Source organism: Pseudomonas sp. SDO52101_S400, from assembly GCF_054071635.1.
On sequence record NZ_JBSVWF010000006.1, the window covers coordinates 115,344 to 169,664 of the forward strand.

At 60.1% G+C, this 54,321-nt stretch carries 56 protein-coding genes (2 of these 56 running past the window's edge); 27 read left to right on the top strand and 29 right to left on the bottom strand.

Going from position 1 to position 54,321, the window contains the following annotated elements:
* Window positions 1-2,335: the 5' portion of an ABC transporter permease gene (locus tag ACW9HX_RS04575; RefSeq protein ID WP_457379663.1), read on the bottom strand. It extends 170 nt beyond the left edge of the window; 2,335 of the gene's 2,505 nt are visible here — the first part of the coding sequence; it begins with the start codon at window positions 2,333-2,335; its stop codon lies off the left edge, out of view.
* Window positions 2,335-3,018 carry an ABC transporter ATP-binding protein gene (locus ACW9HX_RS04580; protein WP_085730571.1) on the bottom strand — a complete coding sequence of 228 codons (684 nt, stop codon included), beginning with the start codon at window positions 3,016-3,018 and terminating at the stop codon, window positions 2,335-2,337. The genes ACW9HX_RS04575 and ACW9HX_RS04580 overlap by 1 nt, the downstream gene beginning before the upstream one ends.
* Window positions 3,019-3,028: 10 nt before the next feature.
* Between ACW9HX_RS04580 and ACW9HX_RS04585 the strand changes: the two genes are divergently transcribed.
* From ACW9HX_RS04585 to ACW9HX_RS04595, 3 genes are all read left to right on the top strand, one after another.
* On the top strand, window positions 3,029-3,634 hold the full coding sequence (locus tag ACW9HX_RS04585; RefSeq protein ID WP_457379664.1) for an arylesterase: 606 nt from the start codon (window positions 3,029-3,031) through the stop codon (window positions 3,632-3,634).
* A 57-nt stretch (window positions 3,635-3,691) separates the two neighbouring features.
* Window positions 3,692-3,985 carry a hypothetical protein gene (locus ACW9HX_RS04590; RefSeq protein WP_003226812.1) on the top strand — a complete coding sequence of 98 codons (294 nt, stop codon included), beginning with the start codon at window positions 3,692-3,694 and terminating at the stop codon, window positions 3,983-3,985.
* A gap of 151 nt (window positions 3,986-4,136) precedes the next feature.
* The gene (locus ACW9HX_RS04595; protein WP_457379665.1) at window positions 4,137-5,108 is read left to right on the top strand and encodes a L,D-transpeptidase family protein; all 972 of its coding nucleotides are present in this window, start codon (window positions 4,137-4,139) and stop codon (window positions 5,106-5,108) included.
* 123 nt (window positions 5,109-5,231) lie between these two features.
* Here the strand turns inward: ACW9HX_RS04595 and oprI are convergent, their stop codons facing one another.
* Window positions 5,232-5,483 (bottom strand): outer membrane lipoprotei OprI, encoded by a 252-nt coding sequence (gene oprI / locus ACW9HX_RS04600; RefSeq protein WP_003199355.1) that lies wholly within the window; start codon window positions 5,481-5,483, stop codon window positions 5,232-5,234.
* Window positions 5,484-6,120: 637 nt separating this feature from the next.
* Between oprI and ACW9HX_RS04605 the strand changes: the two genes are divergently transcribed.
* A complete protein-coding gene (locus ACW9HX_RS04605; protein ID WP_007955658.1) occupies window positions 6,121-6,402 on the top strand; it encodes a GNAT family N-acetyltransferase in 282 nt (93 codons plus the stop codon).
* A gap of 70 nt (window positions 6,403-6,472) precedes the next feature.
* On the opposite strand, the gene ACW9HX_RS04610 is transcribed toward ACW9HX_RS04605, so the two are convergent.
* Together ACW9HX_RS04610 and ACW9HX_RS04615 are read right to left on the bottom strand one after the other, a co-directional pair.
* Window positions 6,473-7,549, bottom strand: a complete 1,077-nt coding sequence (locus ACW9HX_RS04610; RefSeq protein ID WP_007908583.1) for a 3-deoxy-7-phosphoheptulonate synthase — start codon at window positions 7,547-7,549, stop codon at window positions 6,473-6,475.
* Window positions 7,550-7,694: 145 nt separating this feature from the next.
* Complete coding sequence (locus ACW9HX_RS04615; RefSeq protein WP_085730573.1) at window positions 7,695-8,123, bottom strand: PilZ domain-containing protein; 429 nt, start codon at window positions 8,121-8,123, stop codon at window positions 7,695-7,697.
* Between ACW9HX_RS04615 and ACW9HX_RS04620 the strand changes: the two genes are divergently transcribed.
* The 5 genes from ACW9HX_RS04620 to cysB all read left to right on the top strand — a co-directional run bounded on the left by ACW9HX_RS04620 (window position 8,122) and on the right by cysB (window position 12,087).
* A complete protein-coding gene (locus ACW9HX_RS04620; RefSeq protein WP_457379666.1) occupies window positions 8,122-8,508 on the top strand; it encodes a thioredoxin family protein in 387 nt (128 codons plus the stop codon). The two genes, ACW9HX_RS04615 and ACW9HX_RS04620, sit on opposite strands and share 2 nt — an antisense overlap.
* Window positions 8,505-9,461: a putative 2-dehydropantoate 2-reductase gene (locus tag ACW9HX_RS04625; protein WP_457379667.1), complete on the top strand. Its 957-nt coding sequence runs from the start codon at window positions 8,505-8,507 to the stop codon at window positions 9,459-9,461. The genes ACW9HX_RS04620 and ACW9HX_RS04625 overlap by 4 nt, the downstream gene beginning before the upstream one ends.
* A gap of 30 nt (window positions 9,462-9,491) precedes the next feature.
* Entirely contained in the window at window positions 9,492-10,397 is a 906-nt protein-coding gene (locus ACW9HX_RS04630; RefSeq protein ID WP_085730576.1) for a 5'-nucleotidase, read from the top strand.
* A gap of 98 nt (window positions 10,398-10,495) precedes the next feature.
* Complete coding sequence (locus tag ACW9HX_RS04635; RefSeq protein WP_457379668.1) at window positions 10,496-10,999, top strand: universal stress protein; 504 nt, start codon at window positions 10,496-10,498, stop codon at window positions 10,997-10,999.
* A 113-nt stretch (window positions 11,000-11,112) separates the two neighbouring features.
* On the top strand, window positions 11,113-12,087 hold the full coding sequence (gene cysB / locus ACW9HX_RS04640; RefSeq protein WP_007955684.1) for an HTH-type transcriptional regulator CysB: 975 nt from the start codon (window positions 11,113-11,115) through the stop codon (window positions 12,085-12,087).
* Window positions 12,088-12,095: 8 nt separating this feature from the next.
* On the opposite strand, the gene ACW9HX_RS04645 is transcribed toward cysB, so the two are convergent.
* Both ACW9HX_RS04645 and ACW9HX_RS04650 read right to left on the bottom strand, forming a co-directional pair.
* Entirely contained in the window at window positions 12,096-12,578 is a 483-nt protein-coding gene (locus ACW9HX_RS04645; RefSeq protein WP_457379669.1) for a GreA/GreB family elongation factor, read from the bottom strand.
* 2 nt (window positions 12,579-12,580) lie between these two features.
* On the bottom strand, window positions 12,581-12,988 hold the full coding sequence (locus ACW9HX_RS04650) for a hypothetical protein (RefSeq protein ID WP_457379670.1): 408 nt from the start codon (window positions 12,986-12,988) through the stop codon (window positions 12,581-12,583).
* A gap of 124 nt (window positions 12,989-13,112) precedes the next feature.
* On the opposite strand from ACW9HX_RS04650, the gene earP reads away from it, so the two are divergent.
* Together earP and ACW9HX_RS04660 are read left to right on the top strand one after the other, a co-directional pair.
* Window positions 13,113-14,255, top strand: coding sequence for an elongation factor P maturation arginine rhamnosyltransferase EarP (gene earP / locus ACW9HX_RS04655; protein WP_457379671.1), 1,143 nt, complete (start codon window positions 13,113-13,115; stop codon window positions 14,253-14,255).
* Between the two features lie 48 nt (window positions 14,256-14,303).
* Complete coding sequence (locus ACW9HX_RS04660; RefSeq protein ID WP_457379672.1) at window positions 14,304-14,873, top strand: elongation factor P; 570 nt, start codon at window positions 14,304-14,306, stop codon at window positions 14,871-14,873.
* A 65-nt stretch (window positions 14,874-14,938) separates the two neighbouring features.
* Here the strand turns inward: ACW9HX_RS04660 and ACW9HX_RS04665 are convergent, their stop codons facing one another.
* The 4 genes from ACW9HX_RS04665 to ACW9HX_RS04680 all read right to left on the bottom strand — a co-directional run bounded on the left by ACW9HX_RS04665 (window position 14,939) and on the right by ACW9HX_RS04680 (window position 18,183).
* A complete protein-coding gene (locus ACW9HX_RS04665) occupies window positions 14,939-15,952 on the bottom strand; it encodes an alpha/beta hydrolase (RefSeq protein WP_085647565.1) in 1,014 nt (337 codons plus the stop codon).
* A 33-nt stretch (window positions 15,953-15,985) separates the two neighbouring features.
* Window positions 15,986-16,405, bottom strand: coding sequence for an organic hydroperoxide resistance protein (locus ACW9HX_RS04670; RefSeq protein WP_034155242.1), 420 nt, complete (start codon window positions 16,403-16,405; stop codon window positions 15,986-15,988).
* A 273-nt stretch (window positions 16,406-16,678) separates the two neighbouring features.
* On the bottom strand, window positions 16,679-17,143 hold the full coding sequence (locus ACW9HX_RS04675; protein ID WP_457379673.1) for a MarR family winged helix-turn-helix transcriptional regulator: 465 nt from the start codon (window positions 17,141-17,143) through the stop codon (window positions 16,679-16,681).
* An 83-nt stretch (window positions 17,144-17,226) separates the two neighbouring features.
* A complete protein-coding gene (locus ACW9HX_RS04680) occupies window positions 17,227-18,183 on the bottom strand; it encodes a LysR family transcriptional regulator (RefSeq protein WP_096821073.1) in 957 nt (318 codons plus the stop codon).
* 112 nt (window positions 18,184-18,295) lie between these two features.
* Between ACW9HX_RS04680 and ACW9HX_RS04685 the strand changes: the two genes are divergently transcribed.
* Window positions 18,296-19,045 (top strand): sulfite exporter TauE/SafE family protein, encoded by a 750-nt coding sequence (locus ACW9HX_RS04685; protein ID WP_085744971.1) that lies wholly within the window; start codon window positions 18,296-18,298, stop codon window positions 19,043-19,045.
* On the opposite strand, the gene ACW9HX_RS04690 is transcribed toward ACW9HX_RS04685, so the two are convergent.
* Window positions 19,035-19,889, bottom strand: coding sequence for a LysR substrate-binding domain-containing protein (locus ACW9HX_RS04690; protein WP_457379707.1), 855 nt, complete (start codon window positions 19,887-19,889; stop codon window positions 19,035-19,037). The two genes, ACW9HX_RS04685 and ACW9HX_RS04690, sit on opposite strands and share 11 nt — an antisense overlap.
* Before the next feature lie 97 nt (window positions 19,890-19,986).
* Between ACW9HX_RS04690 and ACW9HX_RS04695 the strand changes: the two genes are divergently transcribed.
* Window positions 19,987-20,202 (top strand): DUF1127 domain-containing protein, encoded by a 216-nt coding sequence (locus ACW9HX_RS04695; RefSeq protein WP_007955702.1) that lies wholly within the window; start codon window positions 19,987-19,989, stop codon window positions 20,200-20,202.
* A gap of 64 nt (window positions 20,203-20,266) precedes the next feature.
* A complete protein-coding gene (locus tag ACW9HX_RS04700; RefSeq protein WP_457379674.1) occupies window positions 20,267-21,493 on the top strand; it encodes a winged helix-turn-helix domain-containing protein in 1,227 nt (408 codons plus the stop codon).
* Window positions 21,494-21,624: 131 nt separating this feature from the next.
* Here ACW9HX_RS04700 and ACW9HX_RS04705 read toward each other — a convergent pair whose 3' ends face one another.
* Window positions 21,625-22,971, bottom strand: a complete 1,347-nt coding sequence (locus ACW9HX_RS04705) for a class II 3-deoxy-7-phosphoheptulonate synthase (protein ID WP_457379675.1) — start codon at window positions 22,969-22,971, stop codon at window positions 21,625-21,627.
* Window positions 22,972-23,121: 150 nt separating this feature from the next.
* Here ACW9HX_RS04705 and ACW9HX_RS04710 point away from each other — a divergent pair, with 150 nt between their 5' ends.
* Window positions 23,122-23,877 (top strand): spermidine synthase, encoded by a 756-nt coding sequence (locus ACW9HX_RS04710; RefSeq protein WP_457379676.1) that lies wholly within the window; start codon window positions 23,122-23,124, stop codon window positions 23,875-23,877.
* A 12-nt stretch (window positions 23,878-23,889) separates the two neighbouring features.
* Here ACW9HX_RS04710 and ACW9HX_RS04715 read toward each other — a convergent pair whose 3' ends face one another.
* Window positions 23,890-24,681: a crotonase/enoyl-CoA hydratase family protein gene (locus tag ACW9HX_RS04715; RefSeq protein WP_457379677.1), complete on the bottom strand. Its 792-nt coding sequence runs from the start codon at window positions 24,679-24,681 to the stop codon at window positions 23,890-23,892.
* Window positions 24,682-25,102: 421 nt separating this feature from the next.
* Here ACW9HX_RS04715 and ACW9HX_RS04720 point away from each other — a divergent pair, with 421 nt between their 5' ends.
* Complete coding sequence (locus ACW9HX_RS04720; RefSeq protein WP_007955707.1) at window positions 25,103-26,776, top strand: DEAD/DEAH box helicase; 1,674 nt, start codon at window positions 25,103-25,105, stop codon at window positions 26,774-26,776.
* Window positions 26,777-26,866: 90 nt separating this feature from the next.
* Here the strand turns inward: ACW9HX_RS04720 and ACW9HX_RS04725 are convergent, their stop codons facing one another.
* On the bottom strand, window positions 26,867-27,634 hold the full coding sequence (locus tag ACW9HX_RS04725; RefSeq protein WP_457379678.1) for a DODA-type extradiol aromatic ring-opening family dioxygenase: 768 nt from the start codon (window positions 27,632-27,634) through the stop codon (window positions 26,867-26,869).
* Between the two features lie 102 nt (window positions 27,635-27,736).
* Between ACW9HX_RS04725 and ACW9HX_RS04730 the strand changes: the two genes are divergently transcribed.
* On the top strand, window positions 27,737-28,393 hold the full coding sequence (locus ACW9HX_RS04730) for a thiopurine S-methyltransferase (RefSeq protein ID WP_457379679.1): 657 nt from the start codon (window positions 27,737-27,739) through the stop codon (window positions 28,391-28,393).
* A 55-nt stretch (window positions 28,394-28,448) separates the two neighbouring features.
* Here the strand turns inward: ACW9HX_RS04730 and htpX are convergent, their stop codons facing one another.
* Window positions 28,449-29,336, bottom strand: a complete 888-nt coding sequence (gene htpX / locus ACW9HX_RS04735) for a protease HtpX (protein WP_408986785.1) — start codon at window positions 29,334-29,336, stop codon at window positions 28,449-28,451.
* 305 nt (window positions 29,337-29,641) lie between these two features.
* Window positions 29,642-30,853 carry a pyridoxal phosphate-dependent aminotransferase gene (locus ACW9HX_RS04740; RefSeq protein WP_169431313.1) on the bottom strand — a complete coding sequence of 404 codons (1,212 nt, stop codon included), beginning with the start codon at window positions 30,851-30,853 and terminating at the stop codon, window positions 29,642-29,644.
* A gap of 225 nt (window positions 30,854-31,078) precedes the next feature.
* On the opposite strand from ACW9HX_RS04740, the gene msrB reads away from it, so the two are divergent.
* The 3 genes from msrB to ACW9HX_RS04755 all read left to right on the top strand — a co-directional run bounded on the left by msrB (window position 31,079) and on the right by ACW9HX_RS04755 (window position 32,519).
* The gene (msrB, locus tag ACW9HX_RS04745) at window positions 31,079-31,474 is read left to right on the top strand and encodes a peptide-methionine (R)-S-oxide reductase MsrB (RefSeq protein WP_457379680.1); all 396 of its coding nucleotides are present in this window, start codon (window positions 31,079-31,081) and stop codon (window positions 31,472-31,474) included.
* A gap of 101 nt (window positions 31,475-31,575) precedes the next feature.
* Window positions 31,576-32,061 carry a glutathione peroxidase gene (locus tag ACW9HX_RS04750; RefSeq protein ID WP_085730592.1) on the top strand — a complete coding sequence of 162 codons (486 nt, stop codon included), beginning with the start codon at window positions 31,576-31,578 and terminating at the stop codon, window positions 32,059-32,061.
* Window positions 32,058-32,519: a MarR family winged helix-turn-helix transcriptional regulator gene (locus ACW9HX_RS04755; protein ID WP_457379681.1), complete on the top strand. Its 462-nt coding sequence runs from the start codon at window positions 32,058-32,060 to the stop codon at window positions 32,517-32,519. The genes ACW9HX_RS04750 and ACW9HX_RS04755 overlap by 4 nt, the downstream gene beginning before the upstream one ends.
* Here ACW9HX_RS04755 and ACW9HX_RS04760 read toward each other — a convergent pair.
* The gene (locus ACW9HX_RS04760) at window positions 32,503-34,824 is read right to left on the bottom strand and encodes a response regulator (RefSeq protein WP_457379682.1); all 2,322 of its coding nucleotides are present in this window, start codon (window positions 34,822-34,824) and stop codon (window positions 32,503-32,505) included. The two genes, ACW9HX_RS04755 and ACW9HX_RS04760, sit on opposite strands and share 17 nt — an antisense overlap.
* Before the next feature lie 166 nt (window positions 34,825-34,990).
* Here ACW9HX_RS04760 and ACW9HX_RS04765 point away from each other — a divergent pair, with 166 nt between their 5' ends.
* Together ACW9HX_RS04765 and ACW9HX_RS04770 are read left to right on the top strand one after the other, a co-directional pair.
* On the top strand, window positions 34,991-35,881 hold the full coding sequence (locus tag ACW9HX_RS04765; protein WP_457379683.1) for an ATP-binding protein: 891 nt from the start codon (window positions 34,991-34,993) through the stop codon (window positions 35,879-35,881).
* Window positions 35,878-36,360: a GAF domain-containing protein gene (locus ACW9HX_RS04770; RefSeq protein ID WP_457379684.1), complete on the top strand. Its 483-nt coding sequence runs from the start codon at window positions 35,878-35,880 to the stop codon at window positions 36,358-36,360. The genes ACW9HX_RS04765 and ACW9HX_RS04770 overlap by 4 nt, the downstream gene beginning before the upstream one ends.
* On the opposite strand, the gene ACW9HX_RS04775 is transcribed toward ACW9HX_RS04770, so the two are convergent.
* The 8 genes from ACW9HX_RS04775 to ACW9HX_RS04810 all read right to left on the bottom strand — a co-directional run bounded on the left by ACW9HX_RS04775 (window position 36,361) and on the right by ACW9HX_RS04810 (window position 47,752).
* Complete coding sequence (locus tag ACW9HX_RS04775; RefSeq protein WP_457379685.1) at window positions 36,361-39,306, bottom strand: HD domain-containing phosphohydrolase; 2,946 nt, start codon at window positions 39,304-39,306, stop codon at window positions 36,361-36,363.
* A gap of 48 nt (window positions 39,307-39,354) precedes the next feature.
* Entirely contained in the window at window positions 39,355-42,999 is a 3,645-nt protein-coding gene (locus ACW9HX_RS04780) for a transporter substrate-binding domain-containing protein (protein ID WP_457379686.1), read from the bottom strand.
* An 8-nt stretch (window positions 43,000-43,007) separates the two neighbouring features.
* On the bottom strand, window positions 43,008-43,634 hold the full coding sequence (locus ACW9HX_RS04785) for a response regulator (RefSeq protein ID WP_457379687.1): 627 nt from the start codon (window positions 43,632-43,634) through the stop codon (window positions 43,008-43,010).
* Between the two features lie 398 nt (window positions 43,635-44,032).
* On the bottom strand, window positions 44,033-45,361 hold the full coding sequence (locus tag ACW9HX_RS04790) for a deoxyguanosinetriphosphate triphosphohydrolase (RefSeq protein WP_457379688.1): 1,329 nt from the start codon (window positions 45,359-45,361) through the stop codon (window positions 44,033-44,035).
* A gap of 68 nt (window positions 45,362-45,429) precedes the next feature.
* Complete coding sequence (locus ACW9HX_RS04795; RefSeq protein WP_457379689.1) at window positions 45,430-46,593, bottom strand: EAL domain-containing protein; 1,164 nt, start codon at window positions 46,591-46,593, stop codon at window positions 45,430-45,432.
* A 120-nt stretch (window positions 46,594-46,713) separates the two neighbouring features.
* Entirely contained in the window at window positions 46,714-47,052 is a 339-nt protein-coding gene (locus ACW9HX_RS04800) for a hypothetical protein (RefSeq protein ID WP_457379690.1), read from the bottom strand.
* Window positions 47,049-47,435, bottom strand: coding sequence for a phage holin family protein (locus ACW9HX_RS04805; RefSeq protein WP_249482916.1), 387 nt, complete (start codon window positions 47,433-47,435; stop codon window positions 47,049-47,051). Before ACW9HX_RS04805 ends, ACW9HX_RS04800 begins: the two co-directional genes overlap by 4 nt.
* A 2-nt stretch (window positions 47,436-47,437) precedes the next feature.
* On the bottom strand, window positions 47,438-47,752 hold the full coding sequence (locus tag ACW9HX_RS04810; RefSeq protein WP_457379691.1) for a DUF883 family protein: 315 nt from the start codon (window positions 47,750-47,752) through the stop codon (window positions 47,438-47,440).
* 317 nt (window positions 47,753-48,069) lie between these two features.
* On the opposite strand from ACW9HX_RS04810, the gene ACW9HX_RS04815 reads away from it, so the two are divergent.
* Window positions 48,070-49,278: an ammonium transporter gene (locus tag ACW9HX_RS04815; protein ID WP_457379692.1), complete on the top strand. Its 1,209-nt coding sequence runs from the start codon at window positions 48,070-48,072 to the stop codon at window positions 49,276-49,278.
* Here the strand turns inward: ACW9HX_RS04815 and ACW9HX_RS04820 are convergent.
* A complete protein-coding gene (locus ACW9HX_RS04820; protein ID WP_457379708.1) occupies window positions 49,275-50,987 on the bottom strand; it encodes a cation:proton antiporter in 1,713 nt (570 codons plus the stop codon). The two genes, ACW9HX_RS04815 and ACW9HX_RS04820, sit on opposite strands and share 4 nt — an antisense overlap.
* Before the next feature lie 202 nt (window positions 50,988-51,189).
* Between ACW9HX_RS04820 and ACW9HX_RS04825 the strand changes: the two genes are divergently transcribed.
* The 3 genes from ACW9HX_RS04825 (at window position 51,190) to ACW9HX_RS04835 (ending at window position 52,880) form a co-directional block, all read left to right on the top strand.
* On the top strand, window positions 51,190-51,426 hold the full coding sequence (locus ACW9HX_RS04825; protein ID WP_007908657.1) for a glutaredoxin family protein: 237 nt from the start codon (window positions 51,190-51,192) through the stop codon (window positions 51,424-51,426).
* Window positions 51,427-51,599: 173 nt separating this feature from the next.
* Window positions 51,600-51,917 carry a transcriptional regulator gene (locus ACW9HX_RS04830; RefSeq protein WP_085730606.1) on the top strand — a complete coding sequence of 106 codons (318 nt, stop codon included), beginning with the start codon at window positions 51,600-51,602 and terminating at the stop codon, window positions 51,915-51,917.
* 69 nt (window positions 51,918-51,986) lie between these two features.
* Window positions 51,987-52,880 (top strand): pseudouridine synthase, encoded by an 894-nt coding sequence (locus tag ACW9HX_RS04835; RefSeq protein ID WP_457379693.1) that lies wholly within the window; start codon window positions 51,987-51,989, stop codon window positions 52,878-52,880.
* A 74-nt stretch (window positions 52,881-52,954) separates the two neighbouring features.
* Here ACW9HX_RS04835 and ACW9HX_RS04840 read toward each other — a convergent pair whose 3' ends face one another.
* Together ACW9HX_RS04840 and mobA are read right to left on the bottom strand one after the other, a co-directional pair.
* Window positions 52,955-53,176, bottom strand: coding sequence for a YgdI/YgdR family lipoprotein (locus tag ACW9HX_RS04840; protein WP_085710733.1), 222 nt, complete (start codon window positions 53,174-53,176; stop codon window positions 52,955-52,957).
* A 79-nt stretch (window positions 53,177-53,255) separates the two neighbouring features.
* Window positions 53,256-53,858 carry a molybdenum cofactor guanylyltransferase MobA gene (gene mobA / locus ACW9HX_RS04845; protein ID WP_457379694.1) on the bottom strand — a complete coding sequence of 201 codons (603 nt, stop codon included), beginning with the start codon at window positions 53,856-53,858 and terminating at the stop codon, window positions 53,256-53,258.
* A gap of 81 nt (window positions 53,859-53,939) precedes the next feature.
* On the opposite strand from mobA, the gene moaB reads away from it, so the two are divergent.
* On the top strand, window positions 53,940-54,321 hold the 5' portion of the coding sequence (moaB, locus tag ACW9HX_RS04850; protein ID WP_457379695.1) for a molybdenum cofactor biosynthesis protein B. 158 nt of this gene lie beyond the right edge of the window; the window shows 382 of its 540 coding nt (coding positions 1-382); it begins with the start codon at window positions 53,940-53,942; its stop codon lies beyond the right edge, outside the window.

Below are 54,321 nucleotides of genomic sequence, written 5' to 3' on the forward strand. Positions count from 1 at the left end.
CCGAACCAATGGCCGCCAGCAACCCGCTGACCGCACCGAGCAGGCCGAACTCGATCCGCCGCGCCTTGACCAGCAACTGCCGTTCCGCTCCCAGCGCACGCAAAAGCGCGCCTTGGCGAATGCGTTCATCGAGTGTTGCCTGCAACCCGGAAAACAGCACCGCCATCCCGGCCGCCAACACAAACAACAACACGTACTCCACCGCCAGGGTGACCTGAGCGAGGATGCTGCGCAGCTGTTCGAGCAAGGCTTCGACCTGCAGGATGGTCACCGCCGGGAACGCTCGTGACAACTCGACAATCTGCTGGTCGTGGCCGGGGGCCAGATAGAAGCTGGTCAGGTAGGTTGCTGGCAAATCCTTCAGGGTGCCGGGCTGGAAGATCATGAAGAAGTTCGGCTGGAAGTTGTCCCAGTTGATTTCCCGCAGGCTGGTGACCTTCGCTTCGCGATTCACTCCGCCAACGCTGAACACCAGGTGGTCGCCGAGTTTGAGTTTGAGGCTTTCGGCGACTTTGCCTTCCACCGACACGCCGGGCACATCGTCCTGCGGCTGATCTTTCCACCACTCACCGGCAGTGAGTTTGTTGCCTGCTGGCAGGTCAGCAGCCCAGGTCAGGCTGAGGTCGCGCTGGATCGCCCGATCACCGGCCGAGTCCTTGCTGACGATCTGCTGCACCGCTTCGCCGTTGATGCTGATCAGTCGTCCCGGCACCACCGGATACAGCGGCGCAGCCTGGGCCGAGACATTGATCAGGTGATCGGTGAAGGCCTGTTTGTCCGCCGGCAGGATGTTCAGGGCGAAATAGTTGGGAGCATTTTTCGGCAACTGGTTCTGCCAGGTGTCGAGCAATTCACCGCGCAGCAAGGCGATCAAAGCCATGGACAACAGGATCAGGCCAAATGCCAGGGACTGTCCGGCCGCCGCGAGCGGGTGACGCAGCAACTGGCCCAGACCGAGACGCCACGGCAACGATGCACGAGCCAGCAGGCGACGCAGGCTGTTGAGCAGCAGCAACAGCAAACCACCCAGCACCAGTGCGGCGACCACGCCACCGCCTAGCAAGGCAAAGGTCAGCAGCAGATCCAGACTCAGGCGCCACATGATCAGCCCCAATGCACCGAGCGCTGCGCCGTAGACCATCCAGGTGCTCGACGGAATCGGCAGCATGTCCCGCCGCAAAACCCGCAACGGTGGAACGCGGCCCAATGCGGCCAGTGGCGGCAGGGCGAAACCGGCCAGCGCCACCAGCCCGGTGCCGATCCCGGCCAATGCGGGCAGCAAGCCACCCGGCGGTACGTCGGTCGGCAGCAGATCATGCAGCAGCGCGAACAGTCCCAACTGCGCAAGCCAGCCGAGCAGGGCGCCGCTGAGGCTGGCAAGTAGTCCGAGTACCGCCAGTTGCAGGCTGAACAGCACCATGGTTTCCCGGCGAGACAAACCCAGGCAACGCAACAGCGCACTGGCATCGAAACGGCGACTGGCGAAACGATTGGCTGACAACGCCACGGCCACGCCGGCCAACAGCACGGCGACCAGACTCGCCATGTTCAGATAACGCTCGGCCTTGCCCAGGGCACCACCGATCTGCCGGTTGCCGTCGCGGGCATCCTGAATCCGCTGGTTGGCGGCGAGTCCCGGTTTGATCAGTTGACGATAGGTTTCCAGCGCGTTGGGTTCGCCGCGCCACAGTTCGCGATAGCTCACCCGGCTACCGGGTTGCACCACGCCGGTTGCGGCGAGATCGTCGAGGTTGATCAACACCCGTGGCGTCAGGCTGTAGAAATTGCCGGCACGATCCGGCTCGTAAGTCAGCACCCTTGTGAGTTTCAGCGTCTTCATGCCGACGTCGATGCTGTCGCCGATCTTCAGGTCCAGCGCTGTAAGCAACCGCGATTCGACCCACGCTTCCCCCGGTTGTGGTTCGCCGCCCGACTCTTCGGCAGCAAACGGTGCCGGAGCACTTTTCAGTTCGCCACGCAGCGGATAGGCGCGGTCGACCGCCTTGATGCTCGACAACTGAATGCCGTTGTCGGTGGCGATGACACTGGAGAACTCAACGATCTGCGCATGATCGAGGCGCAGCTCGGTGCCGCTCTTGATCTGTTCCGTTCGGGCGGGAGAGCTGCCTTCGAGCACCAGGTCTGCGCCGAGAAACTCGGTGGCACGCAAGGTCATGGCGCCATTCAGGCGAGCGCCGAAGTAGCCGATGGCGGTGCTGGCTGCGACCGCCACCAGCAAAGCGAAGAACAGCACCCGCAACTCCCCGGCGCGGGCGTCGCGCAGGAGTTGGCGCAGGGCAAGACTGAACAGACGCAACAGCGGCAGACGTGCCATCAAGGCTCCAGGGGGGCGACCAGCAGGCCGGCTTCAAGTCGGATCAGGCGCCGGCAGCGATGGGCCAGGCGTTCATCGTGGGTCACCAGCACCAGGGTGGTGCCGCGCTCCTTATTCAATTCGAACAGCAAGTCGCTGATGCGCTCGCCGGTGTGGCTGTCGAGGTTGCCGGTGGGTTCGTCGGCGAACAGCACATCCGGTTCGGCGGCGAAGGCTCGGGCAATGGCTACGCGCTGCTGTTCGCCACCGGAGAGTTGGCGTGGCGAGTGCGTCAGGCGCTGGCCGAGGCCAACCCGTTGGAGTAATTCGGTGGCGCGACCGCGGGCGTCTTTGCGGCCGTCGAGTTCCAGCGGCAGCATGACGTTTTCCAGGGCGTTGAGGCTGTCGAGCAACTGGAACGACTGAAAGACGAAACCCACGTGTTCGGCACGAATGCGTGCGCGCTGGTCCTCGTCGAGGTTGCTCAGGGACTGACCGGCGAGGATGACTTCGCCGCTGCTCGGCAGATCGAGGCCGGCGAGCAGGCCGAGCAGGGTGGATTTGCCGGAGCCGGACGCGCCGACGATGGCCAGGCTGTCGCCCTTGTTCAGTTCCAGGCTGAGTTCGTGCAGGATGGTCAGTTCACCTTCCGCGCTGGGAACCACTTTGCTAAGGTTCTTCGCGGTGAGAATGCTTGCGCCCATGGAGAATCCGATGCGTGTGTGGTTTTTGAGTGCTGGCCTGGCCTTGATGTGCATGGCCCAGAACGCAGCGGCGGGTACAGTCCTGATCGTTGGCGATAGTATCAGCGCCGGTTTCGGACTGGATACCCGGTTGGGGTGGGTGTCGTTGCTCGAGCAGCGGCTCAAGGCCGAAGGTTTTGACGATAAAGTGGTCAACGCCTCCATCAGCGGCGATACCAGTGCCGGAGGCCAGGCGCGGCTGCCGGCGCTGCTTGCAGAGCATAAGCCGGAGCTGGTGATCCTTGAGTTGGGAGGCAACGATGGCCTGCGCGGAATGCCGCCGACTCAATTGCAACAAAATCTTGCCTCGATGATCGACAGCTCCCGTGAACAGGGCGCCAAGGTGTTGTTGCTTGGTATGCAACTGCCACCCAATTACGGCAAGCGCTACACCGATGCGTTTGCTCAGGTGTACGGCAAACTGGCCGAGGAGAAAAAAATCCCGCTGGTGCCGTTTTTCCTCGACGGTGTCGGCGGTCATCCCGACTTGATGCAGGCGGACGGTCTGCACCCGTCGGCCGGGGCCCAGGGCAAGTTGCTGGAAAATGTCTGGCCGACGCTAAAACCGCTGCTATGAGGCTTTTCTAGCGGCAGGCTTTCGGCTAATGTGGCGCCCCCTTATTTGGAGCCCCCGATGCCGCGTCCTGCCTGGTCCCTGTTTGCCTACCAACTGATCGAGCCTGACGAACAGCTGGATCTGTTCGCCTGCCAGGAAGTGCGGGTGCATCTGGTGACCCGTCAACTGGAGCTCGGTGGCTCGGCTGACCGAACCCTGTGCGGCAGTCTGCTGCCGGCGCAACCGCGCTGGTCGAGCGTGGATCGCCGGGTGTTTCAGGATCAGCGCCTGTGCTCGCTGTGCCGGGCGATTCTGGAGTCGCAGAAACGCGGCACCTCGCCGATCTGGCCCGAGTTGCGTTTCGAGCTTTAAGCGCAACCATTCTTCCGAATGCAGTCCGGGCTGGCGGTAGCTTCAATCATGAAGAGTTTGCCAGCCCATCGGCGCATCTCCCCGAATTCCCTGGGCGCGGTGTACAATCGCGTTCTTATTACCCTTGTCGATCTTGCGAAGGATTCTCCGGATGTTGCCGCGTTTTCCTGCCGTCACCCGCTGCCTGTCTCTTGCCGCCCTGTGTGTGGCCGGCCCCGTTGCCGCATTGGAGTTTCCCCTGCCACCACCTGGTGAAGACATCATCGGCCAGGTGCAGGTGATCAAGGCCAAGTACGAAGACACCTTTGCCGATCTGGGCACCACCTACGATCTGGGCTATTCGGAAATGGTCGCGGCCAACCCGGGCGTCGATGCCTGGTTGCCGGGTGCGGGTACCGAAGTGATCCTGCCGACCCGTTTCATCCTGCCGCCGGGCCCGCGTGAAGGCATCGTGATCAACCTGGCCGAGTACCGCCTCTACTACTACCCGAAAGGCCGGAACGTCGTGTACACCTTCCCGCTGGGTATCGGTCGCGAAGGCTGGGGCTCGCCGATCGCTCACACCACGATCACCGCCAAGACACCGAACCCGACCTGGACACCGCCAGCCTCCATCAAGGCCGAACACGCTGCCGATGGCGATCCGCTGCCGAACGTGGTGCCGGCCGGTCCGGACAACCCGCTGGGACCGTTCAAGTTCACCCTGGGTACTCCGGGTTACCTGATCCATGGCTCGAACAAGAAGTTCGGCATCGGCATGCGCACCAGCCACGGCTGCTTCCGCATGTTCAACAACAATGTGTTGGAAATGGCCGGCATGGTGCCGGTGGGTACGTCGGTGCGGATCATCAACGATGCGTACAAGTTCGGTCGCAGTGGCGGCAAGGTCTATCTGGAAGCGCACACCCCGATCGACGACAAGGGCAACCCGTCGGTGGTCGACAAACACACTTCCGTGATCAACGCGATGCTCAAGCGTGAAGACATCACCAACAACCTGCGCATGAACTGGGATGTGGTGCGTGATGTGGTCGCGGCCGAAGATGGCCTGCCAACCGAAATCGGCACACCGAACACCTCGGCGCCGATTGTCTCGAGCGCGCCGATCGACCTGCAGCAGTAAGCTGAAGAGCAGAACCCGCCGGTGCTTGCGCATCGGCGGGTTTTTTATTGCATGAAGAAAATTTCAGGCAAAAAAAAGCCGACCCGAAAAACGGGTCGGCTTGATAACAATCCCGAAGGACTATTACTTGCGGCTAGCTTTGTCCAGCATGCGCAGAGCACGCTCGTTAGCTTCGTCAGCAGTCTGTTGTGCTTTTTGAGCAGCAGCCAGAGCTTCATCAGCTTTACGGTAAGCTTCGTCTGCACGAGCCTGGGAGCGAGCAGCTGCGTCTTCAGTAGCGGTCAGACGTGCTTCGGTTTCTTTCGATGCGCTGCTGCAACCGGTAGCCAGAACTGCGGCCAGAGCCAGAGCAGAGAATTTCAGAACGTTGTTCATCGTGTTCCCCTTCAAGGACTTTCAATTAAGTGGCTGTCTCCTCCGATTGAGGAAATAGCCGGCGTACATACTACCCATTACTTGTAGTAAGTAAACTGACGTAAGGCAAGAAGCAAAAAAAATTGTAGGCGTTGATTCTTTTTCGAGCAACTTTTAACTGGGTTGTATAAAAAATATTCAGCTGCAAGGCCCGAGATGAGCGAGTTAATGAGAAAAAGTTCCCGTTGTCAGGTGCTGTTTTGCAGGTAGTGGCTAGAGTCTGTCTATATGGATTCGTCCACACTTTTGTTGCGATTTTGCGCGGCGTCTCGCATATCTTTGTCCATGTTCAGGTGACTTTAAAAAAACGGGCACGTCTTAAGTCTCAACATCCGGCGATGTTCAGCCTTTCGGCTCGGGACGAGATTCTCCCGAACCGGACCTGAGTCCACCGGAGCTGCCCCGTCAATCAGCATGATGACGAGTGTGCCTTGAGCATTTTCGCCATTGGTGCCTACTATTTGATACGTGCTCGGGTTGCGCGAGATCGGTGCAGTTCTTCTCGGTGTCCTACAGGCACGGGGTGGCGTAGATGTTCCTTCGCCGGGAAAACATCGGTAAGGTAGGGGTCAGAATTCGAGACCCGCGAGGAGTAGTGATGAGCGAGGCGTTGTCCATCCACCATGACCAGGCTGGTCATCAGTTCGAGACCAATGTGGACGGTCATCGTGCCTACCTGACCTACATGGATCTGGGGAAACAGACCCTGGATATCTACCGCACCTTCGTGCCCAACGCATTGCGTGGCCGGGGTATCGCGGCAGCCCTGACCGAACGGGCACTGCAGTACGCCGATGAAATGGGCTACACGGTCATTCCATCGTGCTCCTACGTGGAGCGTTACATGGAGCGTCATCAGCGGCGCACCGCCAAGATCTGACTGACCTCACACCGCACACACAAAAACGCCGGGCAATGCCCGGCGTTTTTTTATGCCTGCGAAACGGCTGTCAGCTGCGCTGACGTTTCGGCAGTACGTCCTTGAGCTTGGCGTGCATGCTGCGCAAGGTGTTTTCGGTGGCTGACCAGTCGATGCAGGCATCGGTGATCGATACGCCGTATTGCAGGTCGGCGAGGTCTTTCGGAATCGCCTGGCAACCCCAGTTCAGATGACTCTCGACCATCAGGCCGATGATCGACTGATTGCCTTCGAGGATCTGGTTGGCGACGTTCTCCATCACCAGCGGTTGCAGGGCCGGATCCTTGTTGGAATTGGCGTGGCTGCAATCGACCATGATGTTCGGCTTGATCTTCGCCTTGTTCAGCGCCTGCTCGCACAGGGCGACGCTGACCGAATCGTAGTTCGGCTTGCCGTTGCCACCGCGCAGCACCACGTGACCGTAGGCGTTGCCCTTGGTGGTGACGATCGACACGCCACCTTCCTGGTTGATGCCCAGGAAACGGTGTGGGCTGGAGACCGACTGCAAGGCGTTGATCGCCACGGTCAGGCCGCCGTCGGTGCCGTTCTTGAAACCGACTGCCGAGGACAGACCGGAAGCCATCTCGCGGTGGGTCTGGGATTCGGTGGTCCGGGCGCCGATGGCCGACCAGCTGATCAGATCCTGCAGATACTGCGGGGAGATCGGGTCGAGGGCTTCGGTCGCGGTCGGCAGGCCTTTCTCGGCCAGGTCCAACAGCAACTGGCGACCGATGTGCAGGCCGTCCTGGATCTTGAACGAGTCATCCAGGTACGGGTCGTTGATCAGGCCTTTCCAGCCGACGGTGGTCCGTGGCTTCTCGAAATACACGCGCATGACCAGATACAGAGTGTCCGACACTTCCGCCGCCAGTACTTTCAGGCGATCGGCGTATTCGTGGGCAGCCTTGATGTCGTGGATCGAGCAAGGCCCGATGACCACGAACAGACGGTGGTCGGTGCCATCGAGAATATTGCGGATGACTTCGCGACCCTTGGTGACGGTGCGCAGGGCAGCGTCGCTCAGAGGGATATCACGCTTGAGCTGATCGGGAGTGATCAGTGTCTCGTTGGAGGCGACGTTTAGGTCGTTGATCGGTAAATCAGCCATCGTTTACTCGTCAGGTCACGGGTGCCGGCCGCCAGCGATCCCCGCGCGGCGGAGCACAGCAGATTTAAGCGCGTCGGGGAGCCGAACCTTATCGCGTTAGACGCCTGCTAGACAATGGGCAAGTCACTGTTCTGTCCAGCTCTGGTTACGCAAAAGCCTTGCGAACGCTGTCGTGGGAGAACTCCTCGGCGTGCTGCTCGACCCATTGCAGCGCTCGCGCCTGGATATCCTGCAGATCATCGTGGGCATCGTTGATTCGGCAGTAGCGTTCGATCTGACACACCTGCTCACCCATTCGCGCGCTGAACAGTGTCTGCTCATCGGTGAACGCAATGCCCACCAGATAGCCTTTTTTACGGCGCAGGCACCAGGCCACATAGCCCGGGTAGGCAAAGTCGGCATTGAGTGTGGGCATGCGCACTTGCAGCGCGGTGCCGTGACGCCAGGCGCGGTGGTAATTGCAAGCGATGCCGCCGAGGCTGATAGTGTGCAGCTGTTGCCGCGAAATACACTCAGGTTTGAGTAACGTTAATTCGACGGGCACATCATCCGGATGAGGAATAAACCGTCCCATGAGCACAGACTCCCTGTGTCGGCCATTTGACATTGTTTCCCCCAGTATAGTGTTCGAATCGGAACTGACCGATTTCGACGCCGACCAACGGCTGCTGGCGATGAGCGGCGTTTCGCTGGTGATTTTCACCAGTGTCGGCTGCGCCAGTTGCCGGTATGCCCGCGAAGTGTTGCCGGGGCTGGAGTTGGCGGTCGATCGCCTGTGCTGGATCGACGCCGGCAACAACGGCGGTCTGGTCGAGCGCTATCAGGTCTTTCATTTGCCGGCGTTGTTCGTGGTGCGCGACGGCGAGTTCTTTGGGGCAGTACACACGCGCCTGAATGCCGCTGAGCTGAACGTAGCCGTGGCTCAGGCGCTGGGTCGAATTGCAGAGGAGTTGCCGTGATGGGGGCAGTGAATAAACCGGTGGTGGGGATTATCGGCACCGGCGCAATCGGAGGGTTTTACGGCTTGATGCTGGCCCGGGCAGGTTTCGATGTGCACTTTTTGCTGCGCAGCGAGTTTTCCGCTGTCGCCGAGCGTGGTTTGCAGGTCGACAGCGCCGTGCACGGCGCGCTGACGCTGAACCCGGTGCAGGCTTATTCTTCGGCTGAAGACATGCCGCCCTGTGACTGGTTGCTGGTCGGCGCCAAGACCACCAGCAATACCGGCCTGGCGCCGTCGATCATTCAGGCAGCCAAACCCGATGCCAAGGTGCTGGTGCTGCAGAACGGCCTCGACGTCGAGGACAGTCTGCGGGCGGTGTTGCCCGATTCGCTGCACTTGCTGGGCGGCTTGTGCCTGATCTGCGTCCATCGGGAAGGCCCGGGTCACATCACCCATCAGGCGCTGGGGGCAGTCAACGTCGGTTATCACAGCGGGCCGGCAGCCGATGATGCGGCGCGCATGGCGATCGTCGAGGAGGGCGTCGGACTGTTCCGTGCCGCCGGCATCGACTCCCAGGCGATGCCGAACCTGCACCAGGCGCGCTGGCAGAAACTGGTCTGGAACATTCCCTACAATGGTCTTTCGGTGTTGCTCGGGGCGAGTACCACGCCGCTGATGGCCGATGCCGACAGCCGCGCGCAGATCCAGGCGTTGATGGCCGAGGTGGTGCAGGGCGCCAAGGCCTGTGGTCATGACATGCCGCCCGGTTACGCCGAGTACCTGTTCATGATGACCGAGAAAATGCCCGACTATTGGCCGAGCATGTACCACGATTTCCTGCACAAGCGACCGCTGGAGCTGGACGCTATCTATGCTCGACCCTTGGCGGCGGCGAAAGCGGCGGGCTGTGAGCTGCCGCGCATCGAGGCGCTGTATCGCAATTTGCGTTTCATCGACCGGCGTAACACCTGAGTCGTTTTTTGAGGGGATTTGGGGGAAGGCATGGCCAAGAACATCGATGACAAACTGGTGCTGGCGATTTCGTCCCGTGCCTTGTTCGACCTGAGCGAGAGCCACAAGGTCTACCTGTCGAGCGGCGTCGAAGCCTATCGGCAATATCAGATCGAGCACGAAGACGAAATCCTCGCGCCGGGCGATGCCTTTCCGCTGGTGGAAAAACTGCTCAACCTCAACAGTCGCCTCGGCCGTGCCCGGGTCGAGGTGATTCTGGTGTCGCGCAACAGTGCCGATACCGGACTGAGAGTGTTCAACTCGATTGATCATTATGGCCTGGCGATTTCCCGTGCGGCGTTTGTCGGCGGGCGCAGTCCTTATCCTTATCTGAAAGCGTTCGGCTGCGACCTGTTTCTTTCCACTCACGCCGAAGACGTGCGTTCGGCGCTGGATAACGGTTTTGCGGCGGCCACCATTCTTTCCGGCGGTGCGAGCCGTGCGGCCAGCGATGAATTGCGCATTGCCTTTGACGGCGATGCTGTGTTGTTTTCCGACGAATCGGAGCGGGTCTATCAGTCTGGCGGCCTGGAAGCTTTCCAGGCCAAGGAGCGTGAATCCGCTCGTGAACCTTTGCGCGGCGGGCCGTTCAAGGGCTTCCTCGCGGCGCTCAATCTGTTGCAGCGTGAGTTCCCGGACGATAACTGTCCGATCCGCACTGCGCTGGTCACCGCGCGTTCGGCGCCGGCCCACGAGCGGGTGATCCGCACCTTGCGCGAGTGGGACATCCGTCTGGACGAGTCGCTGTTTCTCGGCGGCCTGACCAAGTCGGCGTTCCTTGAAGCCTTTGCTGCCGACGTGTTTTTCGACGATCAGGCCGGGCATTGCGAACTGGCCCGGGAGGTGGTCGCCACCGGCCATGTTCCCCACGGCATCAGCAACGAACCGGCGGTCTAAAGCCCTCGTGCTTCAAGACGTTGCGTCGCACGTCGTACTCGCCAAGGCACTGCTAAGCTGAATCAAATCTCCGCCATGTTGGCTTGCGAGGAGGTCATATGATTCGTTCGATGCTGTATGCCACTGACCTCGGTCTGTACGCACCGTTAGTGATGCAGCATGCCCTGGCGATGGCTCGAACATTCAATGCCGACTTGTATGTGGTGCACGCGGTGGAACCCATGGGGCTGTTTGCCGAATCGGTGTTGCAGAGTTACCTCGACGAACAGGCGTTGAACGAGTTTCACAGTCAGGGTCTGAAAACGGTCATCGCCAATATCGAGCAGCGGGTGCTCGACAGTTTTCGCGAAGAACTGGGGGATGACGGCGAGCAGGATCTGCTGCGGATTCGTGCGGTGCGGGTGCTGCAGGGCGATCCGTCGCAGGTGATTCTCGACCAGATCCAGAAACTCTCCGTCGATTTGCTGATCGTAGGAAGTCACAGCCACGGGGTTGGGGCGGAAACACCATTGGGGCGCACGGCGACTCGCTTGCTGCAATTGTCCAAGGTGCCGGTTTACATGGTGCCGCTGGTGGAGCGTCGGCGCCGGGAGGATCGCTGAGGCGGGAATAATGGCGTTTTGATAAAAAAGTTCTAGATTTATTCTTCAAACCATTAATATAGTTATATACCGTCGCTGATGCCCGTGGCGTCTACCTGCTTTGAGGGATTCATATGAAGCTTCAACAATTGCGCTACATCTGGGAAGTGGCGCACCACGACCTCAACGTTTCCGCTACAGCCCAAAGTCTCTATACCTCGCAACCGGGCATCAGTAAGCAAATCCGTCTGCTGGAAGACGAACTGGGCGTCGAAGTGTTCGCCCGCAGCGGCAAGCACCTGACCCGCGTCACCCCGGCCGGCGAGCGCATCATCACCACCGCCGGTGAGATTCTGCGCAAGGTCGAAAGCATCAAGCAGATCGCCCAGGAATTCTCCAACGAGAAAAAAGGCACCCTGTCGATCGCCACCACTCACACCCAGGCACGTTATGCACTGCCGCCGGTGATCAGCAATTTCATCAAGCAATACCCCGACGTGGCGCTGCACATGCACCAGGGTTCGCCGATGCAGATCGCCGAAATGGCCGCTGACGGCACCGTGGATTTCGCCATCGCCACTGAGGCGCTTGAGCTGTTCGGCGATCTGGTGATGATGCCGTGCTACCGCTGGAACCGCTGCGTGGTCGTGCCTCAGGGCCACCCGCTGACCAAGCTGCCGAAGCTGACCCTCGAAGCGCTGGCCGAATACCCGATCGTGACTTACGTGTTCGGTTTCACTGGCCGTTCGAAACTTGACGAGGCTTTCAGCCATCGTGGTCTGACGCCGAAAGTGGTGTTTACCGCCGCCGACGCCGACGTGATCAAAACCTACGTGCGCCTGGGCCTGGGTGTCGGCATCGTGGCCAAAATGGCCGTCGATACCAAACTCGACAACGACCTGGTGGTGCTCGATGCCAGCGAACTGTTCGAGTCCAGCGTGACCAAGATCGGTTTCCGTCGCGGCACTTTCCTGCGCGGCTTCATGTGCGATTTCATCGAGAAATTCGCACCGCACCTGACTCGCGAAGTCATGGCCAAGGCCATCCAGTGCCACAACAAGCAGGAACTGGAAGAACTGTTCGAAGGCGTCGAACTGCCGGTTCACTAAGCCCCTGTCTACAGCACCTCGGTGACAGCGAACTGTTGCCGGGTGCCCGCTACAAGAATCTCCACCTCGTCACCCTCGAACTTGCCCAGCAGGCTTTTGCCCAGGGGCGAGCGCGGGGTGATGACGGTGACCGGCTGACCCACCACGTCGACCTTCAGGCCTGCCGCATCCGGCGCCAGAAACAGCCATTGCTCACGACCCTTTTCGTCTTCCAGGCCGAGCAGGGCGCCGATTTCAATTCCTCGTTGATCGTCATAGGCCCGAAGCGTCAGGTTTTGGCAGACCGCCAGTGACTGGCGGATCTCCTCGACCCGTCTTGCTTGCCCGGCCGCCAGGTACGACGCCTCAAGCCCCAGGGTGTCGTACTTGTTTTCAGCGATGTTCTCTTCGTGGGTCGCCGTTTCGTAGGCGGTTTGCGCTGCACGTTCGGCGATATCGAGGTCGACGCGCAGTTTGTCGAGGATTAGTTGATGGACGGCGTGCTTGTTCATGATCAATCGCAGAATTGCAGGACGTTGGCGCGGCTTTTTTCGCTCGGGGCTGTCTGATCCTGCTGGAGCCAGAACTGGCATTTCGGGTTCGACTGGTTGCGCGTGCTGCTTCGGGCCTGATCGAGGCGATTCTGCTGTTCGTTCTTGCGCAGGTTTTCTTTGTACTGCTCGAACAGACGGTTTTGCGGCTCGGGCTCGGGCTGCGGTTGGGCGACTACCGCAGGCTTGCTCAGTTGTTGCACCGCGTCCGCCACCGGTTGCAATTGACGGCTGAAGAGCAACGAGGCGAGCCAGCAAGTCAGCGCAATGGCAAGGAAACCCAACCACAGGCCCAAGGCAATGCTGCCGGTCAATTGCAGCGCGCTAAGCTGAACAGGCAAGGGGCGACGCGGGTTTGGGCGGTAGGGCATGGCTGCCTCCTGGCGGATGATTGCGGGCAAGTGGCGATTGTCGCACGAAGATTAATCGTCGTCGGCTCTTCTGCACGCAGACATTTATGCGGACAATCGCCGCTTTTGCCAACGGGAGTCTTGAATGCTGCAACCGAACACCCGCTGGGACATCTTTTGTACCGTGGTCGACAATTACGGCGACATCGGGGTGACCTGGCGCCTGGCCCGGCAACTGGTGGCCGAGCATGCGCTGGCGGTAAGGCTGTGGGTCGATGACCTGCGCGCGTTCGAGCGTATTTGCCCGGAACTCGATATCCATCTCGATGCGCAATGGCAGCAGGACGTTGAAGTCCGGCACTGGCCGGCAGAATGGCCGGTAACGGAGGCTGCCGACGTGGTGATCGCCGCGTTCGCCTGCCAGTTGCCGGGGGCCTACATGGACGCCATGGCCGAGCGGGAAAAGCCTCCATTGTGGATGAACCTCGACTATCTCAGCGCCGAAGACTGGGTGGTTGGCTGCCACGGTCTGCCGTCGGTGAAGTACAAGTCCGTGCAGAAGATCTTTTTCTTCCCGGGGTTCCAGGCCGGTACTGGCGGATTGTTGCGTGAAAGCGGATTGCTTGAGCGACGTCAGCGGTTTCAGCAGGATCCCGAGGCGCAGCGACAATTTCTGCAAGCGCTGGGTGTCGTTCCGGCTCCCGGTGCGCAACTGATTTCGCTGTTCGCCTACGAGAATGCCGGGCTCGCCAGTTGGCTGGATGTACTCGCCACCGGTTCGACGCCCACGCATCTGTTGGTGCCTGACGGGCGGATTCTGGGTGATGTCGCACGCTGGCTCGGTGTCGAGTCGCTGTCCGTCGGCGCGGTGCATGTCGATCGATCGCTGACCGTGCAGGTGCTGCCGTTCGTCCGGCAGGATCAATACGATCATCTGCTGTGGTGCTGCGATTTCAACGCGGTGCGCGGTGAAGATTCGTTCGTCCGGGCGCAATGGGCGGGGCGGCCGATGCTGTGGCACATCTATCAGCAGGACGAAGATATCCATCTGGACAAGCTCGATGCCTTCCTCGCGCTCTATGGAAAAGGCCTTTCGACTGAGGCAGCCGAGGCGATGAACGGTCTCTGGCGGGCCTGGAGTGCCGGACTGCCTATCGGCGAGCACTGGCTCGAGGCCCGTAAATACTGGCCCGAACTGCAGAAAAATGCCGAAGCATGGTGTCTGGAACAAGCCTTGCAGGCCGATCTTGCGACGGCGCTGGTACAGTTTTACCGAAATTGGATATGATACGCGGCCTAGATTTTTGTAAATCCCATCCAAATTCGGATATTCGCAATGAAAACTGGTAAAGAACTCAAACCCGGTACCGTGATCCGTATCGACAACGATCCTTGGCTGGTTCAGAAAGCTGAATTCACCAAATCGGGCCGTAACAGCGCGATCATGAAGACCAAGCTGAAGAACCTGCTGACCGGTTACAAGACCGAAACCGTTTACGGTGCGGACGACAAGCTGGACGACGTGATCCTCGACCGTAAAGAAGCGACCCTGTCCTTCATCAGCGGCGATACCTACACGTTCATGGACACCAGCGACTACACCATGTACGAGCTGAACGCCGAAGACATCGAAAGCGTTCTGCCTTTCGTTGAAGAAGGCATGACCGACGTTTGCGAAGCCGTGTTCTTCGAAGAGCGTCTGGTTTCCGTAGAGCTGCCGACCACCATCGTGCGTCAGGTTGACTACACCGAAGGTTCCGCTCGCGGTGACACTTCCGGCAAGGTGATGAAGCCTGCCAAACTGAAGAACGGTACCGAGCTGTCGGTTGCTGACTTCATCGAAATCGGCGACATGATCGAGATCGATACCCGCGAAGGCGGTTCCTACAAAGGCCGTGCCAAATAAGCACTGTTTTTTGCGGAATGAAAAAGCCCGACCATTGAGTCGGGCTTTTTTGTGCCTGATGAAAATTACTTCTTCAGGTGCTGCTTCAGTTCTTCCGAGGCCTGCAGCATCGCCGAACGCACTGCCGGCACCTGGCTGACCACGTTGAGCAAACCGTAGTCGTGGATCATGCCGTTGTAGCGCACCGAGGTCACCGGCACGCCGGCTTCGTCGAGTTTACGGGCGTAGGCTTCACCTTCGTCACGCAGCACGTCGGCCCCGGCGGTCTGCACCAGCGCAGGCGGTAGACCTTTCAATTGCGCGGTGGTGGCCCGCAGCGGCGAGGCGTAGATCTCGTTCCGCTGGTTGGCGTCGGTGGTGTAGTTGTCCCAGAACCACTTCATCATGTTGCGGGTGAGGAAGTGCCCCTCGGCGTACTGGTTATACGAACCGGTGTCGAAATTGGCATCGGTTACCGGCCACAGCAGTACCTGGAATTTGATCGCCGGGGTGCCTTTGTCTTTGGCCATCAAGGCGACGACTGCCGCCATGTTGCCGCCGACGCTGTTGCCCGCCACTGCCAGACGCTTGCCGTCGACGTTGATCTCTTTGCCGTGTTCGGCCACCCATTTGGTCGCGGCGTAAGCCTGGTTGATCGCCACCGGGTAATGCGCTTCCGGCGAAGGGGTGTAGTTGACGAACACCGCCGCCGCCCCCGAGCCGACCACCAGGTCCCGCACCAGACGTTCGTGGGTCGGGAAATCCCCCAGCACCCAGCCGCCGCCGTGGAAGAACATGAACACCGGCAGCTCGCCCTTGACCCCGGCCGGCCGGACGATGGTCAGGCTCAACGGTTGACCATCGACCTGGATGGTCTTCTCGCTGACGTCTGCCTTGGGCAGCGTCAGTTTGACCCCGGACTGCGCGCCCGTCAGCACGGCGCGGGCGTCCTTGGGCGTCATCTGTTCCATCGGTTTGCCGGTGCCGGCATTCAGCACATCGAGAAACGCCTGGGTGTTGTGTTCAACCTCCCCGGCAAATGCGCTGTGGATGGACAGGGCGAGAAGGGTACCGGTCAAGACTTTGCTGAAAGTGTTCATGTTCATTTCCTGTACGGGCCTGAGTGTCAGTGATTACACGGTGACGTGCAGACGCACATCGACGTTGCCGCGAGTGGCGTTGGAGTACGGGCAGACCTGGTGGGCAGCGTCGACCAGGCTTTGTGCGTCCGCCTGTTCGAGGCCTGGCAGGCTGATGTGCAGGTCGATGTCCAGACCGAAACCACCAGGGATCTGACCGATGCCGACGTGAGCGGTGATCGACGCGTCGTCCGGGATTTTGCGTTTGGTCTGGCTGGCGACGAATTTCAGGGCGCCGATGAAGCAGGCCGAGTAGCCGGCGGCGAACAGTTGCTCAGGGTTGGTGGCTGCGCCGCCGGCACCGCCGAGTTCTTTCGGGGTGGCCAGTTTGACGTCGAGGATGTTGTCGCTGGAGATCGCACGACCGTCACGGCCGCCAGTGGAGGTTGCGATTGCGGTGTAGAGAGTTTGCATGGTGTGAGCCTCATTAAATGTGATTTGTTGCGCTAATTGTTTGCGCGCTAACTAGGTGCGAAGTAAATGTACTTCGCTAATATTTAGCGCGCAAGATAATTTTTTGAAAAAAGCAGGAATTAGCACTTGGATCAGGACGAGCCGTAAACCCAAGCTTTTGATATAGAACGTTTTTTAAGGAAAAAAACGAGAGGAAATTTTTTTGCGGGGATAAGCTGGGAACGGGCGATACGCCTGCAGGCGCAAGGCTGCGCCCACAGGAAAGGGGGAGTCTTAAGCGAGGCTGTCCTGCAAATGACCACGCAAGGCCTGCAACTCGGCTTGCAGATTTTGCAGGCGCTCCAGCGTGAAGCCACTGGCCCCGAGGATGCATTGCGGTACGGTTCGGGCCTGGTCTTTCAAGGCGCGTCCCTGTGCAGTCAATTCAACGATCACTACCCGCTCATCCTCACGGCTGCGGGTCCGGCTGAGTAGTCCTTCACCTTCCAGGCGTTTGAGCAGCGGGGTCAGCGAACCCGGATCAGTCAGCAAACGCGTGCTGATTTCTCCGACGGTCAAACCATCCTTCTCCCACAGCACCATCATCGCCAGATACTGCGGATAGGTCAGGCCAAGCGCCTGCAACAGCGGCTTGTAGACCTTGGTCATCATCAGCGAAGTGGAATGCAGGGCGAAGCAGGCCTGATTGTCGAGCAGCAGGTCTTCGCAGTGGTCGGTGGTGTTGCGGTCGGTGGTCATGTCAGTGCCTTGAACGGTGATGCAGATGAATCTAGCGCTCGAATCTTTAATGCGCCAGACAATTGTGCCCGGTGGCGAATCGGTCAGTGCCGGCCAAGCTCCCGTTGCAGTGCCAGATCCCACGGCGGCACGGGGCTGAAACGGGTCTTGAGGTATTCCAGCAGCAGTCGGCTGCGGGAGCTGGCCTGCTGTTCCAGTCGCAGCGCGTAGATGCCGGTGCTCTCCGGTTTCGGCAAGCCGTTTTCACAGAACAGGGGCAGCAACTCGCCACGCAACAGGTATTCACTGGCCAGCCAGGTCGGCAGGTGAGCAATACCCAACCCTGCAAGCGCACCGCACACCAGGGCTTCGGCATTGTTGGCACTCATGCGTACCCGTGCCGGGCGGTGCAATTGCATCTGCCCGTCCTGTTCGAAGCGCCAGGCGAAGGGCGGTGCAAGACCGTCCCAATCGAGGCCGTCATGTTCACCCAGTTGTGCCGGTTCGCTCGGCACACCCCGACGCTTGAGATAGTCGGGGCTGGCGCAAGCGATGCGCACCATGCTCGCCAACGGTGTGGCGACCAGTCGGGTGTCGGCCATTTGCCCGGCGCGCAGCACCAGATCGACCTTGCCCAGATTTGAGCCGTCCATGTCGACGAAGCTGTCGATCAGATGCAGCTGTACATCCAGCCCCGGATACAGAACCAGAAAGTCGGCAATTACTGGCGCCAGATGCCGACGTCCGAACGCTGCCGGCGCATCCACCCTGATCAAGCCCTCCGGGGCGCTGCTCAGAGATACCGCTTCAGCGCGGGCCAGCTGCAGCTCGGCAACGATCCGCCGCGCCCGTTCGGCAAACGCCAGACCCGCCGGTGTGGCGCGCACCGCATGAGTGCTGCGGATGAACAACTGGCTACCGACAGCGCTTTCCAGACTGTCGATGCGCCGGGCGACGGCCGAGGGCGTGAGCGGGTGTCGGCGCGAGGCGGCGGAAAAACTGCCGCTCTCCAGCACATCGAGAAACAGCCCGAGTTGTTCGGTCAATTGATTGGGATTCATGAGTCGGCTCAGTGCCTATGCGGATTTGGCACAGCCATTGTGCGTTGCTGTGCGTTTCCGTGCCAGCGCCGACTGCGTAGGATGGATCCCCTGACGTATGAGGAATCCGGCCGTGATCGAGTTTTTGCTGTACCTGTTGTTTGGCGCCGCCCTCGGCACTCTGGGTGGGATATTCGGAATCGGCGGTGGCTTGATCGCCATTCCGCTGCTGGGCGTCTGGTTCGGGCTCGATCAGCAGATCGCCCAAGGCACGGCGCTGGTGATGGTGGTGCCGAACGTGATGCTGGCGCTGTGGCGTTATCACCAGCGCAACCGCATTGAACTCCGGCATGCGTTGCCGCTGGCAGTGATGGGATTTTGCTTTGCCTGGATCGGCTCGATCTGGGCCGTGGGTATCGACGCGCAGACCATGCGCATCGGTTTTGTCGCGTTCCTCGTGGCGCTGTCGGCCTACAACCTGGTGCGCATGTTCGGCGCGCGTCCGGCAGCGACTTCCGAGATGCGCTATTCATGGCCGTGGCTGGGCGTGCTCGGCGCTGCGTCGGGCACCATGGGCGGCTTGTTCGGTGTCGGCGGGGCCGTGGTTGCCACGCCGGTGCTGACCAGTTTGTTCGGCACCACTCAGGTAGTCGCTCAGGGCCTGTCGCTGGCACTGGCATTGCCGAGCACCGGTGTCACGCTGGTGACGTACGCGGTGCACCACGAGGTGGACTGGATGATCGGCCTGCCGCTGGCCATCGGCGGTCTGGCCAGCATCAGTTGGGGCGTGAAGGTGGCCCATGCGATGCCGGAAAAGCTCCTGCGTGGGCTGTTCTGCGGGTTTCTGGTGCTGTGCGCGGTGATGCTCGCCTTTAAAGTTTGAAGCCTTCGACGATGTGCTCGGCCAGGCATTCGGTGATCGGCGACGGATTGTTCAGGTTGCGGATCAGCATGATGCTGGCCTCTGGCAATAGCGGCAGATCCTCGGCATCTCCAAGAATCCGCATGTCGGGGGTGATCAGGCTTTCCAGTTGCGCGGTGATCGCCAGGCCCGCGCTCACCACCGCCATCAGCGCCGACAGGCTGGTGCTGTTGTAGGCAATCCGGTATTCGCGGCCCATCGCATCCAACGCATTGCAGGCCCACAGGCGACAGAAGCAGTCACTGTTGAACATTGCCAGCGGCAACGGCGTCTGCTCGTGGGCGCTGAAATTCTGCGCCTCGGCCCAGACGAAACGCTCCTTGCGCAGTAACTGGCCAATCTCGTTGCCTGGCTCACGGGTAACGATCGACAGATCCAGGTCCGTGCGCTGCAGCAACTGTTTGGTCGACTCGCAATGCACTTCGATCTGGATCAGCGGATAGAACTGGGCAAAGCGCGACAGGATCCCCGGCAGAAACCGCATCACGTAATCGTCCGGCGTGCCGATCCGCACCGTGCCGACCATGTGCGGCTCGCGCAGGGTATTGAACACTTCGCTGTGCAGTTTGAGGATGCGCCGTGCGTAGCCCAGCAACACCTGGCCTTCGGCGGTGAGGCGCACCTGACGCCCGTCGCGCTCGAACAACTGGCGCTGCAACACGTCCTCTTCCAGACGCTTCATCTGCATGCTCACCGCCGATTGGGTGCGGTTGACCATTTCGCCGGCGCGGGTGAAACCGCCCTGATCGGCGATCGCGACAAAGGTGCGCAGAACATCGGTATCGATACTGGGGTACGCCGACAATTGATGAATCTCCGTGATGCTTGCCATCAGAAACATTCGTTGGATTGATCGTAGCTCTGGCGGGAGACTTGAGCCATCCCTAAAGGAGGGCAACACGATGAAAGGTCAAAAACTGTATGTGAGCGATGAAAGAGTACCGGTCCATCTGATTTCCGATCTGCTGCACAAGTTTAGCCGCTGGTACGAACTTCACCGCGAACGCGAACTGCTCGCCAGTCTGAGCGACGAAGCGTTGAAGGACATCGGGGTCAGCCGTGCCGATGTCGAACATGAGTCGGTGCGGCCATTCTGGGACGACCCGATGCATAAATGATGAGGAGATCGCTACACAAACCACTTTGCAGTGAGGTAGGTTGCGAGCAGACATGGAGGTACACATGCCCGCGACATTGTCCTTTTCCCTTAAACAGGCACGACGTCTGGCACTGGCTGCCCAAGGGTTTCACGGGCGCCAGCCGCCGGCTGTCAAAGCCCTGCACGTCAACCGGCTGATCGAACGCCTCGGCCTGTTGCAGATCGACTCCGTCAACGCTGTGGTGCGCTCGCACTACCTGCCGCTGTTTTCTCGTCTCGGTTCCTATTCTTCTGATTTGCTCGACCAGGCTGCCTGGAGTTCGGGGCGACGTCGTTCGCTGTTCGAATACTGGGGCCATGAAGCGTCGTTGCTGCCGCTGTCGATGTACCCGCTGATGGGCTGGCGGATGCAGCGGGCCAGGCGGGGCGAAGATATCTATCAACAACTGGCGCGCTTCGGACGCGAGCAACAGGACACCATTCGCCGGGTACTCGCGTCCGTCGAAGAGCAGGGTGCTTTGGGGGCCGGCAGTCTGTCGACCCGTCAGGAAAGGGCCGGGCCGTGGTGGGACTGGAGCGCGGAAAAGCATGCGCTGGAATGGCTGTTCGCCGCTGGCGAAGTCACCGTGGCCGGGCGCCGCGGCTTCGAGCGGTTGTATGACTTGCCGGAGCGGGTGATTCCGGTTTCTGTGTTGCAACAGCCGTTGCCCGATGAGGCCGAGGCGCAGCGCGGCTTGCTGTTGCACGCAGCCGAGGCGTTGGGCGTAGGCACGGAAAAAGACCTGCGCGATTACTTCCGCCTGAACCCTTCCGATGCTCGCCCGCGTCTGGCTGAACTGGTCGAATCCGGGCAGCTTCTGACTTGCGAAGTCGCCGGTTGGCGTCAGATTGCCTACTGCCTGCCCGAACCGAAAGTCCCGCGCAAAGTCGAGGCCAGTGCACTGCTGTCACCATTTGATTCATTGATCTGGGAACGCAGTCGCACCGAACGGCTATTCGACTTCCGCTATCGGCTGGAGATTTACACGCCGCAGGACAAACGCGTCTACGGCTATTACGTGCTGCCGTTCCTGCACAACGAACGGATTGCCGCGCGGGTCGATCTGCGCGCCGAACGGTCGGCGGGGCGCCTGGCAGTACATGCGGTGCATGAGGAAGAGTCGGGGCTGGACGAGGCGGGGATGCTGGCCTTGGCGCTGAACTTGCGACAGATGGCAGATTGGCTGGGGCTTGGGCAGGTGCAGCTCAATTGTCAGCGTGAAAGTGCGGGGCGATTGCGAGTGGCGTTGGCTCGGTTCGGCGGTGACTGAACTGGCGCCATCGCTGGCAAGCCAGGCTCCCACAAGTAATGCGTCGTATACATAAATTGCGTACGACACAAATCCTGTGGGAGCGGGCTTGCCCGCGAAGAGGCCAGTTCAGACGCTAAAGATATCGAACCTTAGCGCCGAACCTGCTTCAGCGTTTCAGCGATCAGGAACGCCAGTTCCAGCGACTGATCGGCATTCATCCGTGGGTCGCAGTGGGTGTGATAGCGATCCGACAAACCATCTTCAGTGATTGGCCGCGCGCCACCGATGCACTCGGTGACGTTCTGCCCGGTCATCTCGATGTGGATGCCACCGGCGTAGCTGCCTTCCGCTTCGTGAACCTGGAAGAACTGCTTCACCTCGCCAAGGATCTGCGCGAAATCGCGGGTCTTGTAGCCGCTGCTGGCCTTGATGGTGTTGCCGTGCATCGGGTCGGAACTCCACAGCACCTGCTTGCCTTCGCGCTGCACCGCGCGGATCAGCGCCGGCAGGTGATCGCCAACCTTGTTCGCACCCATCCGCGCAATCAGGTTCAGACGGCCTGGATCGTTGTCCGGATTGAGCACGTCGATCAGGCGGATCAGGTCGTCGGGGTTCATGCTCGGGCCGACTTTCACGCCGATCGGGTTGTTCACCCCGCGCAGGAATTCGACGTGGGCGCCGTCGAGCTGACGGGTGCGGTCGCCGATCCACAGCATGTGCGCCGAGCAATCGTAATAATCGTTGGTCAGGCTGTCGCGGCGCACGAAGGCTTCTTCATAGTTCAGCAGCAGCGCTTCGTGAGCCGTAAAGAAACTGGTCTCGCGCAGTTGCGGCGAGCTGTCCATGCCGCAGGCGCGCATGAAGGCCAGGGTTTCATCAATGCGATCGGCGAGGTGGCTGTACTTTTCGGCCAGCGCCGAGTTGGCGATGAAATCGAGGTTCCACTTGTGCACCTGATGCAGGTCGGCAAAACCGCCCTGGGCAAAGGCGCGCAGCAGATTGAGGGTCGCGGTGGACTGGTGATAGGACTGCAGCAGACGCTCCGGATCTGGCACGCGGCTGGCCGGGTCGAAACCGATGCCGTTGACGATGTCGCCACGGTAGGCCGGCAGGGTCACGCCATCGATGGTCTCGTCGTTGGCCGAGCGCGGCTTGGCGAACTGGCCGGCCATGCGCCCGACTTTTACTACCGGGCAACCGGCGGCGAAGGTCATGACGATCGCCATTTGCAGCAGCACTTTAAAGGTGTCGCGAATCTTCGCGGCGGAGAACTCGGCGAAGCTTTCCGCGCAATCGCCGCCCTGCAGCAGGAACGCCCGGCCCTGGGTGACTTCGGCAAACTGACGGCGCAGCTCCCGCGCTTCGCCGGCAAACACTAGCGGCGGATAGCTGGCCAGCGTCTGCTCGACCTGGCGCAGATGCGCGGCGTCGGGGTATTGGGGTTGTTGCTGGATCGGCAAGGCGCGCCAGCTGTCAGGGCTCCAGGGTTGGCTCATCACGGTCTCTAAGGTTCTACGCACGGACGGCCATGTTAGCAGCAATTAGTGCGTGACCTGCTCCCGCCGCTTCGCCGACAATCGCCGCTTTGCCACGGCACCATAGCGGTGCCATCGCGTCACCGCGCCCGGTGACCACCAGGAGACGAAATGACTGAGGAGCGCGTCGAGCTGTTGCTCGCCGAGGTACAGGATGAGTTCGGCGTGATTCGCGTGCTGGAAGTGGCCGACTACCGCTTTCTGGAGTTCGGCGATGCCATCGAGCAAAGCTGTGTGTTTACCGCCGACCCGAGCTGGCTGGAGTACGACTACACCCGGGCGATGCTGATTGGCGCGTTGTGCCATGAGCAACCGGAGAGTGCTTTGTTTCTCGGCCTGGGCGCCGGCACGCTGACCCAGGCCTGCCTCAAGTTCCTGCCGCTGGAAGATGTCGAAGCCATCGAGTTGCGCCCCGATGTGCCGCGCCTGGCCATTGAGTATCTCGGGCTGGACGACGATCCGCGTCTGTACATCCGCGTTGGCGATGCAATCGAACTGCTGCCGACGGCCGAACCGGCGGATCTGATTTTTGTCGACCTCTACACCGATGTCGGCCCGGGTGCCGCGCACCTCGCGTGGAATTTCCTCGGTGACTGTCAGAAACGTCTGAATCCCGGCGGCTGGCTGGTGATCAACCAGTGGGCCACCGATGACGGCAAGCCTCTGGGAGCGGCGCTGTTGCGTGGGCTCTATCACCGGCATTACTGGGAACTGCCGGTGAAGGAGGGCAACGTGATTCTGATCGTGCCGGCGGATCTCGATCAGGTGCTGGACATGCAGGCGCTGACCGCCCGCGCTGAAGCGCTGGCGCCGAAACTGGGTTATTCGCTGGCGTCGTTGATCAAGGCAATTCGCCCGGCGTCATGACCGCCACCCATTTCAAATCCCTTTGAAGACGCCGGGTCGCCGCTCCACCAGCGAGCGCACACCTTCCTTGGCATCCTCGGTTGCCAGCAACTTCTTCACCAGCGGCGGCAAACTCTGCGCCGCTGCCGTCTCGCCTTCATAGCGCGCCTGACGCGCCGACATCAGCGTTGCCTGCACGCCTAGTGGAGCCTGTCGGGCGATCCGCTCGGCCAGTTCTATGGCACGCGGCAGCAAGTCTTCGCTGGCCATAACCTCCTGCACCAGGCCCAGACGCAGCGCATCATGGGCGTCGAACTCGTCACCGGTCAGCAGCCAGCGCATGGCATTGCCCCAACCGGCGACCTGATGAAAACGCAGCGTTGCGCCACCGAACGGGAAAATTCCGCGCTGTACTTCCATTTGCGCGAACCGGGTGTTGCTGGCGCACAGGTTGATGTCGGCGGCGAGCATCAGCTCGATACCGATGGTCAGGCAATAACCCTGCGCGGCGACGATCACCGGTTTACTGACCCTCGGTCCGACGAAGACGCCCCAAGGATCGCAGCCGCCGGGCGGCACCTGCCAGCCTTGGGCGAGGGCGGAACTGGCGTTGACCAGATCGAGCCCGGCGGTGAAATGCTCACCGTGCCCGAATACCACTGCCACCCTTGCATCGCTGTCGGCCTCGAATTCTCCGTAGGCCAGGGCCAGGTCGTTGAGCAGGTCGAGGTCAAAGGCATTGCGCTTGGCTGCTCGGTCCAGGCCGATCAATTGGACGTGACCGTGGCGCGCACGGCTGACGCGGCCGGGGCAGGGCTGATTCATGGGTGTTTCCTCGGGCGGGAAGAAAGGGTGCAGCGACCACATGCCGCACATCGGTGAATCGTTTAAGCGCCATCGCCCGCAGGGCCGGGCCTTTGAAAAATAGACCTTCGCACGATTATCCGCAAAACCCCGTTACACAGCGGTGACAACTGTTTTACGTCGATAAAAAAAGCTCCCTTTTTGGGCAAATTCCGGTATAGTGCGCGCCGGCCTTTAACCGGGCCGCGTTTAGGTAGCGCAATTCCCCGAAGTCAGCTTCGGCTGCATGTCCGCACTGCGGGCTCTTCCTTGACGATTCTTTTTCATTCATTCGTTTTCGCAAATCCCCGCCGACAAAGCTGCCAGGGCGACTCTTGAGTCTCAACACGGCATGTGCAGCTTTGGAGCATGGGTCTTTGCGGATGCACTTAGAGGCAGACCCATGACCCAGGAAATCGGCGGCTTCGCCGCTCTTGAACTTCATCCCAATATTGTCGCTGCAGTAGTCGCTACCGGCTATGAAGAGCCTTCGGCCATTCAGCAGCAGTCGATCCCGATCATCCTCGCCGGTCACGATATGATTGGTCAGGCGCAAACCGGTACCGGTAAAACCGCTGCCTTTGCCCTGCCTATCCTGCACCGCATTGATCCGTCCAAGCGCGAGCCGCAAGCTCTGATCCTGGCCCCAACTCGTGAGTTGGCGCTACAAGTTGCAACCGCTTTCGAAACCTACGCCAAGCAAATGCCGGGCGTAACTGTTGTGGCTGTCTACGGCGGCGCGCCGATGGGCCCACAATTGAAAGCAATCCGTAATGGCGCACAGATCGTTGTCGCCACTCCGGGCCGTCTGTGCGACCACCTGCGTCGCGACGAAAAAGTGCTGCAGACCGTGAACCACCTGGTTCTCGACGAAGCAGACGAAATGCTCAAACTGGGCTTCATGGACGACCTCGAAGTCATCTTCAAGGCCATGCCGGAAACCCGTCAGACCGTATTGTTCTCGGCTACCCTGCCGCAATCGATCCGTGCCATCGCCGAGCGTCACCTGCGCGATCCAAAGCACGTGAAGATCCAGAGCAAGACTCAGACCGTTACCGCGATCGAACAGGCTCACCTGTTGGTTCACGCTGACCAGAAGACTTCTGCTGTTCTCAGCTTGCTGGAAGTGGAAGATTTCGACGCTCTGATCATGTTCGTGCGCACCAAGCAAGCGACCCTGGATCTGGCCAGCGCCCTCGACGCCAAAGGCTACAAAGCCGCAGCGTTGAACGGCGATATCGCCCAGAACCAGCGTGAGCGCGTGATCGACTCGCTGAAAGATGGCCGTCTGGACATCGTTGTGGCGACCGACGTTGCCGCCCGTGGTCTGGACGTACCGCGCATCACCCACGTATTCAACGTGGACATGCCGTACGATCCGGAATCCTACGTGCACCGTATCGGCCGTACCGGCCGTGCCGGTCGCGAAGGCCGCGCGCTGCTGCTGGTGACTCCACGTGAGCGCCGCATGCTGCAGGTAATCGAGCGTGTAACCGGTCAGAAAGTTGCCGAAGTGCGTCTGCCGGACGCCCAGGCCGTTCTCGATGCCCGCATCAAGAAACTGACCAACAGCCTGTCGCCGCTGGTGGCTGACGCCGAATCGACTCACGGTGATCTGCTGGATCGCCTGACCGCCGACATCGGTTGCACCCCGCGTGCCCTCGCTGCCGCTCTGCTGCGCAAGGCCACCAATGGTCAGGCGCTGAACCTGGCAGCGATCGAGAAGGAACGTCCACTGGTGCCGAACAGCGCTCCACGTGGCGACCGTCCTGAGCGTTCCGGTGATCGTCCGGACCGTGGTGATCGCGAGCGTCGTGCTCCGATGCCGCTGGGCGAAGGCCGTGCCCGTTGCCGTACCGCGCTGGGCGCGCGTGACGGTATCGCGGCGAAAAACCTGCTGGGCGCCATCCTCAACGAAGGTGGTCTGGCACGTGAAGCCATCGGTCGCATCCAGGTGCGTGACAGCTTCAGCCTCGTCGAGCTGCCGGAAGATGGTCTGGACAAACTCCTGACCAAACTGAAGGACACTCGCGTTGCCGGTAAGCAGTTGAAGCTGCGTCGCTACCGCGAAGATTGATCCGCCCTTGGGCTGATTGATCGAACATAAAAAATCCCCGACTGGTTCGGGGATTTTTTTTGCCTGCGATTTGAGGCGGGAACGAGCGCGTCAGCCGAAACGGTAGATGTCCATGCCCAGCGCGCCCATGGTGAACCCTTGGTGCGCAATGCTGAAGTCACCGCCGGCGCCGCGGGCGAAGTACAGCGGCAACAGGTGTTCATCACTTGGATGGCTGCGCACGGCGTTCGGCGCTTGTTGGCGGTAATCGTGCAGGGCGGCTTCATCGTCGTCGGCGAGCTTGTCGATTATCCAGTCACGAAAGTCTCGGGCCCATGGCTCGACGCTTTCCGGGCCGGCGTGCCAGTCCAGTTCACGCAGGTTGTGGGTGATGCTGCCGGAACCGATCAACAGAATGCCCTGATCGCGCAGACCGGCCAGCGCCTGGCCGACGCGGGTCTGCAGCTGCGGGCCGCCACGGCTGGGCAGGGAAACCTGAACCACCGGGATGTCGGCTTGCGGGTACATCAACGACAGCGGAACCCACACGCCATGGTCGAACGGTCGTTGCGGGTCGAGACGCGCAGGCAGGTTGTTGGCGGTCAGCAATTCGGCGACCTCTCGGGCCAATTGCGGATTGCCCGGTGCGGGGTACTGCACTTCAAACAATGCACGGGGGAAACCGCCGAAATCATGCCAGGTTTCCGGTTGCGGATGGCTGCTGACCAGCAACTCATGGCTTTCCCAGTGAGCGGAAACGATGACGATGGCTTTCGGGCGTGGCAGTTCGGCGGCCAGACGCGCAAGGGCCGGGCCGCTGGCACCGGGTTCCAGCGCCAGCATGGGCGAGCCGTGAGAGATAAACAGGCTGGGAAACATGGAAGGGTTCCTGAGCGTTAAGATGGCTCATCTTCAGTCAGATCATTGATCTAATTCCAATATAAGTTTTAACGCTTTTTGATCGAATTCTTAGGAGGAAACATGCAGCCGGAGTTTTGGCACAAGAAGTGGGAATCGAACCAGATCGGCTTTCACCAGCCTGAGGTGAACCCTTATCTGTTGCGGCATTGGCCCGATCTGACGATTTCGGTGCAGGCGCGTGTGCTGGTGCCGTTGTGTGGGAAAAGCCTGGACCTGCTGTGGCTGGCCGGGCAGGGACATCGGGTTCTCGGCGTCGAGCTGTCGGAAAGGGCTGTCGAAGACTTCTTTCGTGAGCAGAAATTGCAGCCGCAGATCAACGAAGAGGGCGGTTTCAAGGTTTATCGGGCCGGGGCCATCGAGTTGTGGTGCGGGGATTTCTTCGCCTTGTCCGCGAACGATGTGGCCGATTGCACCGCCCTGTATGACCGTGCGGCGCTGATTGCCTTGCCGGCGCCGATGCGTGAGCGCTATGCGGCGCATTTGCTGAGTATCCTGCCAGCGGGCGTAAGCGGTTTGCTGATTACGCTGGATTACGATCAGCAGCAGATGTCCGGGCCGCCGTTTGCGGTGGAAGATGCCGAGGTACGGCGCCTGTTCGGTGGCAACTGGCAAGTGCGGGCGCTGGAAGAGCAGGACGTGTTGAGCGAGAGCGGGAAGTTCCTGCAGGCGGGAGTGACACGGCTGGAGGAGCGGGTCTACCGGCTGACCGGTCAGTAGCATGCACAAAAAAAGGCCCGCATCACTGCGGGCCTTTCTGTTTGAGCCGGGCTGATCAGCCGCGACGACGCAGGGCGTCGATACGCTCTTCCAGCGGCGGGTGGCTCATGAACATGCGGGCGAACCCTTGTTTGATGCCACCGTTGATGCCGAAGGCGTTCAGGGTGTCGGGCATGTGCACCGGCAGTCCCTGTTCAGCGCGCAGTCGTTGGAGTGCGTTGATCATCGCGCTGGTACCGGCCAGGCGGGCGCCGGCTTCGTCCGCACGAAACTCCCGTTTGCGCGAGAACCACATCACGATGGCGCTGGCCAGGATGCCCAGAACCAGTTCGGCGAAGATGGTCGCGATGTAGTACGCGATACCCTGGCCTTCCTCGTTCTTGAAGATCACCTTGTCCACAAAGTTGCCGATGATCCGCGCGAAGAACATCACGAAGGTGTTCACCACGCCTTGGACCAGTGCCAGGGTGACCATGTCACCGTTGGCCACGTGGCCGATCTCGTGGGCCAGCACGGCCCTCACTTCGTCCTCCTTGAACCGCTCGAGCAAGCCCTGGCTCACCGCGACCAGCGCGTCGTTCTTGTTCCAGCCTGTAGCGAAGGCGTTAGCCTCGTAGGCCGGGAAAATCCCGACTTCGGGCATCTTGATCCCGGCTTCGCGGGACAGTTGCTCGACGGTTTGCAGCAGCCACTGCTCGTGGCGAGTGCGCGGCTGGGTAATGATCTGGGTGCTGGTGCTCATCTTCGCCATCCACTTGGAGATGAACAGCGAGAACAGCGAACCGGCGAAACCAAAGACGGCACAGAAGACCAGCAGCTGACTAAGGTTGAGGTCAACCCCGTTGGCCGCCATGAACCCGTTGAAGCCGAACAGGCTCAGGGTGATGCTGGCTATCAGCACGACCGCCAGGTTAGTGGCCAAAAACAGCAGGATGCGCATCATGGTTGTAGAAATCTCCTCAAGCTAAAGATGTAGCGTACTGCGGGGTATATAAGGTGCGGCACCGGGCGATTCAACCGAGTGACTATTTCAAACTGTGTCCTACATCGGATTCCCCGGTGTGCGGGACGATTCCCACCCCTGAAGACGACATGGATGACAGCCGCGCGCCACCCACCGCCATTGAATCAGGCGCGTGTGATCGGTACGAATCGACAGTGTAGAAGGCGTAAAGAAGGCGGGCAGGGCAGAAGTGTTGCTGAATCAGACAGTGCGCAACGAAAGGCTCGTTGCGCACGGAGCGCCGATTACTGGCGGTAGGACTTGAGGAAGTTGCCGATGCGTCCGATAGCCATGTCCAGGTCATCGACGCGCGGCAGGGTCACGACACGGAAGTGATCCGGCCACGGCCAGTTGAAGGCTGTGCCCTGAACCACCAGCAACTTTTCGGACAGCAGCAGGTCGAGGACGAATTTCTCGTCGTTGTGGATCGGGCAGACCTTCGGGTCGATCTTCGGGAATGCATACAGGGCGCCCATCGGTTTCACGCAGCTCACGCCGGGAATGTCGTTGAGCAATTCCCATGTACGGTTGCGCTGTTCCAGCAGGCGACCTTGCGGCAAGACCAGATCGTTGATGCTCTGATAGCCACCGAGTGCGGTCTGGATCGCGTGCTGGCTCGGCACGTTGGCACACAGGCGCATGTTGGCCAGCATGTCGATGCCTTCGATGTAGCTGTGGGCGTTGTGTTTCGGCCCGGAAATGGCGATCCAGCCGGAACGGAAACCCGCCACGCGATACGACTTCGACAGACCGTTGAAGGTCAGGCACAGCAGGTCCGGCGCCAGCGAAGCGGTGCAGATGTGCACGGCATCGTCGTAAAGAATCTTGTCGTAGATCTCGTCGGAGAACACCACCAGGTTGTGCTGACGGGCCAGTTCCAGCATGCCCAGCAACACTTCCTTCGAATACACCGCACCGGTCGGGTTGTTCGGGTTGATGATGACCATGGCCTTGGTGTTCGGGGTGATCTTGGCCTTCATGTCGGCCAGATCCGGGAACCAGTCGGCGCCCTCGTCGCACAGGTAGTGCACCGCGTTACCGCCGGCCAGGCTCACGGCAGCGGTCCACAGCGGATAGTCCGGCGCCGGCACCAGCACTTCGTCGCCGTTGTTGAGCAGCGCCTGCAACGACATCACGATCAGCTCGGACACGCCGTTGCCCAGGTAGATGTCTTCGATGCCGACACCCTCGACCTGCTTCTGCTGGTAGTACTGCATCACGGCCTTGCGCGCGCTGAACAGGCCTTTGGAGTCACTGTAGCCTTGGGCGGTCGGCAGGTTGCGGATCACATCCTGGAGAATCTCGTCCGGCGCTTCGAAACCAAAGGGCGCCGGGTTGCCGATGTTCAGCTTGAGGATGCGATGGCCTTCCTCTTCCAGACGTTTGGCGTGCTTGAGCACCGGGCCGCGAATGTCGTAGCAGACGTTGGCGAGCTTGTTCGATTTGCTGAACTGCATGGCGATGTGATCCCGAAAATGAACGATCCAGGCGGCGAGTGGACAACCGTGCTGGGAATCCTGCGTCTTCACACAGGCAGGCGTCTTGAGCGGCGGTTTCCAACAATCCGTTTGAATGCGCAGGATCCCGCTGCCAGACTGGCGTGTGACGAGGCGCAATCATACGTGCCACCCGATCCGTGGAAAAGGTACAGATCGGGCTTTTTCAGCCGTTGAGGTGTGATGATGGAAAAGATTGAAAAGACCCTGGAAGAATGGCGCGCGATGCTCGACCCGGAGCAGTACAACGTGTGCCGTCTCAGTGCTACCGAGCGACCGTTCTCCGGCAAGTACAACGCCACCAGGACCGACGGTGTCTATCACTGCGTTTGCTGCAATGAGCCGCTGTTCGATTCCAGTACCAAATTCGATTCCGGTTGCGGCTGGCCGAGCTTCTACGCGCCGATTGGCGAGAGCGCCATGACCGAAATCCGCGACACCAGCCACGGCATGATCCGCACCGAAGTGAAATGCGCCCGATGCGATGCACACTTGGGCCATGTGTTCCCCGACGGCCCGCCGCCGACCGGATTGCGTTACTGCATCAACTCGGTGTGCCTGGACCTGGTGCCGCGCGAATAGCCGATGCAGGCGATCCCCGGATCGCCTTTCGGATAATTAAATTGCACACAATTCAATTGCTCGCTATTTTTACAGCTTCTCAACTTTCCAGAGTGCGCACCATGAGCGATAACCTGCTGACCATCCCGTGCACCACCATCAAGGGTGAGCAAAAGACCCTGGCCGATTTCGCCGGCAAAGCGGTGCTGGTGGTCAACACTGCCAGCAAGTGCGGTTTCACCCCGCAATACAAAGGCCTTGAAGAGCTGTGGCAGACCTACAAGGATCAGGGGCTGGTGGTGCTGGGCTTTCCGTGCAACCAGTTCGGCAAGCAGGAACCCGGCAACGAAGGTGCGATCAGCGAGTTCTGCGAACTCAATTACGGCGTCAGCTTCCCGCTGTTCAAGAAGATTGAAGTCAACGGTAACGGTGCGCATCCCCTGTTCGTGCAGTTGAAAAAGCGCGCCCCGGGTGTGTTGGGTTCCCAGGGTATCAAGTGGAACTTCACCAAATTCCTGATCGGCAAGGATGGCCAGTTGGTCAAGCGTTTCGCCCCTGCCACCAAGCCGCAGGATCTGAGCCGCGAGATCGAAGCCCTGCTCAAATGAACGATCTGTCAGCCGATGCGTTGAAGCTCGACAGTCAGTTGTGCTTCAAGCTGTATGCCGCGTCACGGGCGGTGATTCGCGCCTACAAGCCGATGCTCGATCAGCTCGGCCTGACCTATCCGCAATACCTGGCGATGCTGGTGTTGTGGGAATGGCAGGAAGCGGCGCCGGAGCAACCGACCGTCAAGGCGCTGGGTGAGCGTCTGGCGTTGGACTCCGGCACGCTGACCCCGCTGCTCAAGCGCCTGGAGCAACTGCAACTGGTGCAGCGTCAGCGCTCGGCGCGGGACGAACGTGAGGTTCATCTGAGCCTCACGTCGCAGGGCCAGGGGCTGCGTGAACAGGTCGGGCCGTTGAAGGATCGGCTGTTGTGCGACAGCGGCGTGGACCTGGATCGGCTCAACGAGCTGCGCACCGGGCTTGACCACCTGTTGGGTCAAATCAAAGCGCTGTCGTAGTCGGTATCCACTGATCCAGCAGCGCTGCCAGTTCTTCGCGGCGGAACGGTTTGGCCAGGTAGTCGCTCATGCCCGCCGCCCGGCAGCGTTCCCGTTCCTCGGACATGGCGTTGGCCGTCAACGCCACGATCGGCAAGTGCGGCCAGCGGCCACTCTGACGAATCTGTCGGCTTGCTTCGTAACCGTCCATCACTGGCATGTTGCAGTCCATCAACACCAGATCGAACTCATGGTGTTCCAGTTGATCCAGTGCTTCTGCGCCATGGGCCGCCACCACGACCTCACAACCGAGTTTGCCGAGCATGCCCTTGGCCACCAGTTGGTTGACCGGGTTGTCCTCCACCAGTAGCACCCGCCCGCGACGCTGGGAGGGCAAGCTCTCAAGCCGCGTGCGGTCAATGGTGGTGATGTCCGGTTGCAGCGTTCTGCGCAGATTTTGATACAGCGCGTTGCGTGCCAGGGGACGAGCCTGCTGTTGTAGCGGGGCAAGCGCCGCAGCTTCTTCGCCCGGCAGGAAGCTGCCGTAGGCAGTCACCAGCAGAATCGGTGCGGTCATGGTCGGCCGCAGGCCGAACAGACATTCGGGGCAATCGGTGATGATGATGTCCGGTGACGGGCCGAGAAGTGACGCTTCAATCGTGCGTTGTTCGTATGACAGGCCCCAGACCGGCAGCAGACTTCCCAGCAGCTCTGACAGGCCGCTGGCAGCCGTGGTGATGGCGAGCACGCTGCCTTGCAACTGCGCCGGAATGACCGCGCGGGTGTGGCAGGGCAGCGGCAGTTCGGCACAGAACTGACTGCCGAAACCGACTTCTGAGCTGATCGTCAGGCGCCCCTGCATGGCCTCGCACAGGTTGTAGGTCAAGGCCAGGCCCAGCCCGGTGCCGCCGTATTGGCGGGTGATACCGGCCCCGGCCTGGGTGAACGGCTGGAAAATCTTCACCTGGGCTTCCTGGGCAATACCGATGCCGGTATCGCAGACCTCGATGCGCACGCCATCCTTCCAGGTCGACAAACGCACATCGACCCGGCCGAAGCGGGTGAACTTCAGTGCGTTGGACAGCAGGTTGCTGACGATCTGCCTGACTCGTGTCGGGTCTCCGAGCACCAGCGCCGGAAAGTGCGGATCGATCAGACACGTCAGCTCGACACTTGGCGCCGCGTTCTGCGACAGCAGGTTGGCGGTGTCTTCGATCAGCGAACCTAGGTCGAATGGGATGTGTTCGAGTTCCAGTTGCCCGGCATCGAATTTCGACAGGTCGAGAATATCGTTGAGCAACTCCACCAGCACCTTGCCCGAGTCGTGGGCAATGGACAGTTGTTGCTGTTGTTCGCCATTGAGCGGGCCGTCGAGGGACAACGCGATCATGCCCAGCAGGCCGTTGAGCGGGGTGCGGATCTCGTGGCTCATGTTGGCCAGGAACGCCGAGCGCGCTTCGGCCATGTCGAGTGCGGTGCGGCGGGCGACTTCCAGTTCCTCGTTGGACTGGCTGAGACGTGCGTTGATGGCTTTGAGTTCGGCAGTACGCGCCGAAACGATGTCTTCGAGCTGAGCGAGGTAGTCGGTAAGGCGGTTTTCGGCGGTACGCCGTTGCTGGATTTCCGTGGCGATGTTCTCGAACTGCTGGTTGGCGACCTTCACCAGCACGCCGATCTCGTCGTTGGCGTGTCCGCTCGGACATTCCAGGGTGGTTGGCTCGGCACTGCGTGGGTCGCGTCCACTGAGTTCGCGGATCACCCGGACCAGCGGCTTGGTCAGCATCACGTAGAACAGCGCCAGCAGGATGCCGGTCAGGATCAGGCTGCGTGCAAACCCGTTGAGCAGCGTGACCTCGGCCCGGCGCAGGAATCGGCTGCCGAAGGCATAGGTGTCAACTTCCAGGCTCAGGGTGCCGAGGGATTCGTTGGGCAGGTGGTCGAGATAGAGCCGGTCTTCGAACTCGCGTTTGGCGCCGAACAGGAAGTCGCTGATCAACCGATAGCCGCTTTGCAGCTCCGGGCGCTTCACGCTGGCCAGTACCGTCTGATTGTTGTCGGTCAGTTGTACGGAAATGATGGCCGGCGAGCGCAGCAGGCCCATCGTGAGTTCCTGGGCCAGTTCGGCATCGATGTTATAGGCGATACGCGAGGCCGGGTTATGGCTGATTTCCAGCAAAGACAGGATTTCACGGTTGATGGAGGCGTCTTCACTGGCATAATCGATGCCGATTTGCAGCAGGCTGAGCAGCGTGCCCAGAATGAACCCGACCAGCACGGTGAGCCGTGCCTGTTTGTACGACAGCCGGTGGGTGAATTTGATATCCATGGGGTGTTGAACCACTTCCGTTTCCCTTCGCTGCTCAAGCATAGTCGATCATGTATGGATACCGTGGTTCCCGAATCGCCTTGTAACAAGGGCCGGGGCGGCTGTCGAACGCTATCGGTCGTCGCTGTATCGCCATCATTACTGTGAACCAGCCCGAGGAGAAGACGTGGATTCCCGATTGAATGCTTTTCTTGAGCGCGCCGAGTCGGTTCTGGCGCGGATCGAACCGTTGCTGCCGGCGCCACGCCCGGTCATCGACTGGGGCACTTGCCTGGCCGCACGCTGGCAGCGTGACGGTCGCAGCGGGTATCTGCTGCCGCTGGACGTCAGCCTCGACATGCGCCTGTCGGACTTGATCGGTGTCGATCGGCAACTGGAGCAACTGGGCCGAAATACCCAACAGTTCCTCGACGGCATGCCGGCCAACCATGCGTTGCTCTGGGGTTCACGCGGTACCGGTAAATCCTCGCTGGTGCGGGCGCTGCTGGCCGAACACGCCAAGGACGGCCTGCGTCTGATCGAGATCGAGCGCGATCACCTGGCCGACCTGCCACGGGTGGTGGAGCAGATCGCCAAGCTGCCGCAGCGCTTTGTGCTGTTCTGCGATGATCTGTCGTTCGAGTCCGGTGAAGGCGACTATCGCGTGCTGAAAAGCGTGCTGGACGGCTCGCTCGAACAGGCGCCGGACAACGTGTTGCTTTACGCCACCTCCAACCGTCGCCATCTGGTGCCGGAAAAGGAAAGCGACAACGAAAACTGGAAGCGCGTCGATGGCGAACTGCATCCGAGCGAGGCGGTGGAAGACAAGATCGCGCTGTCGGACCGTTTCGGTCTGTGGTTGTCCTTTTATCCGTTTACCCAGGAACATTTCCTCAACGTCGTCGAGCACTGGATCGGGCAGTTGGCCGCCAAGGCCGGCCTGAGCTGGCAGCGCGACGAACAACTGGACATTCTCGCCGTGCGCTGGGCGACCGGCCGTGGCAACCGCAACGGACGTTGCGCGTACCAATTCGCCCGTTATTGGGTGGGACTGAAATTGCTGGAGCACAAGGCATGATTGATTTGCAACAGAGCGGCCAGGGCCTCGAAGGCTATGGCATGTTGGCCGCACAACTGGAGTCGCTGCTGGCGGACGAGCGTGATTTTATCGCTAATGCCGCGCAGTTTTCGGCGTTCCTGTTCAACCAGCTCGATGATCTGAACTGGGCTGGTTTTTACCTCAATCGCAATGAAGAGCTGGTGCTCGGCCCATTCCAGGGCCAGATCGCTTGCGTTCGCATTCCGTTCGGTCGTGGTGTGTGTGGCGCGGCAGCCGCCAGCCTGCAGACACAACGGGTCGAAGACGTTCACGCGTTTCCCGGCCACATCGCTTGTGACAGTGCGTCGAACAGTGAACTGGTGGTGCCGCTGGTCAAGGACGGTCGTCTGATCGGTGTGCTCGACCTCGACAGCCCGAAGCTTTCGCGTTTCGGCACAGAAGATCAGGCGGGTATCGAACGACTGGCGGCGATCTTCCTGCGCCTGACCGACTGCTGATCACGACGCAAGACCCGCCTTGCGCAGCACGCCGGCGGGGTCGACCGCATCGATCTGTTGCGGGTCGAGGAAACGGCTGGCGTATTGCAGGTAAAGTCCTTCGCGAATGAACAGGCCGAACAGCTCGGCATCGATATGTGCCTCGCGGCACATGGTGGCCATGATTCCCAGCGCCTCGCTGAGGGGCTTGGCCTTTTTGTAGGGGCGGTCGGCGGCGGTCAGTGCTTCGAAGATGTCGGCAATCGCCATCATCCGCGCCGGCAGGCTCATTTCCTCGCGTTTCAAGCGTTTCGGGTAACCGGTACCGTCCATCTTTTCGTGATGGCCGCCGGCAATCTCCGCCACGTTGTTCAGATGCCCGGGGAAGGGCAGATGACTGAGCATCAGGATCGTCTGCACCATGTGGTGGTTGATGATGTAACGCTCTTCGCGAGTCAGGGTGCCGCGGGGAATGCTCAGGTTGTACAGCTCGCCACGGTTGTATTTGTAGCGCGGGACGTCGAGTTTGAATCCCCAGGGGTTGTCTTCCGGAATCAGCTCGCTGTCGGCGCGTTCGAGCAGGTGTTCGGGCTTGTCGGCCAGCAGTTTCTCGCTGACCGGAAGGATGGGCGCCGACGTGCGAGCCTGGCGGCGGTTTTCTTCCCAGGACACACCCAGACGATCATCCAGCGTGCGTGTCCAGGTGCGCTGCGCAATGCCTTCAAGACGCTCAAGATCGGCGTCGGCCATGGCCTCACTGCCCAGATTGCAACGGGCGACAAAACTGAAATCTTCATCCAGCGCCGTCAGCGTTGCATCGCGCAGGCTGGCCAGTTGTCGTTCGTCGCCACCCAATGCCAGGGCTTGCCAGTAGTTGATCCAGGCATCGCGCTTGAGGACTTCGAACCGAGTGCGGATTTCATGGATGCGATCGTTCAGGGTTTCCAGTTTGGTGGCTTTGTCGACGACATACTCCGGCGTCGTGACTTTGCCGCAGTCGTGCAGCCACGCGGCGATGTGCAAGGCTTCCCATTCGTCCTCACTGGGCTGGTAGTCGCTGAAGGCCGGGGCTTCGCTGGCCGCTGCGGCGTGGGCGAGCATCAGGGTCAGTTCCGGCACGCGTTGGCAATGTCCGCCGGTATAAGGGCTCTTGGCATCGATGGCGCCAGCGAGCAGTTGAATGAACGCATCCAGCAGCTGTTTCTGCCGGGCTTGCAGACGCTGGCTTTCGATACTCACCGCTGCCGCGCCGGACACCGCTTGCAGGAAGGCGATGCGGTCGGGCCGCAGCTTCTCCAGGTCGGCCGGGGTGCCACTGTCACTGATCAGCAGCACCAGCAGGCCGATTGTGTCGTTGTGTCGGTTGTGCAGGCGGATTCCGATCAGGTGTACGCGAGGCGTGTCCATGGCCAGCAGTACTTTTTGCAAGTCGGCAGCCTGTTCGAAGCCGAAGCTGCTCACCACGCTGTCGGTCTTCGCCAGCTGCTCAAACCAGTCGGGGCCCTGTGTGGCGCCAAGGTTGTGTCCCTGAATATCGAAGGCAGCCAGCGTCTGTGAGGTGCCATCGACCACCAGCCCGTAAGGCTCCATATGGTTGCCATCATTTTCACGCAGGTAGATCAGACCCGCCTGGGCCTGGGCAATTTGTACCGTCTCGAACAACACCCGTTGCAGCAGCGGGGCGAAGCGGGTTTCGGCGGTCAGGCTGTCGGTGATGCGAAAGAAGCTGGCCAGAGTGTCCTTCATCCGCGCCATCGACAGGCTCAACTGGTCGACTTCCAGCACCGGCGAACGACGGGTCACGGGAAAATTGAAATCGAAACTGCGGATGGCGTCGGCTTCCTTGACCAGTGCATGCAGCGGCTTGACCAGAATCCGTGAGATCAGCCAGCCCAGCGGCAGGCACAGCAACAGGGTGGCGAGGGTGATCAACGCACCTTGCCAGCGCATGCGATAGGCATCGACCAGTAACTCGTCTTCCGGCACCAGCAAGGCCATCTGCAAACCTTTCGGGCCACCTTCCTGCAGGCTGCTGCGGGCGACGATCCAGCGTCGTCCGTCAGCTTTCAGGCGTTTGCCCTGATGATCGGCAGACAACAGGGCATGCAGGCTCGGGCTCAGGTCGGCCGCCTTGGCCAGGCGCGCGGTACGGTCATCGACGATCAGCCGGCGGCTGTCGGGATACGCCACGGCGTTGCCTTCGGCATCGAAGAGGACGATCTCTGTCGCTGGTGTCACAACGTGTTTGGTCAGGGTCGCCGATAGTGCGTCGAGGGTCAGGTCGGCGGCGATCACTGCGTGTTCACCGCTGCGCCGGGCGAGGGTGGTGCCGACATTGCGGGTGGAAAAGAACACGTAGGGTTCGGTGGTGATCTGCTCGTTTTTTTGTTGTGCGCCGGTGTACCAGGCGCGGCTGCGCGGGTCGTAGATATCGTCCGGATTGTCGTGTCGGCTGACTGGTGACAATGCCGGATCAAAGAACAGCGTTTGCGATCTGGCACTGCCATCGGCGTCATGTTCGATGCTCCAGACCTGATACGCCGCTGCGTCCGGGGCTTTCAGCAAGGTTTTCAATGACGCGGTGCGCAAGGGGCGCACCATGAAGAAATCACCGTTGTCGTAACCCAGATACAACGAGGCCAGGTCCGGGTTGTCCGCCAGTGACTGGCTGAACGGCTTGAGCAGCGTCAGGCGTTGTTCAAGGGTTGAGGACTGAGTCCCGGGGCTGTCTGCGAGCAGGCTTAACAGGTGCCGGATCGGTGCATAGGTCGATTGCAGGTCGACGCGTACATCCTGTTCGATGCGTTCGAACAGTTTTTCGCTGCTCGACAGAATGATCTGGGTGGTCTGCCGGTAGTTGAACAGTCCCAGCACGACCCCGGTGAGCAGCAGCAGAAAGGTGAACATGACGCTGATGTGCACGTGCAAAGGAAACCGGCGTTGATCCGGGCGCAGTGGGCTGGGCATTGCGGACTCTCCGTGTTGGTAAACACACTGCTCAGCGCCCAAGCATAGTTAAGGCCCGGTCATTCTGCTCTGATCGGTCAGCGTCAGTTGTTGTTCCAGTGCCTTCTCCAGTTCAAGGATGGCGAAATTGCTCGCCTTGCAGCGGCGTTTGATTTCGTCCTCCGGCAACGCTTGCAGGCAGGCTTGTTCCAGTGCGTCGCAACTGTCGATCAGGCGTGACGCCTGGGCAATGCGAGCGGCGCCTTTGATCTTGTGCGCGATCTCGGCCAGTGCCTGTTGATCCCGACCCGGGGACAAGGCCAGCAAGTCCTGACGGTCAAGCCGACTGCTGTTGAGCAGTTCGCTCAACAGTCGCTGGGTCTGAGCGGGATTTCCCCCTGTCAGGGAGTGCAGCCCCTGCAGGTTGAACGCAGGTGCATGGCGCGCCGGCTGGACGCTGTCGACCCATTGGCTCAAGACACTCAGGCTCAGGGGTTTGAACAGGCATTCGTTCATGCCGGCCTGCTTGCAGCGAAGCACCTCTTCCGGTTGTGCATTGGCGGTAAACCCCAGCACGGTACAGGTCGGACGCTGTGTGAGTTTCTCGTGGCGACGGATCGCACGTGTCAGTTCATAGCCGTTCATGACGGGCATGTTGCAATCGGCGATGACCAGATCGAATGCGCCGTTTTTCCATAGTTCCAGTGCGCTCTGGCCTTCTTCGGCGATGCTGAAGTGATGCCCCAGGAACTCGAGTTGCTGGCACATCAGCAGGCGATTGGCCGGATGATCGTCAACTACCAGAACGTTCAAGGGCGTGAGGGCGGTCTGGATCTGTGGTTCGTATTTCTGGCTTGTCACTTCAGCGGGCAGGATTGCCAGTGGCAACGACACACTCACCTGTGTACCGACCCCTGGCTGGCTACTCAATTGCAGTTGCCCTCCCATCATTTCGCACAGGCTACGGCTGATGACCAGTCCGAGCCCTGCGCCACTGATTGCCCGATCCTTGCCATGGCAGGCCTGGGCGAAAGGTTCGAACAGTCGCAGCTGATCCTCGGCGGAGATGCCGATGCCGCTGTCCTGAACCGTCAGTTGCATCCGCGAGCAATCGGGAACATCGCTGGCCAGCAGTTCCAGCGTGATCCTGATCTGACCTTTTTCGGTGAATTTGATGGCATTGCTGATCAGGTTCGACAGCACCTGCTTGAAGCGCAAGGGGTCCAGATGTACGTCGACGTTCAGCTCGGGAGGTGAGACGCTCAACACCATGGCCAGACGTTTCTGCCGGGCCAGGCCCTCGAAGATCCGGACCGCCGAGGCGACGGTATCGATGAGGTTGACCCGCTCGGGGCTCAGGCTCAGGCGCCCGGACTCGATCCGGGCGATATCCAGAATGTCGCCGATCAGCCCCAGCAGATCCTTGGCTGAACTGTAGGCGGTTTCGATGCTGGAGCGGTCAGGGTGTACCTTGTCCATGCGCTTGAGGGTCAGTTCGAGCATGCCGATGACCGCGTTCATCGGCGTACGTATTTCGTGACTCATGGTTGCCAGGAAAGTGCTTTTGGCCCGATTGGCGTCATCCGCCTGTTCCTTGGCGGCACGAAGTTCGTCGAGCAGTTCGTGACGTTCACTGATGTCGATCCAGCCGCCGATGATCCCCTGGACATCGCCGCTGGAGTCGCGGTAAGGCAGGATCCAGTGATAGATCGTCAGACGTCGGTTGCCGATTTGCAACGGACGGTCAAGCACCAGCGGCAGGCCTTCGGTCACCACCCGCTGGTAGTCGGCCTGAAAGGCGCGTGCTTCGAAGGCATTGTTAAGGGCCCCTTCCATCACACTCTTGCCAATGACGTCTTCGCGCCGTGCATTGAAGGCTTCGAGGTAACTGTCGTTACAACTTTGCAACAGACCCTGTCGATCTCGCACATAGATCGGGTGGGGTGTGCCATTGACCAGCGAACGCATGAATTCCAATTGATCGCTCAAGGCGCGTTCGGCTGATTGGCGCTGTTTGATCTGGCGGCGCATATAGGCATTCCAGAGCATCGACAGCAGCAATAGCAGGCTCGCGCCCCCGATCACCTGATAGAAAAGACGTCGGTATTGATGCCAGGTGCCTTGCGAAAGGCTGGAGTACCCCCGCCAGCGACCATTGATGATGCCCAGTTCTTCGGGCGTTATGCTCATCAGAGTCTTGTCGATGATCGAGCCCAGTTCCGTGTTGTCCCGGGCCGTTGCCAGGGAAAAGGCTGCCTGCCGCGTGCCGATGGTGGTGGTGATCTGCAAGGGCTGTTCGAAAATGTGTGAGGCGATGAAATAGTTGGCGATCACCAGCGAGTTCACCGCGCCCTCGACCTGACCTTCGTCGAGCAGTGCCACGGCACTGAAGGTGTCCGGGGTTTCGATCAACTGGATGCGCGGAAACTCGCGGCGCAGGTATTCGATCATCGGGTTGCCCTGGGCGATGGCCAGGCGCTTGCGCTTGAGCTGACCCAGGTGTGTTGGACTGTCGGCAGCCTTGCGGGTCAGCAGGACATAGGAGTTTTCAAGGTAGGGGCGGCTGAACTTCAGGGTTTCCTCGCGTTGTGCGGTCGGCAACAGGGCGGCGATCAGGTCGGCCTGATGGTTTTCGATTTGCTTGATCATTTCGGCGTCGCTGCGGCTGCGGCGGACTTCGAAGCGCAGGCCGGTGCGCAGGCGGATGAGTTCGAGCAGGTCGGCGCTGATGCCGCGAAAGTTGCCATCGGTGTCAAAGAAACTCAGGGGAGCAAACGCCTCGTTGACGACCACGCTCACCACCGGGTGTTTTTTCAGCCATTGTTCTTCGCGATGGGTCAGTTGCAGTTTCTGATCGGTCAGCAAGGTATCGCTGCCGGCACTCCAGCGTTTGGCGATGTTTTCCCGCTCGCTGCCCGGAACTGCCTTGAGCACGCTATTGATGATGCCCAGCAGTTGAGGATTGTCACGGCGCACGGCGAAGCTGAAACCGTGGGCTTCGTGCTTGCCGAAATTGGCCATGCGGATGTTGTTCAGATAACCCTTGCTGATCATGTAGTGGGTGGAAATGGTGTCGCCGAGAAACACGTCTGCCTGATCGAAAGCGACCGCATTGATCGCGTTCTGGTAAGACGGATAGGACGTGATGAGGGCCTTGGGATACAGGGCCTTGACCTCGTCCAGTGGCAGATAGTGATACAGCATGCTCAGCCGCAAGCCGGCCAGGCCATCGCTCAGTGACCGGGTTTCTCCCATGCGGGTAACCAATACCGGTTGATCGATAGCGTAAGGGCTGGACAGTACGATGTTGGCGTTTTCAGCTTCCAGCCCGTTGGACGTGCCGAGCATGTCGATGCTGCCATCGATCAATGCCCGTATGGCGGCGTCTCGCGTGGCAAAGCGCCTGACCTTGACCGGCAGGCCGGTTGCCTGGCCAATGAGGCCGGCGTAATCGGCCGTGAAGCCTTCGTATTCGCGGCCGCTGGCGGTCATGTCAAAAGGTGGATAGTCGGGAGCGGATGTGCCCAGAATCAACTTGTTGCGACTGTGCAACCAGTCCCGCTGCGAATGTTCAAGCAAGACTGGCAGCAACGTGTCGGACGAACGACTGAGCAGGGCCAGGTCTTGTGAGAGGACGGGCGCGGCTGTTACTTGAGTACTTAACGCAAGGCATGCACTCAATACAATCAGACAACTTTTCAAGCAACTGGGCATCTTGGCTCTCACACGAGTGCGTTACGTTTGGCCATTTCAATAAGTTCTACAAGGGATTTGGCTTTGAGTTTCTGCATCAGGCGTTTTTTATATGTGCTTACGGTTTTGTTGCTGAGGAACATGCCTTTTGCAATTTCCTTGTTTGTGCGGCCTTGAGCAAATAGTTGCAATACCATTAATTCCCGGTCGTTGACGGCTTTGAAAAGTTCCAGTTCTGTGTAGCGCACATCATCGCTGCGAACCGGGTTCAAGGCCTGGCTGGGAAAGTAGTTGTAACCGGAAAGTACAGCCTTGATCGCACTGACCAGTTCGCTGAGTTCTTCCTGTTTGCAGACATACCCCGACGCGCCGGACTGCATGCAGCGAATACCGAACAATGTCGGGCACTGTGCGGTGAGTACCAATGTCTTGAACGGGGAGCTCATGGCATTGAAGCGGGCAAGTACTTCCAGGCCGTCCAGCTTCGGAATGCTGATGTCGAGGATGATCAGGTCAGGTGCGCATTCGCGAACCATTTGCATGGCATCGACCCCGTTATCGGACTCACCGACGACCTTGTAGCCTTCATGTTCCAGTAGCATTCGAACGGCAAGACGGATAACCGGGTGATCATCGACGATAAAAACGGAGTTCATAATAAAGTCCCATGCGAGCGCGGATAAAGGGCGCACCTTAGCTCAGATAAATGAGCAGTCGCATGAACCGACAGTGCCTCAGCGGCAATCTAGGATTATTCCTACATATAAAGAAGAATGAGACTACGGTTGAACTCGTTTTGGCGTAGGTAAGGGGAGCGGGGTATTAATTGGGTTTCTTCAATGGATCGCCGTGCATTACTGAAAGTTCTGGCTGTTTAATGTTTATCGAACAGTAGTGAGGCCTGGTTTGTTGTTTGATGGCTCATCGCAACGATGGATAGAGGAGAGAGGCTGGTGCATTCATCAAACCCTGCCCGGAACCCTGTTTTGTACGAAGCGCGGATCCCGGGATTGCATCCGACCGATCAATACCCGACCGGTCGGAGCGCGGGGCATCATTGACTGGAGCGTCCTGTCATTTCCAGGGCCATGTCACTGGCGTAGCTGTCGGTCATGCCGGCGATGAAGTCGATCATGCGCAGGAAGGACGCGTGCAATGGTCCGTGCGGATCCGGCGCATTGTTACCCAGCAAGTCGAGGATTCTGCGGCTCTTGAACGACGGCGTACGGCCGTTGTGTTGTTCCAGAGCGGCGCCGCAGAACGCGTTGAGCAAAATCTCCAGTGTCGTATAGGCACCTATCTCATGCAGAGTCTTGCGTTTGTCCTGGAAAATTTTCCGGCGCGCGATGTCCTTGGCGTTCAGGACGCAACGCTTGGCCGGGCCATGCATGTGCTCCACGAGGTCCCCGTGCAGCGTTCCTGCCAGCAGCGCGTCCTGTTGCTCGACGAAGGCCCGGGCTGCGGCGTTGGTCAGGTGCTCGATGGCCTTGCCTCGCAGGATTGCCAGTTTGCGCCGGCGCGAATCCTGCGGACCCAACTGTCGATAGGTTTCCGGCAGGTCGTCGCCGACCAGTCCCAGCAGCAGCGACTCGACTTCGGCGTAGTCCAGCAGCTCCATCTCCAGGCCATCTTCCAGATCGATCAGCGCATAGCAGATGTCGTCCGCGGCCTCCATCAGATACACCAGAGGATGGCGCGCCCAGCGCTGCTCTTCGAGTTGCGGCAGGCCCAGTTTGTGGGCGATCTGCTCCAGCAGTGGCAACTCGCTCTGATAGCAACCGAACTTGTGTTTCTTGTAGCCCAGAGAGTCGGCATGACGCGCGGTCCACGGGTACTTCAGGTAGGTGCCGAGAGTCGCATAGGTCAATCGGGTGCCACCGTCGAACTGGTGATATTCCAGTTGCGTGAGGACGCGGAACCCTTGGGCATTGCCCTCGAAATTCAGGAAATCACCGCGCTCGGCATCACTCATCGCATCCAGCCAGCCACGTCCGGCAGCCTGCTGGAACCAGTGACGAATGGCGTCTTCGCCGGAATGGCCGAACGGCGGATTGCCGATGTCATGGGCCAGGCAGGCGGACTGGACGACCATGCCCAGGTCGCTCGGCTCGCACCACTCGGGCAGGGCGCGGCGCAGGGTTTCGCCCACGCGCATGCCCAGCGAACGACCGACGCAGCTGACTTCCAGCGAGTGGGTCAGACGCGTGTGGATGTGGTCGTTGCTCGACACAGGATGCACCTGGGTCTTGCGGCCCAGGCGACGGAATGCGCCAGAGAAAATGATGCGGTCATGGTCTTTGTGGAACGGGCTGCGGCCGAGTTCCTGCGGGCTGTGCAGCGGCTTGCCGAGACGTTCGCGGTTGAGCAGGGTTTGCCAATCCAAGGCTGATTCTCTCCGTCGGGTGACTGGTGCCCTAGCTTCCCGGTTCGAGCGAGTGTCTGCAAGCGCAACTACAGCCCGGCGGCGTCAATGTCGATCAACAGCAGGCGTTCGCCATTGTCGAAGAACTGCCCGGCGGTCAGGCAATACTGGTTGCTGGTGGCATCGCGGTAGGTATTGGAAAGCGTCAGCCGCCGTTCTTCCCAGCCTTCGGCCAACAAGTGGTAGAAGTAGGGGCGCCACGACCAGTTGTGGCCCAGATAACGGTTGTCGGCGACCCATCCGCTTTGACGCCATTCCAGGTTGGGGGTCAGTTGCGTGCCCTGACGATCGCACTGGTAAAAACGCAGCAACCACGGAAAGGCATCCAGTTGCGGCAAGGCGCTGAGTGGCGCGTGAGCCTGCGCCCAGGTCTGCAGGATCGTCATCAGCTCGCCGAGCTGTTGGCGCATCGACATCAACTTGCCGCGCTCAACGAGTTTTTGCTTCACATAGGCCTGGCGTAGTTCAGCGAAGCGATGGACGAAAGCATCCGTCGCAAAAAAAGCCTCCTGCGCCCGGGCGAACAGAAACCCCTGTACGTAGCGTGAACCACACTCCAGTGCGAAATTCAGCTGTGCTTCGGTCTCAACGCCTTCAGCGATGATCCAGCAGCCGGTTTTTTCGGCCATTTGTGCCAGCGCCTTGACCACATCGCTGCTAGGCCCGCCCAGAGCGGCGGCCTGGAACAGGCGCATGTCGAGCTTGAGGATGTCCGGCTGCAACGCAAGCACACGATCGAGCTGTGAATACCCGGCGCCGAAATCGTCGATGGCGATTCGTGCTCCGGCATCGCGATAGCGCGCAACCACTTCAGACAAACGCTGACTGTTGCCGCCCAGTTCGGTGATCTCGAAGACAATCCGCTGCGGGTCGACGCCATGTCCGGCAAGTTGCTTGAGGCTGGGCAGTGCCTGGTCGGCGCGTAGACGACTGATCCAGCGCGGCGACATGTTCAGGCTGAGAAACCAGTCCGGCGGTGCTTCGTGCAATCGGCTCAGTGCGTGGTCACGAATCTGCCGGTCGAGGCGGCGCAACGCTGTGGCCGGCGTTCGTGGATCGGCGAACAGCGGCCCGACCGACGTCAGTTGCCCCTGCGCCTGGCGCAGACGGCCCAGAGCCTCGACGCCTGCAATGCGTCCGGTGGCGGTATCGATGAACGGCTGAAAGCAGGCGAGCGGTTGCCCGTCGATCACGGGGCCTCCTTGGTCATTGTTGTTCTGGACCCTGCCGGCCGGATAGGCGAGCGGGATTGAATCTCCGGATGAAGAGGTTCAATCCCGCCAGCACTGCAAGAATGCAGCCAGATGCAGAACTCAGCGCTTGCCGGAGTTCTGCATGACCAGTTTGATCAGCGGAGCAAGGCTGGTACCGAGGCGAATCAACCGGCTCAGACCGCCGACGCCGCCACTCTTGGCGCCTTTGCCAGTAAGGAAACCCAGCAGTGTCACGGCTGCCACGCCCCATAACGGCGCGTGCTTGATGCCGAAACCGTCGTGCAGGTTTTGCGTCATGCCACGCATGCGTTGCAAGGGTTGCAGGACCTGCCCGGCTTCGTGACGGATTTCCTGACGATGCATTTCCATGCGCAGACGTATCAGGGCCTTGCGCATTTCCCGGCGTGAGCTGTTGTGCGGAAGTTCAGGCAGGCTCATGGCAACAGGCGCTCCCGGTCGTTGGCCAGCTCTTGCAGAGTGCCGTGGAAGGGCGAGGATTCATCGAAGATCGCAGCCTTGAGACGCAGCGCGCAGAAGATCGCCGCCAGGGTGTAGAACACGCACAGGCCGATGATCGCGGCGAGACGATACGTGTCCCAGAACACGATCAGGACGAGAGTCGACAAACCGACCAGCAACAGCAATGCAAACACCAGCGCCAGGCCTGCAAACAACAACAGGCTGACGGTACGTGCCTTCTGCTCCTGCAGTTCGATGCCGAACAGTTCGACATGACTGTGCAACAGTCCGAGGACGGCAGCACCCAGGCGCCGCGTGGAGGAAGTGGTGCCCGAAGTCGGGCCGGATTCACCGATCGACATGATCAGCGCCGCGTGGCCAGCAGGCCAATCAGAAAGCCCACACCGGCCGCGATACCCACCGATTGCCATGGGTTCGCCGACACATAATCTTCGGTGGCGGTTACCGCTGCCTGACCGCGCTCGCGCAGGCTGTCTTCGGTCAGCTTCAGGGTTTCCCGTGCGCGCAGCAGACTTTCGTGGATCTGTTCGCGCAACTCATCCGCCTGATCACCGGCCAGCGTGGCGGTGTGTTCCAGCAACCGTTCAGTGTCGCTGACCAGGGTCTGGAAGTCGTTCATCAGGATTTCTTGAGCAGTCTTTGCCTTGGTGCTGGCCATTGGGAATCTCCGTAAGTGGCTGTCTGAAGCGGCTTCTGAAACTTTCGAGTATGAGCCTTGCGTGAAGGTTCAGTACAAATGACTGGTACATCTTTTGCTGTGTCGTGGTGCGTTGTCCGGCAGCAGTGCGCTGTTGCCGGGCGCGAAGCCGGGAAATCATAGCCCGGATGACACGGGTTCAGCTCAGGACATCGACCTCGTGCGCCAAAGCGGTTCACCGGCCCCATGAGGTCGTGACTGCGCGGTCGCAACTTGGTGCATGAAATGTCTGCATGAACCGCTTTGGTGCCTTTTTTCAGCCTTGGGTCTGCCTCTTCATGGAAAATCTGCAAAGCGCTGTGGATACGCTCGTTCATAGTTCCAACACGTTGTTCATTCTGATCGGTGCGGTCATGGTGCTGGCCATGCATGCCGGTTTCGCCTTCCTGGAGGTCGGAACGGTTCGCCAGAAGAATCAGGTCAACGCCCTGTCGAAGATTCTCAGCGACTTCGCGGTGTCTACCCTGGCCTATTTCTTTATAGGCTATTGGATTTCGTACGGGGTGACGTTCCTGCAACCGGCGGCGGTGCTCAGCGCCGATCATGGTTACGGGCTGGTGAAGTTTTTCTTCCTGCTGACGTTCGCGGCGGCGATCCCGGCGATCATTTCCGGCGGCATCGCCGAGCGGGCACGCTTCGTTCCGCAACTGTGCGCGACGGCGCTGATCGTGGCGTTCATCTATCCGTTTTTCGAGGGCATGATCTGGAACGGCAACTTCGGTCTGCAAGCCTGGCTGGCGGCGCGGTTCGGTGCATCCTTCCATGACTTCGCCGGCTCCGTGGTGGTTCACGCCATGGGCGGCTGGCTGGCGCTGGCGGCGGTGCTGTTGCTCGGCCCGCGTAATGGCCGCTATCGCGATGGCCGGCTGGTGGCGTTCGCACCGTCGAGCATTCCGTTTCTGGCGCTGGGCTCGTGGATCCTGATCGTCGGCTGGTTCGGCTTCAACGTGATGAGCGCGCAAACCCTGCAGGGCGTTAGCGGGCTGGTGGCGGTCAATTCGTTGATGGCGATGGTGGGCGGTACCGTGGCGGCGTTGATCGTCGGGCGCAACGACCCAGGCTTTCTGCACAACGGTCCGTTGGCCGGTCTGGTGGCGGTGTGTGCCGGTTCTGACCTGATGCATCCGGTCGGTGCGTTGGTCACCGGTGCGATTGCGGGTGCCCTGTTTGTCTGGTGCTTCACGGCAGCACAGGTCAAATGGCGGATCGACGACGTGCTGGGTGTCTGGCCTTTGCACGGTTTGTGTGGCGTGTGGGGTGGCATTGCCTGCGGGATCTTCGGCTCGACCGCGTTGGGCGGGCTTGGCGGTGTCAGTCTGATCAGTCAACTGATCGGCACAGCATTGGGCGTGCTGGTGGCACTGGTCGGTGGCTTCGCCGTCTACGGCTTGATCAAGGCGCTGCATGGCCTGCGCCTGAGTCAGGAACAAGAGTATTACGGCGCGGATCTGTCGCTGCACAAGATTGGCGCAGTGAGCCAGGACTAAGTCTCTTCATCTTCGGCCCCCGGGTAAAAGCCATGCAGCAGGCGATAGCGGTCGATGCGCACCCGATCGACTTTCTCCTGCACCTGGTGTGCCGGCAGACCGAGCAGAATCAAGGCATGTGAGGCAAGCATCAGGCTTGACTCCAACAGCTCCGGCACCACTTCGCTGGCGCCGGCGGCTTTCAGTTCGGCCCATTGGCTGTCATCGCGGGTGCGGACGAGAATCGGCACCTTCGGGTTGAGTCGCCGGGCTTCCTTGAGCACCCGCAACGCCACATCGCTTTTATCCACGGCAATCACCAGCAACCTTGCACGAAGCAAGCCGACGGCAGTCAACAGGTCGCCGCGCGCAGAGTCGCCGTAATGTACATCGCGCTCGACGGTTGCTGCCTCCTGAATACGGACCGGATCGTTATCCAGGGCGATGTAAGGTTGCCCGGCATTGCGCATGAAACGTCCGATCGACTGACCGACACGACCATAGCCGCAGATCACCACATGCTGGTCGAGGCCGGCATTGAGTGCGCTGATTTGCTCGATCTGTGCTTCCTGGTTGGGCTTGCGGTGCAGGGCGCCGGCGATGCGCGGGGCGGCACGCAACATCAGCGGCGTCAGCAGCATCGAGCAGAATGTTGCGGCCAGCAGCAGGGCGCCGAGTTCGGCGGGCATCAGTCGGTTCTGCTGCATCTGTGCCATCAGAGCGAAACAGAACTCGCCACCCTGAGCCAGGGCCAGGCCGCTGCGCCAGGCGGTTTCACTGTCGCTGCCGCGCCATTTCACCAGCAGTGCCACCACCGAACCCTTGATTGCCAGCAATCCCAGGGTCATGGCGAGTATCAGCAAGCTGTGGCTGGCGAACAGCTGCAAGTCGATCAGCATGCCGATGCTGACGAAGAACAGGCCAAGCAGGATGTCGCGGAACGGCCGGATATCGGCTTCGATCTGGTGCCGATAATGACTTTCCCCCAACAGCATGCCGGCCAGAAACGCGCCGAGGGCAGGCGACAGGCCGAGCAGGTGAGTCAGCCATGCCGTGAGCAACACGATCACCAGTGCCAACAGCACGAAGAGCTCGGCCGAGCGCGATGCAGCCACCTCCTGAAACAGACGTGGCAACAGCCAGCGACTGGCCAATAGCAAGCCGATGAACAGCACAACGGTCTTGAGCAATGTCAGCGGCAATGCCCAATACCAGGCCTGATCGCTGCTGCCGGCGAAGACGGGCACCAGCGTCAGCAACAGGACGGCCACCACATCCTGAAACAACAGGACTCCCACCGCATTCTGGCCATGACTGCTGAAGATTTCGCCGAGACTGCCCAATTCCTTGGTGACGATTGCCGTGGATGAAAGCGAAAGACCTGCGCCGAGCAGCAGCGCCGGGGTGACTGGCATTCCCAGCAACATCAGCACACTTCCCAGCAGGGCCGTACTGATCAACACCTGTTGGCTGCCCAGACGGAAAACCACTTGGCGCAGGGCAATCATTTTCGACAGCGAGAATTCCAGCCCAAGGGAAAACAGCAGAAACACCACGCCCAACTCGGCAAGGTCCGGCAGATGCTCACTCTCGTTGATCCAGTCGAACGCCTTCGGCCCGACCATCAGCCCCACGCACAGGTAACCCAGGACCGGCGGCAGGCGCAGGCGGCGGAACAGGGCAATCATTACCAGGGACGAGGCAAGAATGATCAACAGGTTGGCAAACACAAAACACTCCGGTGGCAGGGTCAGGCTCTTCAAGCGTAGAGGCAAAAAACACCGGAGCATGGTGGAAAACGCATTTGTGCGGGCTGATTTGCGTCAGGGTTTTGCGAGGGTAAACCCGCTCGATGGGTTGGGGGCTCTGATGGGTCGACGGGTTCGCAGGTCAGGCCTAAAATGGCCAATCAAACTTTGGGATAGAACGCGCATGCTTCCTGAATGCCAGTTGTTCGGCACCCTGGGGTGCCACCTGTGTGAAGTCGCTGAAGCCGAGTTGATGCCATTTGTCGAGCATGGCCTGCTGGTAGAACTGGTGGATATTGCTGAAGATGAGTCCTGGTTCGAGGCCTACAGCCTGCGGATCCCCGTGCTGCGCAGGGTTGATACCGGGGCGGAGCTGGGTTGGCCGTTTAGCGCCGATCAGGTTGTGGCATTCCTGCGTTAGCCTTTTCCCTCGACGTTGTTCCGACCTGGCCATTCATCGCGACGGTCATCGATCCTTGGCACTCTCGGGTTGATTCGGTTACTGTATGTTCATACAGTAATTGAGTGGGCTCGTCGTGCTGTGTCCTTTTCGGGGCAACAGACAGGGCAGCCAGGACGTCAGAGGGATGAATCGTGGTCAATGTCGAACAGTTGAAAAGCAGCGTGAACCGGATGTCGGTTGACGTGGTGCGCGAAGCCGTCCACGAATTGCGCCTGGACGGTCTGGTCACGGAGGGCAAGACACCGTTCAACAAGCTGCATTTCAATACCTGTTTTGCCGAGATCGAGGCGTTGTTCCAGCGCGCCGGCTATCACAAGCAACTGGATGTGGTGGGCTATCAGGGCTTGTTGTACGCCTTGTACGATCCGGGCCGCTGGGAGGCCGTCGATGTATTGCGCTGGCTGAAGGAATTCACTGAGGCGGCGGCCCTCAAATCGATTCCCGCCTGATTCTGCGCTAGGTCTGCTGCGTCCCGTGTTGGATAATGCCGCTCTGCTTTGAGGGTTTGAGTTTTCCGTATGTCCAGCACATCTACCTTTTCCGCCGCACAGAATCAGGCCAGCACGCTTTATCTGCCTCCGGGCGACTGGCAGACAGTGTTCGATTGTCTGTGTGATCACTTCAGTGCCATCGGACGCGATCAATGGCTGGACCGGATTGCCCGAGGCCGTGTGCTGGATGGTGAAGGCCAGCCGATTGCAGTGGACTTGCCTTACAGGGAAGGCCTGCGCATTCATTATTTTCGCGAAGTGCCGGACGAAAAGCCGATTCCGGTGGTCGAGTCGATTCTCTACGCGGACGAGCACCTGGTCGTCGCAGACAAACCCCACTTCCTGCCGGTGACGCCAGCGGGGGAGTACGTGGAGCAAACGCTGCTGCGCCGGCTGATTCGTCGTCTGGACAATCCGCACCTGGTGCCGTTGCATCGAATCGACCGTCACACCGCTGGATTGGTGATCTTTTCGGCCAATCCGCAGACGCGCTCGGCCTATCAGTCATTGTTCCCGACACGGCAAATCGAAAAACGCTACGAAGCCATTGCTGCTGCTTTGCCGGGGCTGGATTTTCCATTGGTACACAAGAGCCGCATGGTCGATGGCGAGCCTTTTTTCCGCATGCAGGAAGGTCCCGGTGTCAGCAACACCGAAACGGCAGTGGAAGTGCGGGAAAGGAATGGCGACCTCTGGCGTTACGGCCTGTATCCGGTGACCGGCAAGAAACACCAGTTGCGGGTGCACATGACGGCGCTGGGCGCGAGCATCTGCAACGATCCGTTCTATCCCGAGGTGCTGAAGGACGTTGAGGATGATTACGCCAAACCGCTCAAGCTTCTGGCGCAGGGGTTGCGGTTCATCGATCCGGTCACGGGCCAGGAGCGCGAATTTGAAAGCCGGATTACGCTGGACTGGTGATCAATAGCGCAATCCACTTTTTACCGCCCACGAAAAAGCCCGCATCATGCGGGCTTTTCTGTATCCGGCGTCGCTTACAACTCTTTAACGGTGCGAACCTGATCTTTGTTGATTCGAGTCTGCTTGCCGTCCAGCTGTTCGAATTCGTAGAAGCCCGAATCCTTGTCGTATTTAGGCGAGTCGACGGCCTGGATTTCGCGACCGTCATTCAAGGTGATCACAGTTGGCGAAGCGCAACCGGCGAGGGTGGCCAGGCCCAGTGCGAGCATGAAAGTGGCGAGAGTCCGTTGAGTCATGTGTTTGTCTCCGAAGGAAAATTCTTTTGGTTACTGAGCTTGTAGACGTATACAAGGCGTGAGAGTTCCTTGAATGCGGTCAGTCTGACACAGTGTTATGAGAGCTTAACAGTTCCGGGGTGTTGAGATTGGCCAGCCGAGGGTCGTTATCCGCGCAGACCAGGGGCTGGGCGCCGAGACTGCGCATGAGCCGGCCAGGGCTGCGCTCTCCTTCGTGCCAGGCGTCTTCGAACGCAGGAAGAAGCGCCACGGGAATAACGCAAAGCAGTGGTTCCCAATGCTCGTCGTGGCGCAGCATCAGCGGTTTTTCAGGGTGCAGGCTAGCGGTCTCGCGCATGCTGAGTAACAGGGGAAGATCGATTCGCGGTACGTCGCATGGCAACACCAGCAGATGTGTATGGCGGGCAACTCGCAAGCCCGCACGAATACCGGCCAATGGCCCTGGAAAATCTTCCTCGTCATCCGAAACCAATTGATCGGCAAAGGGTGCATAGCGATCACGGTTGCGGTTGCAGGAAATGATCAGGTCGTCGGTCAGTGGGCGAACCTTGCGCTGCAGGTGAGCGATCAGGGGTTTCCCGTGCCATTCAATAAGCCCCTTGTCCTGACCGCCCATGCGCTGGCCGCGTCCACCTGCCAGCAACAGAACTGAGCAGGGTGGCAATCGGTTATTGGAAGTCATGGCAACTCTCCGCAGGTTCGGCGAAAAAATGGGGCGCTGTGATATAACACCGGGCTGTTTCTCCTACAACTGGATGAGCCTATGAAAGCCAAGGCTGATGTACCTTTCGCACCGCTCAATATCGCGGTACTGACGGTCAGCGACACTCGTACCCTGGAAACCGACACCTCTGGCCAGGTCTTCGTCGACCGTTTGACGGCTGCCGGCCACAATCTGGCCGAGCGGGTATTGCTCAAAGATGACCTCTACAAAATCCGTGCGCAAGTCGCCCACTGGATAGCTGAAGACGTCGTGCAAGTGGTGCTGATCACCGGGGGCACTGGCTTCACGGGTCGCGACAGCACGCCAGAAGCCGTTGCGTGCCTGCTGGACAAGCAAGTCGATGGTTTTGGTGAACTGTTCCGCCAGATTTCCGTTGCCGATATCGGCACCTCCACTGTGCAATCCCGGGCATTGGCGGGGC

What these genes read in the sequence shown, in the direction of transcription:
- ACW9HX_RS04675 (WP_457379673.1), bottom strand. Translation starts at nt 17,143, where the DNA reads ATGACCACCGACCGCAACACCACCGACCACTGCGAAGACCTGCTGCTC.
- ACW9HX_RS04700 (WP_457379674.1), top strand. Translation starts at nt 20,267, where the DNA reads ATGCCCGCGACATTGTCCTTTTCCCTTAAACAGGCACGACGTCTGGCA.
- ACW9HX_RS04835 (WP_457379693.1), top strand. Translation starts at nt 51,987, where the DNA reads ATGTCCAGCACATCTACCTTTTCCGCCGCACAGAATCAGGCCAGCACG.
- ACW9HX_RS04785 (WP_457379687.1), bottom strand. Translation starts at nt 43,634, where the DNA reads ATGAACTCCGTTTTTATCGTCGATGATCACCCGGTTATCCGTCTTGCC.
- ACW9HX_RS04680 (WP_096821073.1), bottom strand. Translation starts at nt 18,183, where the DNA reads ATGAATCCCAATCAATTGACCGAACAACTCGGGCTGTTTCTCGATGTG.
- ACW9HX_RS04815 (WP_457379692.1), top strand. Translation starts at nt 48,070, where the DNA reads ATGGAAAATCTGCAAAGCGCTGTGGATACGCTCGTTCATAGTTCCAAC.
- ACW9HX_RS04695 (WP_007955702.1), top strand. Translation starts at nt 19,987, where the DNA reads ATGAAAGGTCAAAAACTGTATGTGAGCGATGAAAGAGTACCGGTCCAT.
- ACW9HX_RS04825 (WP_007908657.1), top strand. Translation starts at nt 51,190, where the DNA reads ATGCTTCCTGAATGCCAGTTGTTCGGCACCCTGGGGTGCCACCTGTGT.
- ACW9HX_RS04610 (WP_007908583.1), bottom strand. Translation starts at nt 7,549, where the DNA reads ATGGCTGATTTACCGATCAACGACCTAAACGTCGCCTCCAACGAGACA.
- earP (WP_457379671.1), top strand. Translation starts at nt 13,113, where the DNA reads ATGCTGCAACCGAACACCCGCTGGGACATCTTTTGTACCGTGGTCGAC.
- ACW9HX_RS04770 (WP_457379684.1), top strand. Translation starts at nt 35,878, where the DNA reads ATGATTGATTTGCAACAGAGCGGCCAGGGCCTCGAAGGCTATGGCATG.
- ACW9HX_RS04605 (WP_007955658.1), top strand. Translation starts at nt 6,121, where the DNA reads ATGAGCGAGGCGTTGTCCATCCACCATGACCAGGCTGGTCATCAGTTC.
- ACW9HX_RS04670 (WP_034155242.1), bottom strand. Translation starts at nt 16,405, where the DNA reads ATGCAAACTCTCTACACCGCAATCGCAACCTCCACTGGCGGCCGTGAC.
- ACW9HX_RS04705 (WP_457379675.1), bottom strand. Translation starts at nt 22,971, where the DNA reads ATGAGCCAACCCTGGAGCCCTGACAGCTGGCGCGCCTTGCCGATCCAG.
- ACW9HX_RS04715 (WP_457379677.1), bottom strand. Translation starts at nt 24,681, where the DNA reads ATGAATCAGCCCTGCCCCGGCCGCGTCAGCCGTGCGCGCCACGGTCAC.
- ACW9HX_RS04620 (WP_457379666.1), top strand. Translation starts at nt 8,122, where the DNA reads ATGAGCACAGACTCCCTGTGTCGGCCATTTGACATTGTTTCCCCCAGT.
- ACW9HX_RS04590 (WP_003226812.1), top strand. Translation starts at nt 3,692, where the DNA reads ATGCCGCGTCCTGCCTGGTCCCTGTTTGCCTACCAACTGATCGAGCCT.
- ACW9HX_RS04645 (WP_457379669.1), bottom strand. Translation starts at nt 12,578, where the DNA reads ATGAACAAGCACGCCGTCCATCAACTAATCCTCGACAAACTGCGCGTC.
- ACW9HX_RS04750 (WP_085730592.1), top strand. Translation starts at nt 31,576, where the DNA reads ATGAGCGATAACCTGCTGACCATCCCGTGCACCACCATCAAGGGTGAG.
- ACW9HX_RS04710 (WP_457379676.1), top strand. Translation starts at nt 23,122, where the DNA reads ATGACTGAGGAGCGCGTCGAGCTGTTGCTCGCCGAGGTACAGGATGAG.
- ACW9HX_RS04755 (WP_457379681.1), top strand. Translation starts at nt 32,058, where the DNA reads ATGAACGATCTGTCAGCCGATGCGTTGAAGCTCGACAGTCAGTTGTGC.
- mobA (WP_457379694.1), bottom strand. Translation starts at nt 53,858, where the DNA reads ATGACTTCCAATAACCGATTGCCACCCTGCTCAGTTCTGTTGCTGGCA.
- ACW9HX_RS04635 (WP_457379668.1), top strand. Translation starts at nt 10,496, where the DNA reads ATGATTCGTTCGATGCTGTATGCCACTGACCTCGGTCTGTACGCACCG.
- ACW9HX_RS04585 (WP_457379664.1), top strand. Translation starts at nt 3,029, where the DNA reads ATGCGTGTGTGGTTTTTGAGTGCTGGCCTGGCCTTGATGTGCATGGCC.
- ACW9HX_RS04840 (WP_085710733.1), bottom strand. Translation starts at nt 53,176, where the DNA reads ATGACTCAACGGACTCTCGCCACTTTCATGCTCGCACTGGGCCTGGCC.
- ACW9HX_RS04630 (WP_085730576.1), top strand. Translation starts at nt 9,492, where the DNA reads ATGGCCAAGAACATCGATGACAAACTGGTGCTGGCGATTTCGTCCCGT.
- oprI (WP_003199355.1), bottom strand. Translation starts at nt 5,483, where the DNA reads ATGAACAACGTTCTGAAATTCTCTGCTCTGGCTCTGGCCGCAGTTCTG.
- ACW9HX_RS04660 (WP_457379672.1), top strand. Translation starts at nt 14,304, where the DNA reads ATGAAAACTGGTAAAGAACTCAAACCCGGTACCGTGATCCGTATCGAC.
- htpX (WP_408986785.1), bottom strand. Translation starts at nt 29,336, where the DNA reads ATGATGCGCATCCTGCTGTTTTTGGCCACTAACCTGGCGGTCGTGCTG.
- ACW9HX_RS04665 (WP_085647565.1), bottom strand. Translation starts at nt 15,952, where the DNA reads ATGAACACTTTCAGCAAAGTCTTGACCGGTACCCTTCTCGCCCTGTCC.
- ACW9HX_RS04720 (WP_007955707.1), top strand. Translation starts at nt 25,103, where the DNA reads ATGACCCAGGAAATCGGCGGCTTCGCCGCTCTTGAACTTCATCCCAAT.
- ACW9HX_RS04595 (WP_457379665.1), top strand. Translation starts at nt 4,137, where the DNA reads ATGTTGCCGCGTTTTCCTGCCGTCACCCGCTGCCTGTCTCTTGCCGCC.
- ACW9HX_RS04800 (WP_457379690.1), bottom strand. Translation starts at nt 47,052, where the DNA reads ATGAGCCTGCCTGAACTTCCGCACAACAGCTCACGCCGGGAAATGCGC.
- ACW9HX_RS04740 (WP_169431313.1), bottom strand. Translation starts at nt 30,853, where the DNA reads ATGCAGTTCAGCAAATCGAACAAGCTCGCCAACGTCTGCTACGACATT.
- ACW9HX_RS04580 (WP_085730571.1), bottom strand. Translation starts at nt 3,018, where the DNA reads ATGGGCGCAAGCATTCTCACCGCGAAGAACCTTAGCAAAGTGGTTCCC.
- ACW9HX_RS04650 (WP_457379670.1), bottom strand. Translation starts at nt 12,988, where the DNA reads ATGCCCTACCGCCCAAACCCGCGTCGCCCCTTGCCTGTTCAGCTTAGC.
- ACW9HX_RS04810 (WP_457379691.1), bottom strand. Translation starts at nt 47,752, where the DNA reads ATGGCCAGCACCAAGGCAAAGACTGCTCAAGAAATCCTGATGAACGAC.
- msrB (WP_457379680.1), top strand. Translation starts at nt 31,079, where the DNA reads ATGGAAAAGATTGAAAAGACCCTGGAAGAATGGCGCGCGATGCTCGAC.
- ACW9HX_RS04780 (WP_457379686.1), bottom strand. Translation starts at nt 42,999, where the DNA reads ATGCCCAGTTGCTTGAAAAGTTGTCTGATTGTATTGAGTGCATGCCTT.
- ACW9HX_RS04775 (WP_457379685.1), bottom strand. Translation starts at nt 39,306, where the DNA reads ATGCCCAGCCCACTGCGCCCGGATCAACGCCGGTTTCCTTTGCACGTG.
- cysB (WP_007955684.1), top strand. Translation starts at nt 11,113, where the DNA reads ATGAAGCTTCAACAATTGCGCTACATCTGGGAAGTGGCGCACCACGAC.
- ACW9HX_RS04760 (WP_457379682.1), bottom strand. Translation starts at nt 34,824, where the DNA reads ATGGATATCAAATTCACCCACCGGCTGTCGTACAAACAGGCACGGCTC.
- ACW9HX_RS04805 (WP_249482916.1), bottom strand. Translation starts at nt 47,435, where the DNA reads ATGTCGATCGGTGAATCCGGCCCGACTTCGGGCACCACTTCCTCCACG.
- ACW9HX_RS04730 (WP_457379679.1), top strand. Translation starts at nt 27,737, where the DNA reads ATGCAGCCGGAGTTTTGGCACAAGAAGTGGGAATCGAACCAGATCGGC.
- ACW9HX_RS04725 (WP_457379678.1), bottom strand. Translation starts at nt 27,634, where the DNA reads ATGTTTCCCAGCCTGTTTATCTCTCACGGCTCGCCCATGCTGGCGCTG.
- ACW9HX_RS04615 (WP_085730573.1), bottom strand. Translation starts at nt 8,123, where the DNA reads ATGGGACGGTTTATTCCTCATCCGGATGATGTGCCCGTCGAATTAACG.